General features: G+C 71.3%; 51 protein-coding genes (2 of these 51 cut by a window edge). 29 read left to right on the top strand and 22 right to left on the bottom strand.

The window, feature by feature from the left end; translation table 11 throughout:
• On the bottom strand, positions 1–365 hold the 5' end (the start) of the coding sequence (locus ABZX22_RS05950) for an ABC transporter ATP-binding protein (RefSeq protein ID WP_354906441.1). 529 nt of this gene lie to the left of the window's left edge; 365 of the gene's 894 nt are visible here — the first part of the coding sequence; it begins with the start codon at positions 363–365; the stop codon falls past the left edge of the window.
• A gap of 10 nt (positions 366–375) precedes the next feature.
• Positions 376–1338, bottom strand: coding sequence for a DUF389 domain-containing protein (locus ABZX22_RS05945; RefSeq protein WP_354906439.1), 963 nt, complete (start codon positions 1336–1338; stop codon positions 376–378).
• 64 nt (positions 1339–1402) lie between these two features.
• Here ABZX22_RS05945 and ABZX22_RS05940 point away from each other — a divergent pair, with 64 nt between their 5' ends.
• Complete coding sequence (locus ABZX22_RS05940) at positions 1403–1534, top strand: hypothetical protein (RefSeq protein ID WP_354906437.1); 132 nt, start codon at positions 1403–1405, stop codon at positions 1532–1534.
• On the opposite strand, the gene coaA is transcribed toward ABZX22_RS05940, so the two are convergent.
• Positions 1506–2408: a type I pantothenate kinase gene (gene coaA / locus ABZX22_RS05935; protein ID WP_354906505.1), complete on the bottom strand. Its 903-nt coding sequence runs from the start codon at positions 2406–2408 to the stop codon at positions 1506–1508. The two genes, ABZX22_RS05940 and coaA, sit on opposite strands and share 29 nt — an antisense overlap.
• A 220-nt stretch (positions 2409–2628) precedes the next feature.
• Here coaA and ABZX22_RS05930 point away from each other — a divergent pair, with 220 nt between their 5' ends.
• The 11 genes from ABZX22_RS05930 (at position 2629) to tsaD (ending at position 12148) form a co-directional block, all read left to right on the top strand.
• Positions 2629–4038 (top strand): alkaline phosphatase PhoX, encoded by a 1410-nt coding sequence (locus ABZX22_RS05930; RefSeq protein ID WP_354906436.1) that lies wholly within the window; start codon positions 2629–2631, stop codon positions 4036–4038.
• A gap of 19 nt (positions 4039–4057) precedes the next feature.
• Complete coding sequence (locus ABZX22_RS05925) at positions 4058–4408, top strand: holo-ACP synthase (protein ID WP_354906435.1); 351 nt, start codon at positions 4058–4060, stop codon at positions 4406–4408.
• A 10-nt stretch (positions 4409–4418) separates the two neighbouring features.
• On the top strand, positions 4419–5882 hold the full coding sequence (locus ABZX22_RS05920; RefSeq protein ID WP_354906434.1) for an NAD(P)H-hydrate dehydratase: 1464 nt from the start codon (positions 4419–4421) through the stop codon (positions 5880–5882).
• A 12-nt stretch (positions 5883–5894) separates the two neighbouring features.
• A complete protein-coding gene (gene alr, locus ABZX22_RS05915; protein ID WP_354906432.1) occupies positions 5895–7037 on the top strand; it encodes an alanine racemase in 1143 nt (380 codons plus the stop codon).
• Complete coding sequence (locus ABZX22_RS05910; protein ID WP_354906431.1) at positions 7034–8083, top strand: alpha/beta hydrolase; 1050 nt, start codon at positions 7034–7036, stop codon at positions 8081–8083. The genes alr and ABZX22_RS05910 overlap by 4 nt, the downstream gene beginning before the upstream one ends.
• A 23-nt stretch (positions 8084–8106) precedes the next feature.
• The gene (gene tsaE, locus ABZX22_RS05905) at positions 8107–8535 is read left to right on the top strand and encodes a tRNA (adenosine(37)-N6)-threonylcarbamoyltransferase complex ATPase subunit type 1 TsaE (RefSeq protein WP_354906504.1); all 429 of its coding nucleotides are present in this window, start codon (positions 8107–8109) and stop codon (positions 8533–8535) included.
• 103 nt (positions 8536–8638) lie between these two features.
• Positions 8639–9346, top strand: coding sequence for a hypothetical protein (locus tag ABZX22_RS05900; RefSeq protein ID WP_354906429.1), 708 nt, complete (start codon positions 8639–8641; stop codon positions 9344–9346).
• Positions 9347–9358: 12 nt separating this feature from the next.
• On the top strand, positions 9359–9898 hold the full coding sequence (locus tag ABZX22_RS05895; RefSeq protein WP_354906428.1) for a class F sortase: 540 nt from the start codon (positions 9359–9361) through the stop codon (positions 9896–9898).
• 135 nt (positions 9899–10033) lie between these two features.
• Positions 10034–10681, top strand: coding sequence for a tRNA (adenosine(37)-N6)-threonylcarbamoyltransferase complex dimerization subunit type 1 TsaB (gene tsaB / locus ABZX22_RS05890; RefSeq protein WP_354906426.1), 648 nt, complete (start codon positions 10034–10036; stop codon positions 10679–10681).
• An 11-nt stretch (positions 10682–10692) separates the two neighbouring features.
• Positions 10693–11124: a ribosomal protein S18-alanine N-acetyltransferase gene (rimI, locus tag ABZX22_RS05885; RefSeq protein ID WP_354906503.1), complete on the top strand. Its 432-nt coding sequence runs from the start codon at positions 10693–10695 to the stop codon at positions 11122–11124.
• The gene (tsaD, locus tag ABZX22_RS05880; RefSeq protein ID WP_354906424.1) at positions 11117–12148 is read left to right on the top strand and encodes a tRNA (adenosine(37)-N6)-threonylcarbamoyltransferase complex transferase subunit TsaD; all 1032 of its coding nucleotides are present in this window, start codon (positions 11117–11119) and stop codon (positions 12146–12148) included. The genes rimI and tsaD overlap by 8 nt, the downstream gene beginning before the upstream one ends.
• Positions 12149–12312: 164 nt before the next feature.
• Here tsaD and ABZX22_RS05875 read toward each other — a convergent pair whose 3' ends face one another.
• The 3 genes from ABZX22_RS05875 to ABZX22_RS05865 are packed head-to-tail and all read right to left on the bottom strand — an operon-like array spanning position 12313 to position 17147.
• Positions 12313–14838: a discoidin domain-containing protein gene (locus tag ABZX22_RS05875; protein ID WP_354906422.1), complete on the bottom strand. Its 2526-nt coding sequence runs from the start codon at positions 14836–14838 to the stop codon at positions 12313–12315.
• Between the two features lie 14 nt (positions 14839–14852).
• On the bottom strand, positions 14853–16070 hold the full coding sequence (locus ABZX22_RS05870) for a glycosyl hydrolase (RefSeq protein ID WP_354906421.1): 1218 nt from the start codon (positions 16068–16070) through the stop codon (positions 14853–14855).
• A gap of 45 nt (positions 16071–16115) precedes the next feature.
• The gene (locus ABZX22_RS05865) at positions 16116–17147 is read right to left on the bottom strand and encodes a LacI family DNA-binding transcriptional regulator (RefSeq protein ID WP_354906419.1); all 1032 of its coding nucleotides are present in this window, start codon (positions 17145–17147) and stop codon (positions 16116–16118) included.
• 100 nt (positions 17148–17247) lie between these two features.
• On the opposite strand from ABZX22_RS05865, the gene ABZX22_RS05860 reads away from it, so the two are divergent.
• Genes ABZX22_RS05860 through ABZX22_RS05845 form a run of 4 tightly spaced genes read left to right on the top strand, consistent with a single transcriptional unit; the run spans position 17248 to position 23309 of the window.
• Positions 17248–18525, top strand: coding sequence for a sugar ABC transporter substrate-binding protein (locus tag ABZX22_RS05860; RefSeq protein ID WP_354906417.1), 1278 nt, complete (start codon positions 17248–17250; stop codon positions 18523–18525).
• Between the two features lie 4 nt (positions 18526–18529).
• Positions 18530–19402, top strand: coding sequence for a sugar ABC transporter permease (locus tag ABZX22_RS05855; RefSeq protein ID WP_354906415.1), 873 nt, complete (start codon positions 18530–18532; stop codon positions 19400–19402).
• A gap of 1 nt (position 19403) precedes the next feature.
• Positions 19404–20270, top strand: a complete 867-nt coding sequence (locus tag ABZX22_RS05850) for a carbohydrate ABC transporter permease (protein WP_354906414.1) — start codon at positions 19404–19406, stop codon at positions 20268–20270.
• Positions 20271–20297: 27 nt separating this feature from the next.
• Positions 20298–23309, top strand: coding sequence for a glycoside hydrolase family 38 C-terminal domain-containing protein (locus tag ABZX22_RS05845; protein ID WP_354906413.1), 3012 nt, complete (start codon positions 20298–20300; stop codon positions 23307–23309).
• A gap of 19 nt (positions 23310–23328) precedes the next feature.
• Here the strand turns inward: ABZX22_RS05845 and ABZX22_RS05840 are convergent, their stop codons facing one another.
• From ABZX22_RS05840 to ABZX22_RS05830, 3 genes are all read right to left on the bottom strand, one after another.
• On the bottom strand, positions 23329–24909 hold the full coding sequence (locus ABZX22_RS05840) for a hypothetical protein (protein WP_354906411.1): 1581 nt from the start codon (positions 24907–24909) through the stop codon (positions 23329–23331).
• Positions 24910–25057: 148 nt separating this feature from the next.
• Positions 25058–26404, bottom strand: a complete 1347-nt coding sequence (locus tag ABZX22_RS05835; RefSeq protein ID WP_354906410.1) for a class I SAM-dependent methyltransferase — start codon at positions 26402–26404, stop codon at positions 25058–25060.
• A gap of 11 nt (positions 26405–26415) precedes the next feature.
• On the bottom strand, positions 26416–27039 hold the full coding sequence (locus ABZX22_RS05830) for a Uma2 family endonuclease (protein WP_354906502.1): 624 nt from the start codon (positions 27037–27039) through the stop codon (positions 26416–26418).
• A gap of 280 nt (positions 27040–27319) precedes the next feature.
• On the opposite strand from ABZX22_RS05830, the gene groES reads away from it, so the two are divergent.
• The 3 genes from groES (at position 27320) to ABZX22_RS05815 (ending at position 30713) form a co-directional block, all read left to right on the top strand.
• Positions 27320–27634: a co-chaperone GroES gene (gene groES, locus ABZX22_RS05825; RefSeq protein ID WP_219545199.1), complete on the top strand. Its 315-nt coding sequence runs from the start codon at positions 27320–27322 to the stop codon at positions 27632–27634.
• 150 nt (positions 27635–27784) lie between these two features.
• The gene (groL, locus tag ABZX22_RS05820; RefSeq protein ID WP_354906409.1) at positions 27785–29407 is read left to right on the top strand and encodes a chaperonin GroEL; all 1623 of its coding nucleotides are present in this window, start codon (positions 27785–27787) and stop codon (positions 29405–29407) included.
• Between the two features lie 667 nt (positions 29408–30074).
• Positions 30075–30713: a sigma-70 family RNA polymerase sigma factor gene (locus tag ABZX22_RS05815; RefSeq protein ID WP_354906501.1), complete on the top strand. Its 639-nt coding sequence runs from the start codon at positions 30075–30077 to the stop codon at positions 30711–30713.
• A gap of 106 nt (positions 30714–30819) precedes the next feature.
• On the opposite strand, the gene ABZX22_RS05810 is transcribed toward ABZX22_RS05815, so the two are convergent.
• The gene (locus ABZX22_RS05810) at positions 30820–31197 is read right to left on the bottom strand and encodes a DUF5319 domain-containing protein (RefSeq protein ID WP_354906407.1); all 378 of its coding nucleotides are present in this window, start codon (positions 31195–31197) and stop codon (positions 30820–30822) included.
• Positions 31198–31225: 28 nt separating this feature from the next.
• On the bottom strand, positions 31226–32236 hold the full coding sequence (locus tag ABZX22_RS05805; RefSeq protein WP_354906406.1) for a helix-turn-helix transcriptional regulator: 1011 nt from the start codon (positions 32234–32236) through the stop codon (positions 31226–31228).
• 419 nt (positions 32237–32655) lie between these two features.
• Here ABZX22_RS05805 and guaB point away from each other — a divergent pair, with 419 nt between their 5' ends.
• Complete coding sequence (gene guaB / locus ABZX22_RS05800; RefSeq protein ID WP_354906404.1) at positions 32656–34140, top strand: IMP dehydrogenase; 1485 nt, start codon at positions 32656–32658, stop codon at positions 34138–34140.
• Between the two features lie 9 nt (positions 34141–34149).
• Positions 34150–35268, top strand: coding sequence for a GuaB3 family IMP dehydrogenase-related protein (locus tag ABZX22_RS05795; protein ID WP_354906402.1), 1119 nt, complete (start codon positions 34150–34152; stop codon positions 35266–35268).
• A 123-nt stretch (positions 35269–35391) separates the two neighbouring features.
• Here ABZX22_RS05795 and ABZX22_RS05790 read toward each other — a convergent pair whose 3' ends face one another.
• Positions 35392–35961, bottom strand: a complete 570-nt coding sequence (locus ABZX22_RS05790; RefSeq protein WP_354906400.1) for a dihydrofolate reductase family protein — start codon at positions 35959–35961, stop codon at positions 35392–35394.
• Positions 35962–36033: 72 nt separating this feature from the next.
• Between ABZX22_RS05790 and ABZX22_RS05785 the strand changes: the two genes are divergently transcribed.
• Positions 36034–36606: a TetR family transcriptional regulator gene (locus ABZX22_RS05785; protein ID WP_354906398.1), complete on the top strand. Its 573-nt coding sequence runs from the start codon at positions 36034–36036 to the stop codon at positions 36604–36606.
• Between the two features lie 56 nt (positions 36607–36662).
• The gene (locus tag ABZX22_RS05780) at positions 36663–37442 is read left to right on the top strand and encodes a phosphotransferase (RefSeq protein ID WP_354906397.1); all 780 of its coding nucleotides are present in this window, start codon (positions 36663–36665) and stop codon (positions 37440–37442) included.
• Positions 37443–37505: 63 nt separating this feature from the next.
• Here the strand turns inward: ABZX22_RS05780 and ABZX22_RS05775 are convergent, their stop codons facing one another.
• Genes ABZX22_RS05775 through ABZX22_RS05755 form a run of 5 tightly spaced genes read right to left on the bottom strand, consistent with a single transcriptional unit; the run spans position 37506 to position 41955 of the window.
• On the bottom strand, positions 37506–38210 hold the full coding sequence (locus ABZX22_RS05775; RefSeq protein ID WP_354906395.1) for a hypothetical protein: 705 nt from the start codon (positions 38208–38210) through the stop codon (positions 37506–37508).
• A gap of 32 nt (positions 38211–38242) precedes the next feature.
• Positions 38243–39064 carry a class II fructose-bisphosphate aldolase gene (locus ABZX22_RS05770; RefSeq protein WP_354906394.1) on the bottom strand — a complete coding sequence of 274 codons (822 nt, stop codon included), beginning with the start codon at positions 39062–39064 and terminating at the stop codon, positions 38243–38245.
• Between the two features lie 10 nt (positions 39065–39074).
• Positions 39075–39953: a 1-phosphofructokinase family hexose kinase gene (locus ABZX22_RS05765; RefSeq protein ID WP_354906392.1), complete on the bottom strand. Its 879-nt coding sequence runs from the start codon at positions 39951–39953 to the stop codon at positions 39075–39077.
• Positions 39953–41086 (bottom strand): N-acetylglucosamine-6-phosphate deacetylase, encoded by a 1134-nt coding sequence (gene nagA, locus ABZX22_RS05760; protein ID WP_354906391.1) that lies wholly within the window; start codon positions 41084–41086, stop codon positions 39953–39955. Before nagA ends, ABZX22_RS05765 begins: the two co-directional genes overlap by 1 nt.
• A complete protein-coding gene (locus ABZX22_RS05755; protein WP_354906390.1) occupies positions 41083–41955 on the bottom strand; it encodes a sugar isomerase in 873 nt (290 codons plus the stop codon). Before ABZX22_RS05755 ends, nagA begins: the two co-directional genes overlap by 4 nt.
• Before the next feature lie 103 nt (positions 41956–42058).
• Between ABZX22_RS05755 and ABZX22_RS05750 the strand changes: the two genes are divergently transcribed.
• Both ABZX22_RS05750 and ABZX22_RS05745 read left to right on the top strand, forming a co-directional pair.
• Positions 42059–42829 (top strand): DeoR/GlpR family DNA-binding transcription regulator, encoded by a 771-nt coding sequence (locus tag ABZX22_RS05750; RefSeq protein WP_354906389.1) that lies wholly within the window; start codon positions 42059–42061, stop codon positions 42827–42829.
• A gap of 65 nt (positions 42830–42894) precedes the next feature.
• Complete coding sequence (locus ABZX22_RS05745; protein ID WP_354906388.1) at positions 42895–44631, top strand: glycerol-3-phosphate dehydrogenase/oxidase; 1737 nt, start codon at positions 42895–42897, stop codon at positions 44629–44631.
• A 121-nt stretch (positions 44632–44752) separates the two neighbouring features.
• Here ABZX22_RS05745 and ABZX22_RS05740 read toward each other — a convergent pair whose 3' ends face one another.
• From ABZX22_RS05740 to ABZX22_RS05730, 3 genes are all read right to left on the bottom strand, one after another.
• Complete coding sequence (locus ABZX22_RS05740; protein ID WP_354906386.1) at positions 44753–46819, bottom strand: beta-propeller domain-containing protein; 2067 nt, start codon at positions 46817–46819, stop codon at positions 44753–44755.
• 96 nt (positions 46820–46915) lie between these two features.
• On the bottom strand, positions 46916–49072 hold the full coding sequence (locus ABZX22_RS05735) for a protein kinase (RefSeq protein ID WP_354906384.1): 2157 nt from the start codon (positions 49070–49072) through the stop codon (positions 46916–46918).
• Positions 49073–49138: 66 nt separating this feature from the next.
• Positions 49139–51196, bottom strand: a complete 2058-nt coding sequence (locus ABZX22_RS05730) for a serine/threonine-protein kinase (protein ID WP_354906383.1) — start codon at positions 51194–51196, stop codon at positions 49139–49141.
• 56 nt (positions 51197–51252) lie between these two features.
• Here ABZX22_RS05730 and ABZX22_RS05725 point away from each other — a divergent pair, with 56 nt between their 5' ends.
• The 4 genes from ABZX22_RS05725 to ABZX22_RS05710 are packed head-to-tail and all read left to right on the top strand — an operon-like array spanning position 51253 to position 56026.
• The gene (locus ABZX22_RS05725) at positions 51253–52773 is read left to right on the top strand and encodes a succinic semialdehyde dehydrogenase (protein ID WP_354906382.1); all 1521 of its coding nucleotides are present in this window, start codon (positions 51253–51255) and stop codon (positions 52771–52773) included.
• The gene (locus ABZX22_RS05720) at positions 52770–54416 is read left to right on the top strand and encodes a GMC family oxidoreductase (RefSeq protein ID WP_354906380.1); all 1647 of its coding nucleotides are present in this window, start codon (positions 52770–52772) and stop codon (positions 54414–54416) included. The genes ABZX22_RS05725 and ABZX22_RS05720 overlap by 4 nt, the downstream gene beginning before the upstream one ends.
• Positions 54413–55267, top strand: coding sequence for a pyridoxal-phosphate dependent enzyme (locus ABZX22_RS05715; RefSeq protein ID WP_354906378.1), 855 nt, complete (start codon positions 54413–54415; stop codon positions 55265–55267). The genes ABZX22_RS05720 and ABZX22_RS05715 overlap by 4 nt, the downstream gene beginning before the upstream one ends.
• Positions 55268–55282: 15 nt before the next feature.
• Positions 55283–56026: an MBL fold metallo-hydrolase gene (locus ABZX22_RS05710; RefSeq protein ID WP_354906377.1), complete on the top strand. Its 744-nt coding sequence runs from the start codon at positions 55283–55285 to the stop codon at positions 56024–56026.
• Here ABZX22_RS05710 and ABZX22_RS05705 read toward each other — a convergent pair.
• Together ABZX22_RS05705 and ABZX22_RS05700 are read right to left on the bottom strand one after the other, a co-directional pair.
• Positions 56010–56750, bottom strand: coding sequence for an N-acetyltransferase (locus ABZX22_RS05705; protein ID WP_354906375.1), 741 nt, complete (start codon positions 56748–56750; stop codon positions 56010–56012). The two genes, ABZX22_RS05710 and ABZX22_RS05705, sit on opposite strands and share 17 nt — an antisense overlap.
• 11 nt (positions 56751–56761) lie before the next feature.
• Positions 56762–56847, bottom strand: partial view of an Lrp/AsnC ligand binding domain-containing protein gene (locus ABZX22_RS05700; RefSeq protein ID WP_354906374.1) — the 3' portion only. The gene runs 226 nt beyond the window's last position; 86 of the gene's 312 nt are visible here — the last part of the coding sequence; the start codon falls outside the window, past its right edge — the gene reads right to left on this strand; its stop codon occupies positions 56762–56764.

Raw genomic sequence — 56847 nt, 5'->3', positions numbered from 1 at the left:
CCGACGTGCCGCAGCACGTCGGCGGCGCGCTCGCGGGCGGCGGTGCGCGGGAGCCCGGAGATCTGCGCGAGGTGGACGACCAGCTCGGTGGCGGACACGTCGGGCGGCAGGCAGTCGTGCTCGGGCATGTAGCCGACGAGCGAGCGGATGCGCGGGCCCTGGGTGACCACGTCCAGTCCCAGGACCTCCGCGCGGCCGGCCGTGGGCGGCAGCAGGCCGAGCAGGATCTTGATCAGCGTCGACTTGCCCGCCCCGTTGGCGCCCACCAGGCCCGTGACGCCGGCTCCGACCGTGATGGACAACTGGTCCAGCGCGGTCACCGTCGGGAAGCGTTCGGTCAGCCCCTCGGTCGCGAGGATGTGCATGATCCGGACCCTACCCGGGCAGACCCTCCGACGGCCTCGTCCCCGTGGACGAACCGAGTCTCATCCCCTGGGGCCAGATGCGGCGCTGGACGTATAGCACGGCGGTGCCGGAGACCACCATGCCCGCGATGTTGACGCCGAGTTGCAGCGCGGACCCGCCGAGCTCGCTCCAGTTGCCGAGGGCCACGGCGACGGCCGCGTAGCCGGCCGCCGGGATGGTGGTGACCGAGATGAAGACGCCCACCAGCGCCGACGACTTGCCCGCGGTGACCGACAGCACGCCTGCCGCGCCCGCCAGCAGGGCGACGATGAACGACCAGCGGTCGGGTTTGACGATGAACTGGACTTCCTCGTGGCCGGTGTCGAGGGCCTGCGCGTCGATCCAGCCGAGGCCGCGCGCGACCAGGGCGCAGGCCGTGGTGATGGCGATCGCGATGCCGAAGCCGACGGCCAGCGTGGCCAGGGCCCTGCCCACCAGGTTCCAGCGCCAGGTCAGCAGGCCGAAGCAGATGGCCGCGATCGCGCCGAACTCGGGGCCGAGGACCATCGCGCCGACGATCAGGATGGGGGAGTTGGTGATGACACCGATGCCGGCGAGCATGGTGGCGATCACCATGAAGGCGAGGAAGGCCCAGGTGATCCGCAGGTCCTCGGCGATCCGCTGGGCCAGGGCCGCCCACACCACGGCGTCGTCGCCCTCTCCCGGCGCCTCGGCCTTGGCCTGGTGGGCGACGCGGGAGAGCGCCAGGTCGACCTGCTCGACCGAGATGGAGCCCTCCTGCTCCAGCCAGCCGATCCGGTCGAGCACCTCGTTGGCGGCCTCGCGGGCCACGTCACAGAAGATCAGGTCACCGCGAGGCGTGCGGGCGGTTCCCGGGAGGACGGCGATGTTGGTGACTCCCACACAGCCCTCCAGGGCGTCCAGCACCTCGTCGGTGCGGCCTGGAGGGCTGATGAGTCGCAGATGCAGCACGCGCCCCATTGTCGTCCATCGGATGTTGATAGGGCGTTGACCGGGTTCGGCCAGGCTGCCGGGCATGAGGAACAGTTGTCACGAGGAGGGCGAACCCTGCTGGTTCGCCGACATCGACGATCTCGGGTGTCAGGGCCGGTTCGCGGCCTTCGTGATGGAGCAGGCCGTCAGGTACGGCGCAGCCGTACCCGCGTGATGGAGTGGTCGGGGCCCTTCTTGAGCACCAGGCCCGCGCGGCCCCGGGTGGGCAGGATGTTCTCGACGAGGTTGCGCTCGTTGATGTCGCGCCACACGTTCTTGGCGAACGTGGTGGCCTCCTCCTCCGAGAGCTCCGCGATGTGCCTGAAGTACGACTTCGGGTCCTCGAAGGCGGTACGGCGCAGCTGGTGGAAGCGGTGGACGTACCAGGTGCGGATGTCCTCGACCTTGGCGTCGACGTAGATGGAGAAGTCGAAGTAGTCGTTGACGGCCAGCGCCGCCGGAGGGGCGGGCTGCAGCACGTTCAGCCCCTCGATGATGAGGATGTCGGGCTTCTTCACGGCCTGGGTCACGCCGGGCACGATGTCGTACTCCAGGTGGGAGTACACGGGGGCGTGCGCCTCGTCCGAGCCCGCCTTCACCTCGGCGACGAAGCGCACCAGGGCGCGGCGGTCGTAGCTCTCGGGGAAGCCCTTGCGGTGCATAATCCCGCGCGACTCCAGCACCTCGTTGGGGTAGAGGAAGCTGTCGGTGGTGATCAGCGCGACCTTGGGGTGCTCGGGCCAGCGGGCCAGCAGGGTCCTGAGCAGCCGCGCCGTGGTCGACTTGCCGACCGCGACGCTTCCCGCGATGCCCAGGATGTACGGCACGCGCTGCTCCTGGTTGCCGAGGAACGCGCTCAGCACGCTGCTGCGCTGCTTGGACCCGGTGAAGTGGAGGTTCAGCAACCGGGTCAGGGGGAGGTAGATGTCGGTGACCTCGCTGAGATCGATCGGGTCGTCGACTCCACGGAGGTCTTCCAGCTCGTCTGCGGTGAGAGTCAAGGGCGTGTTCTTGCGGAGCTCGCTCCACTGCTCCCTGCTCAGGTCCACGTAGCCGTTGTTCACGCTGAAAGCCTATTGACCGGCGAAGCTTGGTCGGTTCGTGGGTGTCGTGATGCGTTGTGCACAGGCTGTGGACGAACACCTGGGATTACGCGGGCGCCGGACCGGGTAACAGAAGGTGTTCACGCGGAGGAATTGGCGAGATCTGACATAGGGCCCCGCCGCGGGCGCGGTTTACGGTGACGGCACCATCGCCAGGGAGGACCGCATGGAACGTCGTCGTTTCCTCGCAGGAGTCGCGGCAGCAGGCGTCGCGGGCCCGTTCACCGGAGTGGCCAACGCCGGTGTCAACGGCGCCGCCCGCCCGGCGGCCGGGTACGGCCCGCTGAGACCCGTCGCCGACGAGCGGGACGGGCAGGTCAGGCTGCACCTGCCGGAAGGCTTCAGGTACCGGTCGTTCAACGAGGCGGGAGAGCCGTTCAGCGACGGCTCGGTGACACCGTCGCGGCACGACGGGATGGCCGCCTTCAGAGGCCCGAGGGGCACGACGATCCTTGTGCGCAACCACGAGGTCAACGGCCCTGTGGGCGCGTTCGGCGACGTGTCCAGGGCCTACGACCCCGCGGCAGGCGGCGGCACCGCCACCCTTCAGGTGACCAGGTACGGCGAGGTGTTACGCGGCGCGCCCTCCCTCACCGGCACGCAGATGAACTGCTCGGGCGGGCCCATGCCGTGGGGCGCCTGGGTGACCTGCGAGGAGACCGTCAACGGCCCCGACGTGGGCAACGACTTCTCCGGCGGGGACAACACGCGGCTGGAGCAGAAGCACGGCTACATCTTCGAGGTGCCGGTCGACGGCCCGGCCGACGCGCGGCCGATCAGGTCGGCCGGCCGGTTCGCGCACGAGTCGGCGGCCTTCGACCCGCTGAGCGGCGCCGTCTACCTGACCGAGGACAACTTCGGGTTCGCCTCGGGGTTCTACCGGTACCTGCCGCCGCGCAACCCGCTCAGTGCGGGACGGATCCTCGACGGCGGGCGGCTGCAGATGCTCGCCGTCGACGGCGTGCCCAACAAGGACCTGTCGGCCGGACAGCCGCGCGGCGCGTCCTTCGCCGTGACGTGGGTGGACATCGACGATCCCGACCCGACGTTCACCGGCAGGCCCGCCAACGACACGGCGATCCAGGCCGTGGGCAGGCAGGGCCGCGACAAGGGGGCGGCGATCTTCTCCCGCCTGGAGGGCGCGATCCACCACCACGGCGTCGTCTACTTCGTCTCCACGCAGGGCGGCGCGACCGCCTCCGGCGACACGCCGCCGTCCGGCTTCGGCAAGGGCAGGGGCCAGGTGTGGGCGTACGAGACGTGGAGCCGGCGGCTCAGGCTCGTCTACGAGTCGCCGGGATCGATGGTGCTCGACCTGCCCGACAACGTCACGACCAGCGCGAGGGGCACGCTCGTGCTGTGCGAGGACGGCGGCGGCGACAACTACCTGCGCGGCCTGACGCGGCGCGGCGAGATCTTCGACTTCTCCCGGCTCGTGCCCGTCCCCGGCGACGCGGGCGCGGAGTTCGCGGGCTCCACGTTCGGCCCCGGCGGCCACACGCTCTACGTGAACGTCCAGTCCGTCAAGGGGCTGTCGTTCGCGATCTGGGGCCCTTGGCACCGGGGAGGCTTCTGAGGCTGGTTACGCTGGGTGAATGATTCTGGGCATCGGGGTGGACGTGGTCGACGTCGCCCGCTTCGAGGCGACGATGGCGCGCACGCCGGGCCTGCGCTCGCGGCTGTTCACCGACGCGGAGCAGGCGCTCGGCGTGCAGTCGCTGGCGGCCAGGTTCGCCGCCAAGGAGGCCGTCGCGAAGGCGCTCGGCGCGCCGCCGGGCCTCAGCCACCTCGACGCCGAGGTCCGCACCGGCGACAACGGCAAGCCCGAGCTGCACGTCACCGGCCAGGCCGCGCACGTCGCCTACGGCCTCGGGGTCAAGCGCTGGCACATCTCACTCACCCACGACGCGGGCATCGCCATGGCCTACGTGATCGCCGAGGGTTAGGTTCTGACACGTGCGCACCGCTTACACCGCCGACCAGATCAGAGCAGCCGAGCTGGCGCTGATGGCCACGCTCCCCGAGGGCACGCTGATGCAGCGCGCCGCCGCGGGCCTGGCCTCCGTCTGCGCGGCCCTGCTCGGCCGCGTGTACGGCTCGCGGGTGCTCCTGCTGGTCGGCAGCGGCGACAACGGCGGCGACGCCCTCTACGCGGGCGAGCGGCTGGCCCGCAGGGGCGCGCGGGTCGAGGCGATCCTGGCCGGGGCCAAGACGCACGCCGAAGGGCTGGCCGCCTTCCTCGCGACGGGCGGCAGGGTCGTCGAGGAGGTGGGCGCCCCCGATCTCGTCATGGACGGGCTGGTGGGCATCGGCGCCTCGGGAGCGTTGCGCGAGCCGTACGCGTCGCTGGTGACGGCGGCCAACGCGCTCGACGCGCTGATGGTCGCGGTCGACGTGCCGAGCGGCGTCGACTCCAGCACCGGGCGTGTCGCGGGCGCCGCCGTCGACGCGCACGTCACCGTGACGATGGGCGCCTGCAAGACGGGGCTGCTCGTCGACCCGGGCGCCGCGCGCGTGGGCACGCTGGAGGTGATCGACATCGGGCTCGGCCCCTACCTGCCCGACCCCGACGTGGCCGCGCTGACCGGCGAGGACGTGGAGGGCCTGCTGCCCAGGCCCGGCGCCGAGTCCGACAAGTACCGCAGGGGCGTCGTCGGCATCGCCGCCGGCAGCGACCGCTACACCGGGGCGGCGGTGCTGTCCGTCGGCGGGGCGCTGCGGGCGGGCGCCGGCATGGTCCGCTACGCCGGTACGGCGCCGCCCGTCCTCCAGGTGCGCGCGCACTGGCCCGAGGCGGTCGTCACCGAGCTGGACCGGCCCTCGATCGCCGACGTCGGCCGGGTCCAGGCCTGGGTGGCGGGGCCCGGGCTCGGCACCGGCGACTGGGCGCACGAGCTGCTGGCCGAGGTGCTGGCCGGCGACGTGCCGGTGCTGCTCGACGCCGACGCGCTCACGATCGTGTCGAGAGACCGCGGGCTGCTGCGCCGCAGCGCACCCGTCCTGATCACCCCGCACGCCGGCGAGCTGTCGCGGCTGATCGGCGTGCCGAGCGACAGGGTGGAGGCGGCCAGGCTCGAGCACGCCCGCAGGGCCGCCGCCGAGCTCGGGGTGACCGTGCTGCTCAAGGGTTCGACGACGGTCGTCGCCGAGCAGGACAGACCGGCCAGGATCAACACGACGGGGTCGTCGTGGCTGGCCACGGGCGGCACCGGCGACGTGCTGTCGGGGATCGCCGGGGCGTTGCTGGCGGCCGGGCTCGCGCCGTACGACGCGGGGGCGTGCGCCGCCTACCTGCACGGGCTCGCGGGACGCATCGCCGCCGGCGGCGCGCCGCTGACGGCGGCGGACGTGGCCGCCGCCGTGCCCGCGGCCATCCGATCTCTGAGAGACGAATCACGCTCAGGCGGTCGGCGGAGCTGACAAACTGGGAGCATGAGCTTCCGTGAGGCGACGCCCGCGCATGCGCGGGTCGACCTGGCCGCCATCAGGCGCAACGTCGAGTCCCTCAAGCAGCGGGCGCCCGGGGCGGAGCTGATGGGCGCGGTCAAGGCCGACGCCTACGGACACGGTCTGGTGCCGGTGTCGAAGGCCGTCGTCGAGGGCGGCGCCGGCCGGCTCGGCACCGCCTACGTCAGGGAGGGCCTGGCGCTGCGCGCGGCGGGCATCACCGTGCCCGTGCTGTCGTGGATCCTCACGCCCGGCGAGCCGCTCGACGAGGCGCTGCGGGCCGACATCGAGCTGTCGGCCTCCGACGAGCGGCGGCTGGAGGAGATCGCCGCGGCGGCGCGCCGTACGGGAGTGACGGCGAAGGTCCATCTCGAAGCCGACACCGGCATGACCAGGGGCGGCTCGCCCCTGGCGGCCTGGCCGGGGCTGCTGGCCGCGGCGGCGCGGCTGCGGGCCGAGGGCGCGGTCGAGGTGGTCGGGCTGTGGTCCCACTTCGCCTGCTCCGACATCCCCGGGCATCCCTCCGTCGACCTGCAGATCGACGCCTACGAGACGGCGCTCAAGCTGGCCGACCAGGCCGGGGTCGGCGGCTCCCACGTCATCAGGCACCTGGCCAACTCGGCGGCGATCGTGTCGCTGCCGCACACCCACTACGACATGGTCAGGGCAGGCATCGCGATGTACGGCCTGAGCCCCATCCCCGAGCTCGGCGACTTCGGCCTGCGCCAGGCGATGACGCTGGTGGCGCGGATCGCGCTGGCCAAGCGGGTGCCCGAGGGCTCGGGCGTCTCCTACGGCCACCTCTACACCACGGCGAGCGAGTCGACGCTCGGCCTGGTGCCCCTCGGCTACGCCGACGGCATCCTGCGCCACGCCACCGGGCGGGCCGAGGTCATGGCGGGTGGCAGGCGCAGGCCCATCGTCGGCCGGGTGTGCATGGACCAGTTCATGATCGACATGGGGGACGACCCGCTGTCCGACGGCGACGAGGTCGTCCTGTTCGGTCCGGGCGACGCGGGCGAGCCGACCTGTCAGGAATGGGCCGACAACCTCGGCACGATCACCCACGAGATCGTCACCAGGCTGGGCGCCAGGGTGCCGAGGGTCTACGAGGGAGCGGGCGCATGACGACGGCCACGCGCAAGAAGGTCGGCATCGCGGGCGCGGTCGTCGGCGCCGCCTCCGCCGGCCTGGCGGCCGCCGCGCTCGCCAAGCGCTACGCCGTCGGCCGGATCAGGCTGCGCCCCGACCCCGAGGCCGACGAGCCGTTCGGCGAGCTGCGGGGCAGGGAGCGCACGCTCGTCACCTCCGACAGGGTGGCGCTCCACGTCGAGATCGACGGCCCCGACGAGGCGCCGCTGACCCTCGTGTTCTGCCACGGCTACACCCACAACCTCGACTCCTGGCACTACCAGCGCCGCGACCTGCGCGACAGCAACCGGATCCTGCTGTGGGACCAGCGTTCCCACGGCCTGTCCCAGCGCACGGAGAGGCAGGACAGCACCATCGACCGGCTCGGGGAGGACCTGTACGAGGTGCTCGAGACGTTCGCGCCGGGGCCGTGCGTGCTGGTCGGCCACTCGATGGGCGGCATGACGATCATGGCGCTCGCCGACCGCCACCCCGAGCTGTTCGGCGACCGGATCAAGGCGGCGGCGCTGATCGCCACCAGCGCGGGCAAGCTGGCCGAGATCACCCTCGGCCTGCCCGCCCTCCTGGCCAAGGGGCTGCACAAGGTGGCCCCCACGACGGTCTCGCTGCTCGGCAGGGGCGGCTCGCTGGTCGACAGGACCCGCCACGCCGGCAACGACATCGCCTTCCTGGTGCTGCGCCACTTCGGGTTCGGCGACTCCAAGAACGTCAGCCCCACCCTGGTTGACTTCGTCGAATCGATGATCCGCTCGACGCCGACCGAGGTGATCGCCGACTTCTACCCGGCGCTGATGAACCACGACAAGCTGTCCGCGCTCGGCGTCCTCGACGACGTGCCGACCGCGATCATGGTCGGGGAGAAGGACTGGCTGACGCCGCCCGAGCACAGCAGGGCGATCGCGGCGGCGCTGCCCAGAGCCCAGCTGACCGAGGTGCCGGAGACCTCCCACCTCATCCAGCTGGAGCGGCCCAGCGTGGTCAACGACGCCCTGCGCGATCTGGTGAAGAGGGTGGAGCTGTGACTGTCGTCGCGACGGCCGAGGAGATGCGCGCGCTCGGCGTGCGGCTGGCGACCCGGTTGCGGGGCGGAGACCTGCTCGTCCTGTCGGGGCCGCTCGGCGCCGGCAAGACCACGCTGGTGCAGGGCATCGCCGAGGGTCTCAAGGTGCGCGGGCCGATCACCTCGCCCACCTTCGTCATCGCCCGCGTCCACCCCTCCCTCGCCGACGGGCCGCCGCTGGTCCACGCCGACGCCTACCGGCTCGGCGGCGATCTCGAGGTCGACGACCTCGACCTCGACGCCTCGCTGGAGGAGTCGGTGACGATCGTGGAGTGGGGCGAGGGGCTCGTCGAGGGGCTGTCCGACGAGCGGCTCGAAGTCCATATCGACAGGTCGGGCGATGACGACGCGCGCGTCGTCACCCTCCGGGGCGTCGGCGGGCGCTGGGCCGACACGCCGTCTGATCCCGCCTAACACCAAATCTTCGCCAAGGCTCGGGTAGGGCTGAGATCATTTCTTCATGGGTTCACCCAGATTTTCTGGGTATCAGGTGGGGTGCAGCGTCCTGATCCGGTGGATGCTGGATGAAACGGCGAAGTGGGGTGCGGCGGTGCTCACGGTCAGGCGAGTCGCGTACGCGGGGGCCTTCCTGATGTTAGGTGTGGCGGGGTGCTCGGCTTCGGCGGATACGGCCACGCCGTCCGGCACCGCGACGACAACCGCCACCTCCACCTCCACCGCCACGGCGACCACCGCCACCCGGCAGAACATCGACGTCCGGCTCAACCCTGACCGGGTGACGGCCGGTGACAACTCCACGGTGTGGATCCTGGCCAACTGCCCCGTGCCGAACGACGGCCCCGAGCACAGCGGCACCGCCACGTCCAAGGCGTTCATGGCCGCGGTCCCGCTCGACCCGGTGCCGCCGCCCACGCCGTCCGCCGCGCCGAGCACGACCGCCACCCCCGCCCCCGTGCCGTGGGTGCGCGGCGACGCCCGCGTCTCCGCCACCGTCAAGCGCGGCAGCTACCCGGTGAACGTCAAGTGCGACGGCACCAACGACACCGGCAAGGCCACGCTGCGCGTGGTCGCCGCCGAACCCACCGACGAACCGACGTCCACCAGGACCGTCGTGCCCACCAAGGCGCCGGGCGCGGGCGGCGGCGGCACCTTCGCCAAGGACGTCGAGGACGAGTCGGGCCTCCCGCTCGGCCCCGCGGGCGTGCTGCTCGGGCTGGCGCTGGCCGGAGGCGTGGGCCTGGCGCTGCGCCGCCGCCGCGGCTGAGCCGTGGCCCGGATGTCACGGGTGATCATCGCGGGGGCCGCCACCGGCCTCGTGCTGGTCGCCTTCGGCAGGACCCTCCAGGTACGGCAGGAGGCCACGCCCGCGTCCGTCGTGCCCGAGAGCATCGAGGTTCCCGCCATCGACCTCGACGCGCCGCTCATGAAGCTCGGGCTGACCGAGAGCGGCGAGGTGGAGCTGCCGCCGTACGAGAAGCCGAAGGTCGCCGGGTGGTTCAAGCACAGCGCGGTGCCCGGCGAGAAGGGCGCGTCCGTGATCATCGGGCACGTCGACACCAAGACGGCGCCGGCGGTCTTCTACAAGCTCAGGCAGCTGCGCAAGGGGCAGATCGTCAAGGTGCCGCGCAGCGACGGGAAGGTCGCCGAGTACAGGGTCGAGTCGGTGGAGCAGGTCGACAAGGACCGCTTCCCCGCCGAACGCGTCTACACCGAGGCGGGGCTGCGCCTGGTGACCTGCGGTGGCAACTTCGACTACGCCAGGCACGAGTACGAGGACAACATCATCGTCTACGCCTCTCCGGTGAAGCTCGCCTGAACGAAATCCGGTTGCGGGCCTCTGGACGATGAAGGCATGAGCGACGAGCCCCATCCCCCAGCCTCGGGTGTACGCGTGCCGTGGGAGCAGGTGCCGGCGGGCAGCACTCGCGGGGACGCACTAGGCTAAACATTCGTGCTGGTCCTGGCCTTCGATACCGCAACCCCCGCCGTCACCGCCGCACTGCACGACGGCACGAGGGTGCTCGCCGAATCCACCGTGGTCGACGCCCGTCGCCACGGTGAGCTGCTCGTTCCCACGATCGAGCAGGTGCTCGACGAGGCGGGCGCCGCGCTCCACGACGTCACCGCGATCGTCGCGGGCTCCGGCCCCGGCCCCTACACCGGCCTCCGAGTGGGCCTGATGACCGCCCAGGCGCTGTCCACGGCGCTCGGCACGCCCGCGTACGGCATCTGCAGCCTCGACGCCGTCGCCTACGGCAGCGGGCTCGCCACCGAGTTCCTCGCGGCCACCGACGCGCGGCGCAAGGAGGTCTTCTGGGCCCGCTACACCGACGCGCGTACCCGCGTGGCAGGGCCCTTCGTCGACCGCCCCGCCGACGTGCCGCGCGCCGACGGGGTTCCCGTCGTGGGGGCGGGCGCCGCGCTCTATCCGCAGGTTCTCGGCGAGACGGACGCCCCGCCGTACCCTTATGGACGGTTCATGGCCGCGCTGGCCGCCGAACGGCTCGCGGCGGGCGTCCCGCTGGAGCAGCCGCGGCCCATCTACCTGCGCAGGCCCGACGCGACGATCCCGAAGCCGCCGAAAAAGGTGACGGCGTGAAGCTCAGGCAGATGACCGAGGCCGACCTGCCCGCGGTCATGGCGCTGGAGCGGGAGACGTTCCCCCTCGACGCGTGGAGCGAGGGCATGCTGCGCGGCGAGCTCGCCGACCAGCCGCGTACCAGGCACTACGTCGTCGCCGTCGACGGCGGCGAGATCATCGGCTACGCGGGGCTGGCCGTCGCCGCCGACCAGGCCGACGTGCAGACGATCGCGGTGCGGTCCGCACGCCAGGGCGAGGGCGTCGGCAGCGCGATGCTCACCGACCTGCTCGACGAGGCACGGCGGCGGGCCGCCCAGGAGATCTTCCTGGAGGTCCGCGCCGACAACCCGCGCGCCAGGTCGGTCTACGAACGGTTCGGATTCGAGGAGATCGGCGTGCGCCGCCGCTACTACGACGACGGCACCGACGCGATCATGATGAAGAGGAAGCTGGATGGCTGACGAACCCCTGGTCCTTGGCATCGAGACCTCCTGCGACGAGACCGGCATCGGCATCGTCCGAGGCCACACGCTGCTGGCCAACACCATCGCCTCCAGCATGGAAGAACACGCCCGCTTCGGCGGCGTCGTGCCGGAGGTCGCCTCCCGGGCGCACCTGGAGGCGATGACGCCCACCATCGAGTCGGCGCTGGCGACGGCGGGCGTGAAGCTCACCGACATCGACGCCATCGCCGTCACCGCCGGTCCCGGCCTGGCCGGGGCGCTGCTGGTGGGCGTCGCCGCGGCCAAGGCCTACTCCCTCGGCCTCGGCGTGCCGCTCTACGGCGTGAACCATCTGGCCGCGCACGTCGCCGTCGACCAGCTCGAACACGGGCCGCTGCCCAAGCCGTGCATTGCGCTGCTCGTCTCCGGCGGGCACTCGTCGCTGCTGCTGGTGCCCGACGTGGCCGAAGACGTCATCTCGCTCGGCTCCACCGTCGACGACGCGGCCGGTGAGGCGTTCGACAAGGTCGCCCGCGTGCTCGGCCTGCCGTTCCCCGGCGGACCGCACATCGACAGGGCGGCGGTGGCGGGCGACGGCGCGGCCATCACCTTCCCTCGCGGGAAGATCGACGACGGCACCTTCGACTTCTCCTTCTCCGGGCTCAAGACCGCGGTCGCGCGCTGGGTGGAGGCGAAGGAGGCGGCGGGCCAGTCGATCCACGTGCCGGACGTGGCGGCCTCCTTCCAGGAGGCGGTCGTCGACGTGCTGACGCGCAAGGCGCTGCAGGCCTGCAAGAAGTACGACGTGCACGACCTGCTCATCGGCGGCGGCGTCGCGGCCAACTCGCGGCTGCGGGCGCTGGCACAGGAGCGGTGCGACAAGGCGGGGGTACGGCTGCGCGTGCCCCGTCCCGGGCTGTGCACCGACAACGGGGCGATGGTGGCGACGCTGGGCTCCGACCTGGTGTCGGCGGGGATCACGCCGTCGACGCTGGAGCTGCCTGCCGACTCCTCGCTCCCGATCACGACGGTGCACGTGTAGACCGGACGGCGCTGAACGGGTGGTGCTGAAAGGCCCGGCGTGAGCCGGGGCGCGGGGCCGGTGCGGAGGCGGGCACGCCGCCCGCGGCACCGGGGCGGGCCCCTCTCCAAGGGGCGAGGCGGGCCGCCCGGGGTGGTGGGGGCCCGCCTCAGCTGGGCGGTCGGTCAGGGGGTGGGGCTCCAGGCCTCGAACTCGTAGATGCGGGCGGCCGGGTCGGAGGTCTGCGTGGGTTTGGTGATGGAGAGCCGGACGTAGCGGGCCGTGGTCGTGACCGGGTGGGTGGTGGTCGCGGCGGTGTTGCCGGTGACGGTCGCGACCGTGGTCCACGGGTCGGACGTGCCGGTGCGTACCTGGATGGTGAAGTCGCGGGTGTTCCAGCTCGACGACTCCCCGCCGGCCTGGGCGTGTTTGACGACGAACCGGGTGAGCGGCGTGGCGGCCCCGAGGTCGACCTCCATCCACTTGCCCGCGGTCAGCGCGCACCACTTGTCGGTGTGTCCGCCGTTCACGCTGCCGTTGACGGCCTTGGCCGGGCCTTCGTTCGCGTTGCACTGGCCGGAGGCGGTGGCGGGGCGGTTGAGCGCGACGTTGGTGTCGGTCGGCGGGGTGCCGGTCCAGGAGACCGTGGTCGTGGCGGCGGCCGACCGGCCGTACTCGGCGCCGACCGCCTCGACCTCGATCGTCGTCGTGGTCTCGGTGCCGCTCCGGTCGAGCTGGGGCACGAAGTAGGCGTCGTTCGGCGTGGCGCCCAGGTAGGTGCGGGTGCCGTCGCCGTTGCGGCGGTAGACGTCGTAGTGGTGGGCCTGGCCGGCGCCGGTCCAGGAGAGGCGGAGCGACTTGCGGGTGGCCGACACGTCGGTGGCGCCGAGCACGGTCAGGCCGGTGGGGGCGGCGACGGCGTCCACGTCACCGTCGTAGACCGCCAGCTGGCCCACCCTGATGTCGTAGGCGTCGGCGGTGCCGGCGGCCTGCAGGCCGAGCTGCGCGATCGTCTTGCCGGCGTGGGCGGACAGGTCGAGCGTCCTGCGCTCCCAGCCGGTGCCGCTGGTCGAGCCGAGGTCGAGCGTGGTGAAGGTGGTGGGCGCGTCGGTGAACGCGATCGCCGCCTTCAGCCTGGTGGCACCCGCGGCGGGGGTCTTGACCACCACGGACAGTTTGGTGTCGGCGGCGACCGGCAGGCGGGTCTGGTAGAGCCGCACCGTGTTGGTGGCGTCGAGGCGGCCGGTGAGGCGCAGCGACGAGCCGCCTTCGTAGGCGTCGCCGTAGTCGACGGAGGGGGTCAGCCTGGTGCCGGTGGAGGAGACGATCCACTGGTAGGTGGGCGGCACGTCCTGGACGGACAGGTTGTTCCAGCCGCCGTCGCGGACGCGGACGCCGCCGACGTTGTAGAAGTCGCCGTGCCCGGTGTTGAAGCCGGTCACGAACGGCTTCGCGGTGACGGCGCTCGACTCGGCGACGTAGTGGGCCAGGCCCTTCCACGCCGACGACGTGGAGGTGTTGGACGGGTCGGCGTTGGCGCCCACCCAGAAGCGCGAGTCCTTGGCCCGGAAGTCGGCCGGTCCCGTCGACGACTTCCACGTCCACTCGGGGCGGTAGATGCCGAGCGAGGTGACGTGCGGCTGCCCGGCGGGGAAGACCGCGTCCCAGGGCACACCGGTGTTGTAGCCGTTGGCCTCGGTGTCGATGCCCGCGTACAGCTCGTGCTCGTCGCGGCCGAGCGAGCGGGCCAGGTCGCGCGAGGAGTTCTGCCTGGACGCGCTCCAGCCGAAGTCGAGGAACATGGAGTCGGACACCTTGGCGGGGTCGGACAGGAAAGCGTCGTTGGCCGTGGTGAGGCCGTCCTGCCAGCTGATCGAGCCGCTCTCGGTCATGGCGTCGTACCACATGAACTCGACCGGGCCCTTGCCTCTGGCGTACTTCATCAGCGACCGCAGCTCGGTCGCCAGGGCGGCGTCACCGCCCGCGGTCTCCTGGTTGATGAACCAGCCGTCGAAGCCGTAGTGCTGGGCGACCTGGACGAGCTTGTCGGCGACCGGGTAGGAGGAGCCGGTCTTCTTGACGAAGTCGTGGACCCACTGGATCTGCCCGCCGTACGCGGTGGGCGGGAAGAAGACGGTGCCGTAGACCTTGACGCCGTTGCGGTGGGCGGCGTCGATCACGGTGGCGTTCGGGGCCAGGATCAGCCCCTCGCCGGCCGAGCCGCCCCAGAACACCAGGGTGTCGACGTACTGCCAGTGGGTGAAGGCGTAGTAGTTGGGGTCGAGGGCGCCCTGGGAGGGGTTGCCCGAGGTGGGGGCGAACGACACCAGCGAGGCGATGCGGCCCTCGCCGGCGCGGGCGTTCGGGTTCGCCTTCAGCGCCGGGTCGGAGACGCGGGGCCGCAGCGGCACCCGCGAGCGGTTGAAGCGGGCGTCGGGGTCGGTCGCGGGGTCCCAGCTGAGGATGGTGCTCGGGTGCCAGTAGGAGGCGTACGGCTGCTCGCCGCCCGCGGCGGCGGCCCGCTTGCGTACGGCCCGCCCGGGGTCGGCGGGGGCGGACGCGGACGGTGTGGGGGTGGCCGGCGCGGTGCCGGCTTCGGCGGAGTCGGCCGACACGGAAGGGGCAGGGGTGGGGTCGGCTTGTGCGGGGGGCGTGACCAGGGCGGTCGCGGCGAGGACCCCGCACAGCAGGGGTAATGATCTCCGTCGCATCTGATCTCCTTGTCTCACTGTTGGGTCAGGACGGTGGTGATCCCCCGAGCGTCGAGATGGTCGCTGTCGGCCGCGCGGCCGGCGGTGACGATGGCCAGCGGTCCGGCCTGGCGCAGCCGTACCCAGGCGCGGTGGAAGGCGCTGCCCGGCGCGACCTCGGCTCTGCGCTCCGGCTCGGTGCGCAGGTCGACGTCGCACAGCAGCGCGGGCCTCGCGGCGGCGGTACGGCGCTGCTCCTTGATGAAGGCCGCGAGTTCCTCGGCCGCCGGCTTGGCACGGTGGTCGACGGTGAACAGGCCGAGGTCGTACTCGCGGTCGGGGAAGTCGGCCAGGGCCCGGTCGAGATCGTGGGAGCACCACCAGGTGACGCCCCACAGCGCGGGGTTGGCCGTGACCGCTTCGAGCATCCCGCGGACGAACGCGGGAGCGTCGGCCTCGGGGATGTCGGGGCGCGGGGCGCCGACCTCCTGCAGCCAGACGGGACGGGCCGGGTCGAGCGCGGTGGCGGCGGCGAGCTCGACGAGGTAGTCGGCGTGGGTGACGGTGGCGGGGCCGAGCGGGCCGTCGAGCCTGGAGACGCCGTTGAACACCCACGAGTGGACCGTCGTCAGGTCGCCGAGGTCGACGTTGTCGGCGGGGTGGAACGGGTGGGCGGGGTCGTACCAGCTGGCGTCGTAGAGGGAGTGCAGGCTCAGCAGGTGGGGGGCGGCGGCGCGGACCACGTCGATCAGGTCGGCGGCCCAGCGGGTGGACGCCTCCGGGGTGGTCGGGTTGGCCGGGTAGAGGTTGTTGACCTCGTTGCCGAGCGTCACGGCGAAGACGTTGGGACGGCCGGCCACGGCGCGGGTGAGCCGGTCGGCGTAGGCGGCGATGCCGTCGCGGACGTCGGCGTCGGTGAAGAGGCTGCGCTCGTGCCAGGTCAGCACCCACGACGGCAGGAAGTCGAAGCTGGACAGGTGCCCCTGCAGCAGGTCCACGGCCACGGACAGGTCGAACTCGGCGGCGATGTCGATCAGCCGCAGCAGGTCGTCGATGCCGCGCTGCCTGATCAGGGTGCGGTTCGGCTGGATCCAGGGCCAGATGGGGAACACCCGGACGTGGTCGAGCCCGATCCCGGCCAGGTCCTCGAAGTCACGCCGGATGTCGTCGGGGGAGGGCTCGAGCCAGCTGTGGAACCAGCCTGCCGAAGGCACGTAGTTGGCGCCGAAACGGATGGGGTGGGGCAGGGGCACGCGTCCTCCGAACGTGAGTCGATCTCCCCGGGACCCTAAACCGATTTAGTCGCCCTGCCAAGCCCCTGGCGCCGCCGTGCTGCCCCTGACGACCAGCCGCGGGGTGGGCGTCCTGAGGTCCTGCCGCGCCTCGGGGTCGGCGATCACCGCCAGCATGACCTCGGCCACCTGACCGCCGAGGGCGAAGGTGTCGCGCGAGAGCGCGGTGATGGCCGGGTGTGCGATGCGCGTCAGCACCGAGTCGTCGAAGGCCACGATCGACAGCTCGTCCGGGACCCGTACGCCCATCTCGCCGGCCACGCCCAGGCCCGCCAGGGCCATCACGTCGCTGTCGTAGACGATCGCGGACGGCCTGCGGGAACGCGACAGCAGCGCCCTGGTCGCCGCCGCGCCCTCGGCGTCGCTGAAGTCGGTCGCCAGCGACACCGCCTCGGCCAGCTCCAGCCGCCGGGTGGAGTCGCGCAGCGCGCGGATGCGGCGCTGGGTGTGCCGGAAGGCGGGCAGGCCGGCGACGTGGGCGATGTGCCGGTGGCCGAGCGCGGCCAGGTACTCGACGACCGACACCATCGCCTCCCTGTCGTCGGCCCAGACACTGGACAGGGAGCCGTGCCGGCCGGGGCCGCCGAGCACCACGGTGGGCACGCCGAGCTCCTCGAGCGCGCCGATCCTGGGGTCGCTGACCTTGAGGTCGACCACGATGAACCCGTCGACCCGGTGCGCGGAGGCCCAGTCGCGGTAGATCTCCATCTCGGCCGCGACGTCCTCGACGATCATCAGGTGCGTCGCCACGGACTGCGCCGACAGCCCCGCCTGCAGGCCGGACAGGAGCTGGGCGAAGAACGGCTCCACGCCCAGCGTGCTGGCCGGCCTGGCGATCACCAGGCCGACCGCTTCGGCCCTGGCGCCGCCGAGAGCCCTGGCGGCGCTGTGCGGACGCCAGTTCATCTCCTTGGCCACCTGGAGGATGCGGGCCCTGGTCGCCTCCCCGACGCCGGGGCGCCCGTTGAGCGCGAACGACACCGCGCCCTTGGACACCCCGACCCGCTTCGCGATGTCGGCGATCGTCGGACGGCCCACGACTGGCTCCTTCACGAGTTCATCTCAGCTATTGACACAGGAGTCTAGCCAGGGGGATAGTCCCGCAACTAGAGCGGTTTAGTCCCCGAAGGAGAGCGTCATGCGAAGGTACTGGGCAGGGCTGGCCGTCGTGGCCACGATGGTAGCCGGGGGCTGTGGGCTGGGCGAGGCGGGGCCGGAGGCGGCCGCGCCGAGCGCGGGGGCGACGGGGGAGGTGAAGGGCAAGGTCAGCCTGCAGACGTGGGCGCTGAAGCCCAAGTTCACCGATTACGTGCAGGGCGTCGTCGACGCCTTCGAGAAGAAGTACCCGGGCGTCGAGGTCGAGTGGCTCGACCAGCCCGGCGAGGGCTACGCCGACAAGGTGCTGAGCCAGGCCGCCAGCGGCACCCTCCCCGACGTGACCAACCTGCCGCCGGACTTCGCGCTCCCGCTGGTGAAGCAGGGCATGCTGCTCGACGTCTCCCAGGTGGACCAGAAGCTGGCCGACGAGTACGTCGCCGGCGGTCTCGACGCCTACAAGTACGCCGGGGTGCAGGGCACGTACGGGTACCCGTGGTACCTCAACACCGACGTGAACTACTGGAACTCCGAGCTCATGACCGAGTACGGCCTGGACCCGAAGCGGCCGCCGACCACCTTCGACGAGCTCGTCGCCCAGGCCAGGACCGTCAAGGAGAAGTCCGGCGGCAAGGTCTACCTGATGAGCCGCAGGCCCGAGCTCGGCGACCTCTTCAACGCCGGCGTGAAGCTGATGGCCGACGACGGCAAGAGCTTCGTCTTCAACACGCCGGAGGCCGTCGCGGTGCTCGACAAGTACCGCGACGCCTTCAAGGAGGGCCTGCTGCCGCGCGACATCCTGACCGACACCTACGCGGGCAACGCCAAGCTCTTCAGCGAGAAGACCGCGGCCTGGACCACCGGCGGCGGCAACTACATCACCAGCCTGGCCACCGACAACCCGTCGCTGGCGCCCAAGGTGGTGTCCTCGACGGTGATGGGCACGCCGCCGCTGTACGTGCAGGGCCTGTCGGTCGCCAAGCAGACCAAGAACGCGCCCGCGGCGATCGCCCTGGCCCGCTGGGTGACCAGCCCGGAGAACCAGGCCGCCTTCGCCCACCTGGTGAGCATCTTCCCGAGCACCAAGGCGTCGGCCGGCGACCCGTTCTTCAGCAAGAGCGACGGCACCAACGCCGGCGACGCCAAGGTCATCGCGTTCACCTCGCTCGCGCAGGCCAAGCTGCTCCAGCCGGTCGAGGTCACCGAGGCGATGAGCAAGTTCATCCGGCAGCAGTTCGCGCTCGCGATCAGCGGTGAGACCACCTCCAAGGAGGCCCTCGACGCCGCTGTGGCCAAGTGCAACGAGCTCCTCAAGAACTGATCCGATGACCCATCGCCGCTGGTTCACGCCGTGGCTGCTGGTGGCACCCGCCGCGCTCTGGCTGTTCGTGTTCAACGTCTGGCCGTCGATCAACACGGTGGTCCTGGCGTTCACCAACGCCAAGCCGCTGGGCGGCGGGCGCTTCACCGGCCTGGAGAACTTCGCACGGGTGCTGGACGACGACCAGCTCGCCGACGCGCTGCTCAACAGCATCGTGTTCATGCTGGTCTGCCTGCCGCTGCTCACCATGCTGCCGCTGCTGATCGCGATCCTGGTGGAGAAGAAGCTGCCCGGCATCATGTTCTTCCGCACCGCCTTCTACACCCCCGTGGTCGCCTCGGCCGTCGTCGTGGCGCTGATCTGGGGCTGGGTGCTGGACGACCGGGGCCTGGTGAACGGCTTCGCGCAGTGGCTCGGCGTCGTCGCCGCGCCGGTCCCGTTCCTGACCGACCGCTGGCTGCTGCTGTTCAGCGCGATCAGCCTGACCGTCTGGAAGGGGCTCGGCTACTACATGATCATCTATCTCTCGGCCCTCGGGAACGTCAGGCGCGAGCTCCACGAGGCCGCCGCGGTCGACGGCGCCGGCCCGGTGCGCCGGTTCTGGAGCGTCACCGTGCCCGGCGTGCGCAACACGATGCTGCTGGTCTCCGTGCTCGTCTCGGTCTCCGCGCTACGCGTGTTCTCGGAGCTGTACGTGCTGTCCAACGGCACCGGCGGGCCCGGCGGGCGGGACATGTCGGTGGTCATGCTCATCCAGCTCTACAGCCGTGGCTTCACCGGCCACCTCGGCTACGCCTCCGCGCTCAGCATCGTCCTGCTCCTCATCACCATCGGGCCGATGCTCCTGCTCCTGCGGCTCAACAGGAAGGCGGCCTGACGTGGCGGCGCACGCCAAGACCGCACGGCGCGGCGGCTTCAACTCGATCGGCGCGGGCGAGAAGGTGCTGCGCTACGCGCTGCTCCTGCTCGTGCTGGCGCTCACCGTCTCCCCGTTCCTGTGGCAGCTGTCCACCTCGCTCAAGAGCCTGCAGGAGGACATCTACACCCAGACGCCGAGCTTCCTGCCCGAGCAGCCCACGCTCGACAACTACGCCCAGGTCGCCGACACGATCCCCGTCTGGTCCTACGCCGTCAACTCGCTGATCGTGGCCGCCATCGTGGTGATGGGCAACGCCGTCGGCGCCACCATCGCCGGGTACGCCCTGGCCAAGCTCCGCTTCCGGGGCGCGAAGCTGCTGCTGGGCCTGTTCCTGGCCACGCTCGTGCTGCCCGGCGAGGTGACGATCGTCTCCCAGTACGTCACCGTGCGCGGCCTCGGCCTGGCCGACACCCTCCTCGGCGTCGCGCTGCCCGGCGCCATCGGGATGCTCAACGTGCTCCTGATGCGGACCGCCTTCCAGTCGATCCCCCCGGAAATGGACGAGGCGGCCATCATCGACGGCGCGACCGCCTGGCAGCGGCTGCGCCACATCGGCCTGCCGAACGTGCGTGGCATGCTCAGCGTCATCACGATCTTCGCCTTCATCGGCGCGTGGGACGACTTCCTGTGGCCGCTCATCGTCCTGACCGACCCCGAGAACTACACCCTGACCGTCGGCCTGCAGTACCTCAACGGCACATTCAGCGCCAACCCCCGGCTCATCGCGGCCGGCACGATGATCTCCTTCCTGCCGATCGTCATCGTGTTCGCGGCACTCCAGCGCTTCTTCTTCAGAGGCGTGGAGGAAGGCGCGATCAAGGGTTGACCGTCCACATCACCAGGGAGTCCCCCGATGCATGACGACCGCAATCTGGTCGAAGCCCGTCTCAAGCGCGTCCTCGACGAGCGCATCCGCCCTGCGGTCTACCCGGAGTCGGTGCCGCTCGACGTGGCTGTCTGGCACGCGCCCGGCGAGCCGGTGCCCGTCGCCGAGGGGCTGTCGGCCGTACCGGAGCCCGTCGCGGTCGGTGACCAGTGGGGTGCGCCGTGGGGCACCAGCTGGTTCACCGTCACCGGCACGGTGCCCGCCGCCTGGGCCGGCAGAAGCGTCGAAGCCGTGCTCGACCTCGGCTTCGACGAGAACATGCCCGGCTTCCAGTGCGAGGGCCTCGTCTACCGCCCCGACGGCACCCCGGTGAAGGGGCTCAACCCGCGTAACCAGTGGGTGCGCATCGGCGCGCCGGTCGCGGGCGGTGAGGAGGTGCGGCTGCACATCGAGGCCGCCGCCAACCCCGTCATCCTCGACTACCACCCGTTCCTGCCGACCACGCTCGGCGACAAGGAGACGGCCGGCACCGACCCGCAGTACCGGCTGGCCCGGATGGACCTGGCCGTCTTCGACGAGACCGTGTGGCAGCTCGTGATGGACCTCGAGGTGCTGGGCGAGCTGATGCGGGAGCTGCCGGTCGAGGGCGCCCGCCGCTGGGAGATCCTGCGCGCCGTGGAGAAGGCGCTCGACGCGGTCGACCTGCAGGACGTGAACGGCACCGCGGCCGCGGCGCGCGAGCAGCTGGCCGGCGTGCTGGCCACGCCCGCGGCGCCGTCCGCGCACCGGATCAGCGCCGTCGGCCACGCGCACATCGACTCGGCCTGGCTGTGGCCGCTGCGCGAGACCGTCCGCAAGGTGGCCAGGACGACCTCCAACATGACCGCGCTGCTGGAGGACGAGCCCGCCTTCGTCTTCGCCATGTCGCAGGCGCAGCAGTGGGCCTGGGTGAAGGAGCACCGGCCCGAGGTCTGGGCCAAGGTGACCAAGGCCGTGGCGGCCGGGCGGTTCGTCCCGACGGGCGGCATGTGGGTGGAGTCCGACACCAACATGCCGGGCTCGGAGGCCATGGCCCGGCAGTTCGTGCACGGCAAGCGGTTCTTCCTCGACGAGTTCGGCATCGAGAACGACGAGGTGTGGCTGCCCGACACGTTCGGCTTCGCGGCCGGCCTGCCCCAGATCATCAAGGCCGCCGGGTCGAAGCGGCTGCTCACCCAGAAGATCTCGTGGAGCCAGACCAACACCTTCCCGCACCACACCTTCCTGTGGGAGGGCATCGACGGCACCCGGATCTTCACCCACTTCCCGCCCGTCGACACCTACAACTGCTCGATGAAGGGCAGCGAGATCGCCCACGCGGCGCGCAACTTCAAGGACAAGGGCGTCGCGCGGCACTCCCTCGCCCCCACCGGCTGGGGCGACGGCGGCGGCGGCACCACCCGCGAGATGGTCGCCAAGGCGGCCAGGATGCGTGACCTGGAGGGCTCGGCCACCGTCACCTGGGAGACGCCCGCCGAGTTCTTCGCCAAGGCCGAGGCCGAGTATCCCAACCCGCCCGTCTGGGTCGGCGAGCTCTACCTCGAACTGCACCGCGCCACGCTCACCAGCCAGGCCAAGACCAAGCAGGGCAATCGGCGCAGCGAGTCGCTGCTGCGCGAGGCCGAGCTGTGGGCCGCCACCGCCGCGGTCAGGACCGGGCATCCCTACCCCTACGAGCAGCTCGACCGCATCTGGAAGACGGTGCTGCTGCACCAGTTCCACGACATCCTGCCCGGCTCGTCCATCGCCTGGGTGCACCGCGAGGCCGAGCGGACCTACGCGCAGGTCGCCGCCGAGCTGGAGGCGATCATCGACGCCGCCCAGCGCGCCCTGGCCGGCGACCCCGCCGCGGGCACGTCGCTGCTGTTCAACTCCGCCCCGCACGCCCGCCGCGGCGTCGCGGCCGGTGCCGCCGGCACCTCCCTCACCGGCGCCGACACCGGCCTGCGCCCCCGGGACGCGGGCGGATACGTCCTCGACAACGGCCTGCTCCGCGTCGAGATCGACGAGCGGGGCCTGGTCCGCTCGGTCTACGACCTGACCGCCGGACGGGAGACCGTCGCGCCGGGCCAGGCGGCGAACCTGCTGCAGATCCACCCCGACTTCCCCAACATGTGGGACGCCTGGGACGTGGACGAGTTCTACCGCAACACCGTCACCGACCTGGTCGACGCCGACGAGGTGGCGCCGGGCGCCGCTCCCGGCTCGGTCGAGGTGGTCCGCTCGTTCGGCCGGTCGACGGTGCGGCAGGTGCTCAGCTTGCCGTCCGGCGCCAGGCGGCTCGACATCCACACCGAGGTCGACTGGCACGAGACCGAGAAGTTCCTCAAGCTGGCCTTCCCGCTGGACGTGCACGCCGAGCGCTACGCCTCCGAGAGCCAGTACGGCCACGCCTACCGCGCCACCCACACCAACACGAGCTGGGAGGCGGCCAAGTTCGAGGCGTGCAACCACCGCTTCGTCCACCTGGAGGAGCCCGGCTGGGGAGTGGCCGTGGTCAACGACTCCACCTACGGCCACGACGTGACCCGTACGGTGCGCGCCGCCGACTCCGGCACGACCACCACCCTCAGGGTCTCGCTGCTGCGCGCGCCGCGCTTCCCCGACCCCGAGACCGACCAGGGCGTGCACCGGTTCCGTCACGCGCTCGTGCCCGGCGCGACGATCGGCGACGCGGTGCGCGAGGGCTACTTCGTCAACCTGCCCGAACGGACGGTCCCCGGCGACGCCGAGGTGGCGCCGCTGGTCGCGATCGACGACGACGCGGTCGTCGTGACCGCCGTCAAGCTGGCCGACGACGGGAGCGGCGACGTGATCGTGCGCTTCCACGAGGCGCGCGGCGGCAGGGCGCGGGCGACGCTGACCGCGGGCTTCCCTGTCACCCGCGTCACGGCGACGGACCTGCTGGAGCGGCCTCTCGCGGAACGGCAGCACGAAGGGGGCGCGGTGCCCCTGACGCTGCGGCCGTTCGAGCTGGTCACTCTGCGACTGAGCCGGTAGGGCCCGTGGGCTCGATCGTCTAGTCCTTGGGGTTGCGGCTGGGCCGCAGGAGTGCCTCGGCCAGCGCGAGCATGGTCTCCTCCAGCGCGCCCAGCCGCTTGGTCAGGTCGCTCGTGGCGGGCTCGACGATGCCCGAGACGCTCTCGGCGAGCTCGGCCCGGTCGGGCCGGGCCGCGACGGCGTCGGTGAGGGCGGCGGCCGCGGTGGTCAGCCGCTCGTCGATCGCCTCCAGGCGCTTGACGTGCTCCGTCGTCTGGCTGTCGAGCAACTCGCCGACCCGCTCGCCGATGCCGAGCGTGACGGGCAGCTGGCCCACCCGCTGGTTGACCGCCTCCACCCGGTCGTCGATGGCCTCGAGGTGCTCGCCGGTCTTCTCGGCGGCGCTGGACATGCCGGTGAGGGTGGCGTCGATGCCGTCGAAACGGCCGACGACGCGCTCCTCGACCTCGGCCAGCCGCTCGTCGAGCGTGTCGAGGTGGGAGTCGAGGTCGTTGAACCGGCCCTCGGTGCGGGTGGCGGTCTCGGCGAGGTGGCTGGCCGCGCCGGCCATGCGCTCGTCGAGCGTGGTGAACCGGCCGTCGACCCGCCCGTCGAGCCCGTCGAAGCGGTCGTCGTGGCGGCCCAGGTGGCCGTCGAGCGCGCCCAGGCGCTGGTCGACGCCGGACAGGCGGGAGTCGAGCCCGCCCAGACGGGCGTCGACGCCGGACAGGCGGGTGTCGATGTCGGCCAGGCACTCGTCGGCGGTCTCGATGCGCCCGTCGACGGTGGTCAGCCGGTTGTCGACGGCGATGAGCCGGCCGTCGGCCCGGTCGATCCTGCTGTCGACACCGTCGAGGCGGCCCGTCAGGCGGGTCTCGGTGGCCTCGACCCTGGCGCCGACCTCCTCGATGGCGGCCGAGAGCAGCTCGGTGGAGGCGGCCAGCGACCCGTCGACCGCCTTGAGCTTCGTCTCGACCATCTCCGGCAGGCCCTTCACGCCGCTCTCGATGCGGTCGGTGCGGCTGGTGAGCTCGGCCATCGACTTGTCGAGGCGGGTGAAACGGTTGGCGGCGGCGTCCATGCTGGCGCTGAGCTGGCCGAGCTTGCCGGCGAAGTCGCCGAGGCGCTTGGCGATGCCGTCGGTGCTGGCGATGACCGACTCGATCCGCTTGAGCGCCTCGTCGAGGGTCTCGCTCACGGTGCTGATGTCGGCCCACAGGCTGGGCAGTTCCGCCACCGGCTTGACCCGCTCGCCGACGGACTCGACCCGGGCCTCGATGCCGCCCACCTGCTCGCCGACGGCGTCGACGTGGTCGCGTACCGCCTCCACGTGCTGGGCCAGGCCCTCAGCCCAGCTCGGCGGCCTGGTGGTGATGTCGTCGAGGCGGCCGCTCACGGTCTCGAGCGTGCCGGTCAGCCCGCCGAGCTCGCGCTCGCGGACCTCCCGCAGCAGCCACTCCATGCCCTCAAGGCGCTGGCGGATCTCGTCGAGCACCGCGCCCTGCGTGCGCTGCTCGTAGACGTGGTCCTGCGCGGCCCGCGCGAGCAGCTCGCGCATCCTGTCGGAGATGGCGGTCTGGCTGCCTGCCTGGAGAAGGGTGGTGTGGTTGGAGTGATCCACCGAAAGCTCCTTCACTCGCCGACGTCTGCCGCGCAGCGGTGGGTAATCGTTAGGGGTGAACTCTCGCCCGGCCACCTTAGTAGCTCGATCAAGATCTTTCGGTGTCGACTTTAAAAGATCGTGATTGTCGATGTATCGCCCTGATTTGTCATTTACCCAGTTCGGGAGGGGTGCAGATAAGCACGGAAGGGCGGTCGGAGATTCGGGTCAGAATGACCACCGCGGATATGTTTCCGGACAGTCGCAAATCACTGCGCAACCGTTCGATGTCGACCGCCGAGGCGCGTTTCTTGATGGTCACGTTTCCGACATTGCGCGCGCGGAGTGCGGCTCTCAGTTTTTTCACCGAGAACGGCATCACTTCATTCACCTCGTACCTGGACGCCCAGACGGTGTCGACGAGATCGTCACCGGTGATGTAGGCGATCAACGGGTCGGCCAGGCGCCCGTTGACCATGGCGGCCACCTCGGCGACCAGGTGCGCGCGGATGGCGGCGCCGTCCGGCTCGTAGACGTAGCGCCCCACCGGTCCGACGGGGGCCTGCGCGCCCGTGGGAGTGAGCGTGCCGCCCTCGGGCAGCAACGTGGCCCTCCTGTCGAACTCCGCGGCGCCCGCCGCCGCCTCGCCGATCCGGGCTCGGGGTACGGCCCGCCCGCCCGCGTCCGTCTCTGCCTGGCCCGCGTCCACGGCCATGCCGGACAGGGCGCCCGTCCAGATGGCGGCCTCCTTGACCTCGCCCTTGAACGAGACCCACTCGGCCTCGGCGCCCGGCGGGACGAACTCGTAGGGGATCCCCGGCGCCACCTTCAGGCACGCCGCCGGTGCCCGCTCAAGCAGGTCGAGGATGACCGGCCAGGTGGGGGAGTAGGCGTTCGGGTCGAAGGTCCGCCCCTTCGCGGTACGGCGGGCGGGATCGGCGAACAGGACGTCGTAGGCGGCCGGGTCCACGGAGGCGGCGTCAGCCGTACGGACCGTGACCCTGTCGGACAGCCCCAGCGCGTCGGCGTTGGCCAGCGCGACGGAGACGGTCAGGGGGTCGGTGTCGACGGCGTCCACCTCGCAGCCGGCGCGCGCCAGCGCGACGAGGTCGCCGCCGATGCCGCTGCAGACGTCGACCACCCGCAGGCGCGAGCCGGGCCGGGGCGGTGCCCCCTGGGGCGTGCTGGGGATCTCATGCGGAGACGCGGGAACGGCGGGCGGCCTGGCGGCGAGGAGGGCGATCCGGCGGGCGCGGTGCTCGGCGACCTCGCGGCGGGTGGCCTGCTCGACCCCGTGCGGAGTGAAGTACATCAGCGCCGCGTCGTCGCCGAACTTCGCCCTGCCCCGCTCCCGCAGCTTCGCCTGGGTGAGGGCGGCGGAGGTGAGGGCGGCGTCGTAGGTCCTGCGCAACCTGGTCGCGGCCACGACGGGGTCCCCGCTCGCCAGTTCGACGGCCTCGGCGAGGGCCTTCTGGCCGCGAGGTGTCAGGAGTGCGAGGAAGGCGTCGTGGTCCACGCCGTACGACGTTAGTGCAGGGCGTCGAGCGTGATGTCGATGGGGAAGGGGACGGAGACGGCGAGCCGGTCGCGGTGGATGCCGGTGGCGACGTAGGCGCCGACGACCTCGTCGAGCTCGTAGGTGTGGATGACGGGCTTGCTGTTCTCGTCCTTCACGATCCAGAAGTGCTCGATGCCGGCCGCGGCGTAGATGCCGGGCTTGACGTGGTTGTCACGATGCTCCGACTCCGGCGAGACCACCTCCACCACCAGGTGAACGTCTTTCGGCGCGAACGCCGTGCGGTTCAGGTCGGTGGTGGCGGTCGTGTCGACCACGAGCACATCGGGGCACGGTCGTTGGCGTGGAGCGATCTTGATGTCCATCTGGCTCCGCGCGGAGAGACCTTCAGGTGCCTGTGCGTCCAGGGCGATCCTGAGGCCGATGATGATGCTCTCGTGGAAGAGCTTCTGGGGGGACATGAGGACGAGCGCTCCATCGACGAGTTCAACGCGTTTGAAGAGGTCCAGCTCGCCATGGGGCCCGTCCTCGGGGAGCAGGTCCAGGTCGTCGGCCGTCCACCCGCCCTCCGGTGGCAACGGCCAGTTGGCGAGGACGTGGCGCACGTCATCCATCGTGCTGGTCACGTCACGCATCGTAGCGTCGTCGTCACCGCCGTTTCTGGTCGTCACGTGGTTCAGTGTTCCCCTTTTCGCGGCTCCGTGTCGTCCGGGAGGGGAGTTTTCCGGCGTCCGAGTATCGCTCTGAGCTGAGCAGAGCGGTTCGTGTTGACGGGCAAGGCCTGCTTGCATACTGTTTCGTGTTGGCACTCTCACCTTGAGAGTGCCAACGTGCGACGAGGCAGGTCTGACACCCGCGACGGCAGGCCCAGCTGGTCGCCTCTTCTAGATCATCCAAATCTGAAGGGGAGGTCCGATCGTGACGACCGCCACTAAGGTTCCCGTTAAGCCGCTCGGCGACCGCATTGTGGTCCAGCCGCTTGAGGCCGAGCAGACCACCGCTTCCGGCCTGGTCATCCCGGACACCGCCAAGGAGAAGCCGCAGGAGGGCAAGGTCCTCGCGGTGGGCCCGGGCAACTGGGACGAGGACGGCGAGAAGCGCATCCCGCTCGACGTCAGCGAGGGCGACATCGTCCTTTACAGCAAGTACGGCGGCACGGAGGTCAAGTACGGCGGCGAGGAGTACCTCGTGCTCTCCGCCCGTGACGTTCTCGCCATCATCGAGAAGTAAGCCGTGAGAAAGCCCCGGGCCCGCCTAGTGCCCGGGGCTTTCACCGCCAACGGACGTGCCTGATGGACCGCCATCTGCCCGACGCGTCGGCTGAGGCAGGCGACGGCGGCCCTCGTACGTCTCGGATGGGACGCTGAGAGGACTTTTCCCATGCCGAAGATCCTGGAGTTCGAAGAGGACGCGCGGCGCGCGCTTGAGCGCGGCGTCAACGCCCTCGCGGACGCAGTGAAGGTGACCCTGGGCCCGCGCGGCCGCAACGTGGTCATCGACAAGAAGTTCGGGGCGCCGACCATCACCAACGACGGCGTCACCATCGCTCGCGAGGTCGAGCTCGAGGCGCCGTACGAGAACCTCGGCGCCCAGCTCGCCAAGGAAGTGGCGACCAAGACCAACGACATCGCCGGTGACGGCACCACCACGGCGACCGTCCTCGCCCAGGCGATGGTCCGCGAGGGCCTGCGCAACGTGGCAGCGGGCGCTTCCCCGCTGTCGCTCAAGCGCGGCATCGACCAGGCCGCCAAGGCCGTCAGCGACAAGCTGCTGGCCTCCGCGCGCCCTGTCGAGGACAAGAAGGAGATCGCCAATGTCGCGACGATCTCCGCTCAGGACGCCAAGATCGGTGAGCTGATCGCCGAGGCGTTCGACAAGGTGGGCAAGGACGGTGTCATCACCGTCGAAGAGTCCAACGCCATGGGCATGGAGCTCGAGTTCACCGAGGGCCTGCAGTTCGACAAGGGCTACCTGTCGGCCTACATGGTCACCGACCCCGAGCGCATGGAAGCGGTCCTCGAGGACCCGTACATCCTGATCCACCAGGGCAAGATCGGTTCGATCGCCGACTTCCTGCCGCTGCTGGAGAAGGTCGCCCAGACCAAGAAGGCGCTGCTGGTCATCGCCGAGGACGTCGAGGGCGAGGCCCTGGCCGTCCTGGTGACCAACAAGATCCGTGGCACCTTCACCTCGGTGGCCGTCAAGGCCCCCGGCTTCGGTGACCGCCGCAAGGCCATGCTGCAGGACATCGCGATCCTGACCGCCGGCCAGGTCGTCAGCGAGGAGATCGGCCTCAAGCTCGACCAGGTCGGCCTCGAGGTGCTCGGCACCGCCCGCCGTGTCGTCGTCACCAAGGACGCCACCACGATCGTGGACGGTGCCGGTGACGCGCAGGCGATCGAGGACCGCGTCAAGGAGATCAAGCTCGCCATCGAGCAGTCCGACTCCGACTGGGACCGCGAGAAGCTCCAGGAGCGCCTCGCGAAGCTGTCCGGCGGCGTCTGCGTGCTGCGCGTCGGCGCGGCCACCGAGGTGGAGCTCAAGGAGAAGAAGCACCGCCTCGAGGACGCGATCTCCGCGACCCGCGCCGCGATCGAGGAGGGCATCGTCTCCGGCGGTGGCTCCGCGCTCATCCACGTCTCCAAGGACCTGGACGACCTCGGTCTGTCCGGCGACGAGGCGACCGGTGTGGGCGTCGTCCGCCGCGCGCTGATCGAGCCGGCCCGCTGGATCGCCGAGAACGCCGGTCTCGAGGGCTACGTCGTCACCCACAAGGTCGCCGAGATGTCTGCGGGTCACGGCCTCAACGCCGCGACCGGCGAGTACGGCGACCTGGTGGCGCAGGGCGTCATCGACCCCGTGAAGGTGACGCGCTCGGCCGTCCAGAACGCCGCGTCCATCGCGGGCATGCTGCTCACCACCGAGGCTCTCGTGGTGGACAAGCCCGAGGAGGAGGCCCCGGCCGCCGGTGGTCACGGCCACGGTCACGGCCACGGCCACTGACCTGCGTCGACCTGAGGTCCGCGTCCCGTCCCGGGGCGCGGACCTTTCGCATGCCGGCGACGATCCGCCCCTGCCAGGCGACGTGACGGCTCCCCGGGGCGGCAGTCCCTTGCCGCACGGTGAGGACCTCTCCGGCGCGGCAGTCTCCCGTACGGCCCTTGTGCGAGGGCCCCCAGGGCGGCAGTCCCCCTACGGCAAGCCCCCCACGCCCACCGTGGGCACGGGGCCCGGGTCCGTCCTGCCACGGCACTCCAGCGGGACGGGGCGGGCCGCCGTTACGTCACGCCCCCTGAACCGACGTCCGGAACCGCGCACGGTAGGCGGAAGGGGCCACGCCGAGGCAGGAACGCCCGCCGCAACGACCCGTCCTCGCAGGTGGGCAGCCGTGCGGTTTCGGCGGTGGGGTGGTGACGGAGACTTCGCGGAAAGGCGATGGGTGGGCGAGTGCGAAGTTGTCCGGAAAGGGAACTATTTCGCGGTAAACCGAACACGTTCGTAAAGCGTCCCCCCGTCTGACGTGTTTCCTGCATTTAAGCAAATGGTCTGAAATATCGTCACACACCGAAACCCTTAGTGTGGCGGACCGATTACGCCGCGTTATCGTCGCTTCAATGTGACCAATCCGTAGCCGTTCGCTATGACGACAGGCACGATCAGTGCGGGCATCATGCCTAACGTGAGCGAGGGAAGCGTCGCCGACGCCAAAATTGGGGTAAGGCTTGCGTCGAGACTTCCGGCACGAGCGGACGAGTCCGACCTTCGGGAACTGACGAGCCTCGCCGTCCAGGGGGATCGCACCGCGATCGAATCTCTGCTCGGGGAGCTCCGTCCCATGGTGGTGCGCTATTGCCGCGCGCGACTGGGGAGGGTTTCCGGGCAATATCACATCGCCGATGACGTGGCGCAGGAAGTCTGCATCGCCGTGCTGTCCGCGCTGCCCCGCTACCGTGACATGGGCCGGCCGTTCGCCTCCTTCGTGTTCGGGATCGCCTCGCACAAGGTGGCCGACGCGCTGCGCAGTTCGGTGCGCTCGGCCGTACCGACGCAGGATCTGCCCGACGGGCCCGACGAGGGGCCGGGGCCGGAGGAGACGGTCGTCCGCTACATCGAGGTGGAGCACGCCCGCAGGCTGCTGTCGCGGCTGCCGGACAACCAGCGCGAGCTGCTGCTGTTGCGGGTGGTGTCGGGGCTGTCGGCCGAGGAGACAGGTAATGTACTCGGCATGACACCAGGTGCGGTGAGGGTCGCCCAGCATCGGGCGCTGGCCAGGCTCCGGCAGATGGCCGAGCTGGAGTCGATCGCTTGACCGAAGAAGAAAGCGACGCGCTCCTCGACGCGTTGTCACGGGGCGAGCCGCCGCCCGTCGGTGATCCGGCCGCCGCGCTGCTCGCGGGGCTGCTGGAGGACGTCGGTCAGCGTCGCTCTTCGGTGTCGATGACGCCGTCGACGTAGCCTCTGGCGTACTCCCAGCTGACGTAGTCGGACGGGTCCGGATGGAAGGCCGGCTCGTGCACCTGCGGCTGGCCGTTCTCGATCATCTGGCGGAGATTGCCGCGCAGCAGGTCCCAGTCGAAGAAGTGCTGTTCGGAGCATTCCGGGCAGTCGAGGACCAGGCCCAGCACTCCCTGCGGCTCCAGCAGGGAGCGGAAGACCTCGACGTCGGCCAGGTCGGTGATGGCCTCGTCGCGCTCGGCAGCGGTCAGCGGCTCGGCGTCGTCGAGATCGCCCAGGGCCGAGCTGGGATCGTTCGGGTCGTCCGCGAACGGGTCCGGTGGCACATCTTCCAACACCTTCCCACCATAAGACCGATGGGGTCCTTCAGGTGAGCCATCCTCGTCGCGCGGCCTCCACGCCCGCGTGAAAACGTGACTGGGCGCCCAGCTCGGCCATGGCGTCGGCGAACCTGGCGCGGACGGTGCGGACGGACACCCCGAGATGGCGCGCGATGGAGTCGTCGCACATGCCCTGCGCGGCCAGCCGCAGCACCTGCACCATGCCGTCGCCCTTGCGTCCCCAGGGCAGCGGTACGGCCCGCGCCCACAGCTCCTCGAACAGCGAGTGCAGCACGCCCACCACGATCGGCGCCCGGACGACGTAGAAGTTGTAGGCGTGGTCGGGCAGGTTGCCGCCCCACGTGGCGGGCAGCCCCGCCACCCCGGGCCCCGCGGTCATGAACCAGCTCGGCACCCGGTCGAGCGTGCGGACCTGGCCTCCGCTGGCCAGTAAGCGGGTCAGCTGGTCGCGCACGCCCGGCAGCGTGAGCGTCGAGACCGGGATGACCGCGCGCAGCGACAGCAGTTCGCGCTGCTGGGCGTCGACCCACGGGTCGGCGAACTTGCGGGCGAAGTCGAGCATGGTGCGCTCGTCGGGGATGGCGGTCAGCAGGTCCATCGGCGGAGCCTGGACGGCCATGCCGACCACGCTCTCGTAGAGGATGTCGGCGCCGCTGACCAGCTCGACGGGGAAGGGCCCGCTCTGGTAGTCGCGGCCGGCGTCGTAGTCGCGAATCAGGTGGCGGATGGACGACAGGGCGGAGTCGATGCGGCGGCTCTCCTCCGCCAGCAGGTCGAGGCGCTGGGCGATGAGCCTGCCGAGGGCGCCGGCCGGGTGGCGGGCGAGGTAGTGGCCCGACTGCTCGTCGACGACGCCCAGCCGGACGAGGTCGTCGAGCTGCCTGCCGACGGCGTCGGCGGGGCCGTCCATGGCCGCGGCGAGCTCGGTCACCGTGGCCCGGTGCAGTCTCAGCACCGCCGTGTAGAGCGCGGTTTGCCCCGGATCGAGGCCGAGGGTCTCGAGAGGGTCCGACGTGGTGCTGGAGTGGTTGCGCATGTGCGGTGCTCCGTAGGGGGGACACGGGCGTGCCGCGAGGATAACCCGGTCGCAGGGCCGTGTCCCGCCCTTGCGCCGACTGCTTCGCGCCACGTGCAACTTCGTGCAATTGCACGTTTTCACATTGCGATGTGCCATCGCGTAACGCAGCATTAACCCAGCGTCGGCACCAGCAGGACGAACAGCGCCGCCACCTGGACACGGAGGGGGGTCCGGTGGCATTCCGCGCCTCGTCCGAGGCTGCCGGTGGCCGGAGAACCGGGGCGGATCACCGACCGCCCCGGTTCTCCGGCACTTCACGATGCGTGGAGGACGACGGACCGTGGGGGTCATCGTCCTCCATCCCCACCCTGATCCTTTTGGGCCTACCCACTAAACTGGCTGTCACAAGCATGAATGGCGGCTGGAGGGGTCACGGCATGTCCAAGTTCACAGAGACGGGGCTCACGTTCGATGACGTGTTGCTCGTTCCCGCTTATTCGGACATGCAGCCGGGCGATGCCAACACCGCAACCCGGCTCTCGCGCGGTATCACGCTGTCCATCCCGCTGGTCTCGGCCGCGATGGACACCGTGACCGAGGCGCGCATGGCCGTGGCGATGGCCCGCCAGGGCGGCATCGGCATCCTCCATCGCAACCTGTCCATCGAGGAGCAGGCCCAGCAGGCCGACCTGGTCAAGCGCTCCGAGGCCGGCATGGTCACCAATCCGGTGACCTGCTCGCCCGACGACACCCTCGCCGACGTCGAGCGGCTGTGCGCCAACTACCGCATCTCCGGTGCCCCCGTGACCGACGCCGACGGCGTGCTGGTCGGCATCGTCACCAACCGTGACATGCGTTACGAGAGCGACCAGAGCCGGACCGTGCGCGAGGTCATGACCCCGATGCCGCTGGTCACCGCGCCGGTCGGGGTGTCGCGCGATGAGGCGTTCGCGCTGCTGAAGGCCAACAAGATCGAGAAGCTGCCGCTGGTCGACGCCAAGGGCAGGCTGCGCGGTCTCATCACCATCAAGGACTTCACCAAGAGCGAGCAGTACCCGCTGTCGACCAAGGACGCCGACGGCCGCCTGGTGGTCGGCGCGGCCATCGGCGTGGCGGGCGACGCCGAGAAGCGCGCCCAGGCCCTCATCGACGCGGGCATCGACGTGATCATCGTCGACACCGCCCACGGCGACTCCAAGGGCGTCGGCGACATGATCGCCAAGGTCAAGGCCAACAGCCACGGCATCGACGTCATCGGCGGCAACATCGCCACCCGCGCGGGCGCGCAGCTGCTCATCGACGCCGGCGCCGACGCGGTCAAGGTGGGTGTGGGCCCCGGCTCGATCTGCACCACCCGGGTGGTGGCGGGCGTCGGCGCGCCGCAGATCACCGCCATCCACGAGGCGTCGCTGGCCTGCGGCCCCGCGGGCGTCCCGCTGATCGGCGACGGCGGCCTGCAGTACTCGGGAGACATCGTCAAGGCCATCGCGGCCGGCGCCGACACCGTCATGCTCGGCTCCCTGCTCGCCGGCTGCGAGGAGTCGCCCGGCGACCTGATCTTCATCAACGGCAAGCAGTTCAAGTCCTACCGGGGGATGGGTTCGCTCGGCGCGGTCCGTAACCGCGAGCGCGGCGGCACCTCCTTCAGCAAGGACCGCTACGGCCAGGACACGGTCGGCTCCGAGGACAAGTACATCCCCGAGGGCATCGAGGGCCAGGTCCCCTACCGCGGGCCGGTCTCGGCGGTCACCTACCAGCTCGTCGGCGGTCTCCACCAGGGCATGTGGTACGCCGGGTGCCGCACGATCGACGAGATGCACGAGCGCAGCCAGCTCATGCCGATCACTTCCGCGGGTCTCAAGGAGAGCCACCCGCACGACATCCAGATGACGGTCGAAGCTCCGAACTATCACAGAAGGTAACTGTTTTTGATGACTCAGGTGGAGATCGGCCGCGGCAAGACCGGCCGCCGTGCCTACGCGCTCGACGAGATCGGCCTGGTGCCCTCGCGGCGCACGCGCGACCCGGAGGAGGTCTCGATCGCCTGGCAGATCGACGCCTACCGGTTCGAGCTGCCCGTGGTGGTCGCGCCGATGGACAGCGTCGTCTCGCCCGCCACGGCGATCATGATCGGCAAGCTGGGCGGCCTCGCGCCGCTCGACCTTGAGGGCCTGTGGACCCGCTACGAGGACCCGAGCCCGCTGCTGGAGGAGTGCGCCGAGCTCGACGCCGAGGCGGCCACGCGCAGGCTCCAGGAGATCTACACGGCACCGATCAAGGAGGAGCTGATCGGGCGCAGGATCCGGGAGATCCGCGACGCCGGCGTGACCACCGCGGTCCGCCTGTCGCCGCAGCGCACCGTGCAGTTCCACAAGACGGTCATCGACGCGGGCGTCGACATCTTCGTGATCCGCGGCACGACGGTCTCGGCCGAGCACGTCTCGAGCAAGGCCGAGCCGCTGAACCTCAAGCAGTTCATCTACGAGCTCGACGTGCCGGTGATCGTGGGCGGGTGCGCCACCTACACCGCGGCCCTGCACCTGATGCGCACGGGCGCGGCTGGCGTGCTGGTCGGCTTCGGCGGCGGCGCCTCCCACACCACGCGCAACGTGCTCGGCGTCGCCGTCCCGATGGCCACGGCGATCTCCGACGTGGCGGCGGCGCGGCGCGACTACCTCGACGAGTCAGGTGGCCGCTACGTGCACGTGATCGCCGACGGCGGCATGGGCACCTCGGGCGACATCGCCAAGGCGATCGCCTGCGGGGCCGACGCGGTGATGGTGGGCTCGCCGCTCGCGCGGGCGACGGAGGCTCCCGGTCACGGGTTCCACTGGGGTTCCGAGGCGCACCACCCCGACCTGCCGCGCGGGCGCAGGGTACAGTTCGGGACGGTGGGCACGCTGGAGCAGATCCTGCACGGGCCGTCCACCGTGGCCGACGGGTCGATGAACCTGATGGGCGCGCTGAAGCGCACGATGGCCTCGACCGGCTACTCCGACATCAAGGAGTTCCAGCGGGTCGAGGTGGTCGTCGCGCCGATCCAGCGCTGACGTCCTGACCTGTGGAGACCCGCGCCCCGTCCGGGGGTGCGGGTCTCCGGCGTCTCCGGCTCGGGGTGCGGTCAGGTCGGCGGGTGCGCCGTGGCCCGCCGTCCGGCCTGCCGGTGGACGTCCTCATGCCCTGGCGTACCACGTGACCGTGGCGCCGTTGCTGAACGTCCTGCTCTGCGTTGGCGCGAACCGGGTGGGCCGGAACCCGTCGGCGAAGGCGGGGATCCCGTCGCCCGCGACCACCGGGTAGTGCTTGATGATCAGTTCGTCGATCTCCGGCAGGACGGCGGCCGCGAGCTTGCCGCCGCCGCACAGGTAGATGTCCATGCCGTCCTCCTTCTTGAGCCGCCGCACCAGCTCCAGCGGCTCGCTCCTGACGATCTCGACCAGGGGGTCGGTGCTGTCGGGCAGCGTGGTGGACACGACGTGGTGCCGCAGCGGGGTGTAGGGGCTGGTCATGCCGGCGTCCAGGCCCGGCAGGTAGGTGCCGCGCCCCATGACGACCGTGTCGAAGCGGCGCGCGGGAGCGTCGAGGCCGATCATCGCGCGGACGTGTGCCGGCACGACCTCCGGCAGCTCGGTGTTCATCCATGCCGCCATGTCGTCGCTCACCGGGTAGAAGTCCCACTCGCCGCCGGGGCCCGCGATGTAGCCATCGATCGAGACGCCCACGTAGTACACGAGCTTTCGCATAAGTAGCAACTCCGCTTGTAGTACTCTGAATGAAGTGGTTAGAACGTAGTACTACATCTGGAGTGGTGTCAAGTGCGCAGGAATCCGGAGCGGCGGGCGGCCCTCGTCGACGCGGCCATCGAGGTGCTGGCCCGCGAGGGCGCCAGAGGTCTGACGTTCAGGGCGGTCGACGCCCAGGCGGCGGTGCCGCCGGGGACCGCGTCCAACTACTTCTCCAGCCGTGACGACCTGCTCACCCAGGCGGGAGGGCGGATCTACGAGCGGCTGGAGCCCGACGAGACGACCATGACGCTCGCCCTGACCGGCCCGCGTGACAAGGACAGGGTCGTCGAGCTGCTCAGAGAGATGGTGGCCAGGATCAGCGCCTACTCCACCGGGTACCTGGCGCTGCTGGAGCTGCGGCTGGAGGCGACACGCAGGCCCGAACTGCGGGCCGTCCTGACCGAGCGGATCCGCGCCGACGTGGAGGCGAACGTGCGCATCCACCTGGGGTCGGGGCTGCCCGGCGACGCGACGGCGGTGAAACTGCTCTATCTCGCGCTGAACTGGCTGATCGTGGAGCGGCTGACGCTGCCGGACGTCTTCTCCGAGGCGGAGGCCGACGAACTCGTGGCCCGGGCGGCCGAGCGACTGATCCTCGGCTGAGAACGACGGCGCCTAGACTGCTCCGCTATGACTGCCTCACCCCCAGGCGCACCGTGATGGCCGATCTCCAGCACACGCACGAGGTGACCTTCGACGGCGACGTGGTCACCAAGCGCTACGTCGACGGGAAGGCGGGCGCGGACGAGCGCGAGTGGCGCGCGCTCACCCTGCTCGGCGAGCACGCGCCAGGGCTGGCGCCGGCGCCCATCGCCTTCGAGCCCGGCGTGGTGGTCATGTCCAGGGTGGACGGGACACCGGTGCGCGGCGTGCCCTCCGGGGCCGCGCCCCTGGCGGAGCTGGCGGCGACGCTCGGCCGGTTGCACGCGGCGGTGCCCGCGCGGGTGCTGCGGGACCTGCCCGAACGGCCGTGGCAGGCCGAACAACTCGCCGCGCAGGTGCGCGCGTGGTGCGCCGCGTGGCGGCCGCGGGGCACGCGCGCCGATCTGGCGGTGCGGGAGGGCGCCAGGTGGCTGGAGGGATGGCGCCCGGGTACGGCCGGCGTGCGTCCGGCGTTCGGGGCAGGTGACGGCAACCTGTCCAACTTCCTGTGGGACGGCGTCCGCGTACGGGTGGTCGACTTCGAGGACTCGGGCCGCTCGGACCGGGCCTACGAGCTGGCCGAGCTCGCCGAACACGTGTCAGCGTGGGTCGACGGCGAGGTGGACGTCCTGGCCAGGGTCGAGCTCGACCGCGACGAGGCGGCCAGGGTGCGGGAGTGCCGCAGGCTGCAGGCGCTGACGTGGCTGTTCCTGCTGTCGGGGGAGGGGCCGCGCAACCCGCCGGGGACGTTCGCGAAGCAGGTCGAGCGCGTGCTGCGGGCCCTGGACGGCGGCTGACCGCCGCCTGAGCCTCAGCGAGACGGGCCGGGAGGTGCCGGACCGCTGGACGGCGGGCGTGCCTCAGCGCCGCCTGGCCAGGAGCCGGGCCAGCCCCACCGCCAGCGCCACCATCAGGACGGTCGCCGCGACGGCGCCCCCGATCAGCCCCCAGGGCGGGCCGCCGGGGGAGGAGCCGGCGGCCGGGACGCTCGCGTGCTCATCCGCGGCCACCGGCGAGGCGGCCTGGGCGACCGGAGAGCTCATGACGGGCGGGGCCGGGGTGCCGAGGGCGGCGAGCAGCTCCGTGGTGACGGACCGCCCGAAGGCGTCCGGCGAGCCGGCCTCGTCACCCCGCCGCAGCGGTCCGCTGCTGCCCGCTTCGAGCTTCACGTTCCCCGAGCACAGCGACGAGGACAGCGACGTGCCGGGATGCGTCGGGAACATCCCGCCGTCATCCGCCACCGGCGACGCGAACACCAGGTACCGGGCCCCCTTGGCGAAGTCGTAGCCGCACGCGGCCGAGTCGGCGTTGGTCGCCACCTCGACCGTCGCCGCGCGCCCGCCCTTGTAGACCTGGTCGACCGCGAACGTGACCACGAAGGGCGGCGGGGGACCGGACAGCGATCCGGGCAGCCGGCGGACGGCCTGCACCGTTCCGGTGAACACCGCGACCGAGTCCTTCACCGCCTCCTTCGGGGTCAGGGAGGCGCAGCTGCAGGCGCATGCCGTACCTGCAGGGGCCAGGAGGAAGGTGGCGACGAGGGCGAGAACGGCGAGCAGGCGCATGCCCACTCACACGGATGCGGCGCGCTCCCGGTTCAGGACAGGACGCCGAGCAGGTGGGTGACCTCGCGGGCGACCGCGTCCCGGGCCGCCTTGAGGTACTTGCGGGAGTCGACGACCTGGGGATCGCGGGCGAGGTAGTCGCGGACGGCCCCGGTGAAGGCCTTGTTGAGGTGCGTGGCGATGTTGATCTTCTTCATGCCGTGCCGTACGGCGTCGCGCAGGTTCTCGTCGGACACCCCCGACGAGCCGTGCAGGACCAGCGGCACCGGCACCGCGGCGTGCAGTTCGGCGATCAGCGCCAGGTCGAGCACCGCGTCCTTGGTCGTCATCGCGTGGGAGGTGCCGACGGCGACGGCCAGGGCGTCGACGCCGGTGCGGGCGACGTAGTCGACCGCCTCGTGCGGCTTGGTGCGCACGCCGGGCGCGTGGACGCCGTCCTTGCCGCCGACCTCGCCCAGCTCGGCCTCCACCCACACGCCGTGGGCGTGGCAGTGGGCGACGACCTGGGCCGTGGCGGCGACGTTCTCCTCGTCGGGCAGCGCGGAGGCGTCGAACATGACCGAGCCGAGGCCGAGCGCGACGGCCTCCTCGACCAGCGCCCTGTCGGTGGCGTGGTCGAGATGGACGGCGACGGGCACGGCCGCGCGCCTGGCGACGGCGAGCGCGGCGAGCGCGACGGGTTCGAGCGCGCCGTGGTAGCGGACGGCGTTCTCGCTGATCTGCAGGACCACCGGCGCGCCCGCGGCCTCGGCGCCCGCGACGATCGCGGTCGCGTGCTCCAGCTGGATCACGTTGAACGCGCCGACGCCAGCCTTCGCGCTGTTGACGATCTCTGCGATGCCGACGAGAGGCATGGGGCTCCTTCTAAGAGATGACGATCTCGGGGTGGATGGCGTCGAACACGCCACGATCGAAGTCGCCCGCCACGGGCGCGGCGACGGCGGCGGCGCCGAGAGCGGCCGCCCTGCGCAGCAGGTCGGGCCACAGCAGCTGCTCCACCAGCCCCAGGGCCAGGCCCGCCACCAGCGCGTCGCCCGCCCCCGTCGGGTTGCCCTCCACCCGGTACGGCATGCGCGCGCGGAAGGTCCCCGCCGGCGTGATGGCGTGCAGCCCTTCCTCGCCCATGGACACGACGACCGCCCCCGCGCCTTCGGCCAAGACGGCCTCCGCCCCGCCGTCCGGGAAGGCCCTGGACAGCTCGTCCTTGTTGGGCTTGACGATCGAGGGCCGTCCCTTGGGCGCGTGGCGCAGCGGCTCGCCGTCGGCGTCGACGATCGTCGGCACGCCGGTCATGGCGGACAGCGTGGCGTAGAGGTCGGCTGGGACGCCGCGGGGCAGGCTGCCGGAGATCACGACGGCCTCGGCGTCCGCGGCCAGGCGCTCGAAGTCGGTCAGGAAGCGGTCGAGCTCGGCGCCGGTCACCTGCGGGCCCGGCTCGTTGAACAGCGCCGTGGTGCCCGAGTGGATCACCAGCGTGGTGCGGGAGTCGCCGGAGATCGGGGTGAGCGCGCAGGGCAGGCCCGCGGCGTCGAGGTCGGCGCGGATGGCCGTGCCCGTGGGGCCGCCGGCGAGGCCCGCCACCACGACCTCACGGCCGAAGGCGGCGAGCACCCGCGCGACGTTGACACCCTTGCCACCGGCACGCCTGTGCACCGAGGAGACCCGGTTCACCCCGTCCCAGTCGGCGTCGGGCACCCGGTAGGTGACGTCGAGGGCGGCGTTGAGCGTGACGGTGAGGATCATCAGGGCTCCGTGATCCAGCCGCCGCGCTTCATGACGCCGGCGACCTCGAGGGAATCGTTGAGAACGACCAGGTCGGCGATCTTGCCCGCGGTGATGGACCCCACCTGGTCGGCGATGCCGAGCACGCGGGCGGGGGTCAGCGAGGAGACCTCGACGGCCTCGGCGATGGACAGCCCGACCTGCTGGACGGCACGACGGAAGGCGACGTCCATGGTGAGGGTGCTGCCCGCGATGGAACCGCCCTCGGCCAGGCGGGCCACGCCGTCGCGGACGTCGACCTCCATGGAGCCGAGCACGTAGGTGCCGTCGCCCATGCCGGTGGCGGCCATCGCGTCGGTGATCAGCGCGGTGCGCTCGGGGCCGGCGACGGTGTAGGCGAGGCGGAGCATGGCGGAGTGGACGTGGACGCCGTCGTTGATCAGCTCGATGGTGACGCGCTCGTCCTCCAGGAGGGCGGCGATGGGCCCCGGCGCGCGGTGGCCGAGCGGGGGAAGCGCGTTGTAGAGGTGGGTGGCGACCGTGGCGCCCGCGTCGATGCCCGCGATGGTCTGGTCGTAGGTGGCGTCGCTGTGGCCGAGAGCGGCGATGACGCCTTCGCCGGCCGCCGCGCGGATGGTGTCGAGCGCCCCCGGCAGCTCGGCGGCGATGGTCAGCATGCGCACGTGGCCGCGGCCTGCCTTGACCAGCTCGCCGAACTCCCGCGGGTCGGGCTCGCGCAGCAGCTTGGGGTTGTGCGCGCCGCAGCGGGCCTTGGAGATGTAGGGGCCCTCGAAGTGGATGCCGGCCAGCAGGCCGTCGTCGCACAGGTCGGCCAGGGACGAGGTGGCGGCGGCGATGTCCGCCACCGACCCCGTCACCAGGCTGGCGACCATCGTGGTGGTGCCGTGACTCTCGTGGAGCGCGATGGCGTCGCGCGCCTTGTCCTGCTGACCAGTGGGGAAGGATCCGCCCGCGCCGCCATGGTTGTGGATGTCGACGAAGCCGGGCACGACCAGCCGCCCGGCCAGGCTGTGGCCCGCTCGGGGGGCGGATCCGTGACCGACATGCGTGATGCGGCCGTCTTCGATGGTCAGCCACCCGTCGTGGACTCCCTCGGGAGTCGCGATACGGGCGTCGGCGAGAGTAAGGCTCATGAAGAAAGAATCACAGATCGCGTGAGGTGCATCGGCTCGTCGGGGTCGAGCCCGCGGGCGAAGGCGCGCGCGACGGCGACCCGCTGGGCGCGGATCAGCTCGGCCATCGGGTCGAGCGCGGTCTCGAAGAACGTGCCGCCGGTGGCTTCGACCTGCTCGCGCAGCCCCTGAGGGGCGCTTCCGAGCATCCAGGTGACGCGGCCGGGGCCCGCGATGCTGATCGGGCCGTGGCGGTACTCCATCGCCGGGTACGCCTCGGTCCACGACCGGGACGCCTCGCGCATCTTCAGCGCCGCCTCCTGCGCCAGGCCGACGGACCAGCCGGTGCCGAGGAAGCTGAACTGCTCGGCCTCGACCAGCGCGGCGTCGAGCGGGGCGGAGACGGCCTCGCCCGCGTCGGCGATGGCCTGGGTGAGGTCCTCGCCGAGGCTGGCGCGCAGCAGCGCGAGCTGGGTGGTGGCGAAGCGGGTCTGCACGACGGACCGCTCGTCGGCGTAGTCGAGGACGATGACCTGGTCGGCCAGGTTCATGACCGGCGTGTCGGGGTCGGCGGTGATGGCCGTGGTCCTGGTGCCGACTTTGCCCAGCAGTTCGAGCACCTCGGTGGTGGTGCCGGAGCGCGTCAGCGCCAGCACCCGGTCGTAGGAACGGCCGAGCGGCGCCTCCGACGCGGCGAAGGCGTCGGTCTCGCCCAGGCCGGCCCGCTCGCGGAGCGTGGCGTAGGCCATCGCGATGAACCAGGAGGTGCCACAGCCGACGACGGCGACCCGCTCGCCCGGCTTGGGCAGGGCGTCGACCGGAATGTCCGCCACGGCACGCCGCCAGCAGTCGGGCTGAGACGCGATCTCGGCCTCGGTGTGGGTGGTCAAGGCTTCCTCCCGATTGTGATTGTTTCTGCTCTTTTTATAGCATAAAAGAGCACAACTGTGCAGTGCTGGTGGGCGGGTCATCGGATGTGCCAGGCTTGCCTCCATGAGCCGTTATGACCGATGGAACTCGATTCTCGAGCTGCTGGCGCAGGAGGGACGGCTCTCGGTCGAGGAGGCCGCCGAATCGCTCGACGTCTCCACCGCGACCATCCGCCGCGACTTCGACCAACTCGCCCAGCAGCAGATGCTCATGCGCACCCGCGGCGGCGCCGTCGCGCAGAGCGTCAGCTACGACCTGCCGCTGCGCTACAAGACCGCGCGCCACGCCGACGAGAAGCACCGCATCGCCGCGGCCGCCGCCGACCTGGTCGCGCCGGGCGCCGTGGTCGGCATGAACGGCGGCACCACGACCTCCGAGCTGGCCCGCACCCTGGCCACCCGCTCGACGCTCGAGACCGGGTTCACGATCGTCACCAACGCGCTCAACATCGCCGCCGAGCTCACCGTCCGCCAGCACGTGAAGATCGTGGTGACCGGCGGCGTTGCGCGGCAGCAGTCCTACGAGCTCATCGGACCATTGGCGAGCGGCGTGCTCGACCAGGTGACGCTGGACGTGGCCTTCCTCGGCGTCGACGCCCTCGACGTCGAGCTCGGCGCCTCCGCGCACCACGAGGGCGAGGCCTCGGTCAACAGCCTGCTCATCGGCAGGGCCGCCCAGGTCGTGGTCGTGGCCGACTCCTCCAAGCTGGGCAAGCGGGCCTTCGCCAGGATCTGCCCCGTCAACCAGATCGACACGCTGGTGACCGACGAGCGGCTGTCCGACGAGATGGCGAGCCGCTTCGCGGACGCGGGCGTGAAGGTGATCCGTGCGTGAACGTCGTGGCGTAGCCCGACGTACGTCAACGCTCGACCCGAACGAAAGCGGGTACGTTCGTTGTCATGACGGCCAACATCGGAGCCTCCAGGCTGGGTCCCGTCGAGAGGACGGCCGCGCTGGCCGCGATGGCGGAACGGGAGCTTGACGTAGTCGTCGTCGGCGGCGGCATCGTGGGCGCGGGAGTGGCGCTCGACGCGGCCACCCGCGGCCTGTCCGTCGGCCTCGTGGAGGCGCGCGACTTCGCCTCCGGCACCTCCTCCCGCTCCTCCAAGCTCATCCACGGCGGTCTGCGCTATCTGGAGCAGCTCAACTTCGACCTGGTCAGAGAGGCGCTGCAGGAGCGGGCCCTGCTGCTGCAGCGCATCGCGCCCCATCTGGTGCGGCCGGTGCCGTTCCTGTTCCCGATGACCCACTACGGATGGGAGCGTCCCTACGTCGGGGCGGGCGTGGCGCTCTACGACACCCTCGGTTTCGCCTCCGGCCTGACCCGCGGCATGCCCGGGCACCGCCACCTGTCCAGGAGCAGGGCGCTGCGGCTGGCGCCCGCGCTCAAGCGCAGTGCCTTCACCGGCGCCGTGCAGTACTGGGACGCCCAGGTCGACGACGCCCGCTACGTGATGACCACGCTGCGCACCGCGGCCGCCTACGGCGCGCACGTCGCCCAGCGGACGCAGGTGGTCGGTTTCCTGCGTGAAGGGGAGCGGGTCACCGGGGTGCGGGTGCTGGACCTGGAGAACTCCACCGAGTTCGAGATCAGGGCGCGCCAGGTGGTCAACGCCACCGGGGTCTGGACCGACGACATCCAGGAGCTGGTCGGCGGCAGGGGCCAGATCCACGTGCGCGCCTCCAAGGGCATCCACCTGGTGGTCCCGCGTGACCGGATCCACTCGATGACCGGCATCATCCTGCGCACGGAGAAGTCCGTGCTGTTCGTGATCCCGTGGGGACGGCACTGGATCATCGGCACCACCGACACCGAGTGGACTCTCGACCGGGCGCACCCCGCCGCCTCGCGGGTCGACATCGACTACTTGCTCGACCATGTCAACGGCGTGCTGTCGGTCCCGCTGACCAGGGACGACGTCGAGGGCGTCTACGCCGGGCTGCGCCCCCTGCTGTCGGGGGAGTCGGAGGAGACCTCCAAGCTGTCCAGGGAGCACGTGGTCGCCCACCCGGTGCCGGGCCTGGTGATGATCGCGGGCGGCAAGTACACCACCTACCGGGTGATGGCCAAGGACGCGGTCGACGCGGTCGCGCACGGCCTCGACCAGCGCGTCCCCCCCTCCTGCACCGACCGTGTCCCGCTGGTGGGCGCCGAGGGCTACCAGGCGCTGTGGAACTCCCGTCACCGGCTCGCGCGCGACTCGGGCCTGCACGTGGCCCGCATCGAGCACCTGCTGCAGCGGTACGGCACGCTCGTCGACGAAGTGCTGGAGCTGATCGAGCAGGACCGCTCGCTGGCCAGGCCGCTCAACGGGGCCGACGACCACCTGCGCGCCGAGGTCGTCTACGCCGCCACCCACGAGGGCGCCAGGCACCTCAACGACGTGCTGACCAGGCGCACCCACATCTCGATCGAGACCTTCCACCGGGGGCTCGCGGTGGCGCAGGAAGCGGCCGAGCTCATGGCCGGGCCCCTGGAGTGGGACGACGACCACGTGAAGCGAGAGGTCGAGTACTACTGCAAGCGGGTGGAGGCCGAGCGGCTCTCCCAGGAGCAGGACACCGACCAGGAGGCGGACGCCATCCGTCTCGGCGCGCCCGAGATCGTGCCGGTCGCCCAGCCGACCCCCCGCTGAGGGCCTGGCCGCACGGCGGCCGCGAACGGCACGCGCCTGAGGCGGCCCCCGCCGGTCCGGTCATGAGGATCCCCGGCCCGCCGCCCCCGTGCAGCGGCGGGACCGGGGATGGGGCCGCGGGTCAGGCGAGCGGGATCCAGGCCTGCTCGTCCAGCGAGTTCAGGTCGTTGACCTTGATCCCCGACGGCGACACCGTCCACAGCGAGTCGCCGATCACCATCGAGCGCTGGATGTTCGGCTCGTAGGTGTAGTCGCCCTCCTTCACCCGCGGGTGCTTGATCGTCCCGACCGACGTCACCGCGGTGTCGGTGATCTTCAGGACCAGCGCCCCCGAGTCCGACTGCCCGTTCCGGTAGCTGGACATGGGGATGACCGCTGTGCCGCTCTTCGGCCAGTACAGGAAGGCGTGCGGGTCCCACTCGGCCTCGGAGCCCGACTCCTTCTGGAACAGCTGCGACAACCGCCGCGGCGCGGCCGGATCGCTGACGTCGAACAGCGAGACCTGGGTGCCGAGCGTCCGGCCCTTCTCGCTGGCCTCCTGGCCGAGCCCGATGAGGCGGCCGTCGCCGGCCGGGTGCAGGTACGCGGAGTAGCCGGTGATCTTGAGCTCGCCCGTCACCCTGGGCGCGGCGGGGTCGCGCAGGTCGAGCGTGTAGAGCGGGTCGACCTGGCGGAAGGTCACCACGTACCCGACCGGGCCGATGAAGCGGACCGAGTAGATGCGCTCGTTCCTGCCCAGGCCGCCGACCTCGCCGACCTTGGCCAGGGTGTCGGCGCGCAGCACGTAGACGCTGCTGGAGCTGGTCTTCTGGTCGGCCGTCGTGGTGGCGACGCGCAGGTTGCCCTCGTACTCCGACATGGCGTACTGGTTGAGCAGCCTGCCGGGCACCTTGCCGGAGGCGAGGTAGGCCGGCGCCCCCGGCTTGCTGATGTCGAAGCGGTGGACCTCGGTCTCCTCCGGCGGGACGGCCGGGCTGGGGACCGGCGCGGCGGTCGTCGCGGGAGACGGCCCGTCGATGGGGGCCAGGCCCGCGCCCGAGGAACTCGTGGACGTGTCGGGCGACGCCGGAGGGGGGGAGGCGCTGACCGAGGGCGCGACCGGCTCCGAGGAGCTCGTGGAGGAGCTCGGCGTGGGCACGTCCTCCACCGGGCGCGGGTCGACCGGGACAGGGAACCACCAGCGCGGGTTGCTGGTGACGTACAGGCTCGTCCCCGTCCCGTAGACGGTGTCGCCGTCGGCGGCCACGGCGATCGGGTTGGCCGCCGCGGCCGTCAGGTCCTGCGCCAGATCGATGGAGTGCACCGTCAGCAGCGAGGTCCCCGTGTACTCGTCGGGGTGGCTGACCTTCTCGCACGCCACCGACTCCTCGCGCGCGTTGCCGGCCGCGTCGGTGATCGTGAACTTCGGCAGCCAGGCCGAGATCGGCGCCTGCCGTACGACGGCCTGGTTGACCCTGATGCGCTCGGCCTCAGGCACGCTGTCGCGGGGCTGGGGGAAGGTGATGTCGGGCTGGCTGCGCACGACCAGCCGTACCGTGGAGCCCACCAGCCGGGCGTCGACGTGCATGCCGCGCGGCTCGAAGGTGCCGAGCAGCTTGGGCTGCTCGGCCGCGAGGTCCACCAGCACGTACTGCGGGCCGCCGGTCGGGGCGAAGGCGCGCTTGGCGACGGCGCCGAACGGGATGCCGCCGCCGTTGAACAGCACGAGCGCCCGGTCGCCCGACACGAGCAGGTCGCCGGCCACCCAGTTCTCCTTGGCCAGCTCCAGCGTGCCGGTGACCTTCCTGGTCGAGGCGTCGATGACGCGGAGCTTGCCGTGGCTGACGGTGATGACCCGCTTGCCGTCGGTCTTGACCAGGTCGGGCTCGTCGACGCCCTGCTCGTGCACGTTCGTGGTGGAGTGGTCGGCGGCCTGGCCCTGACCCGTCGACTGGGGGACGGCCTTGCTCGCGACGTCGGCGCGCTCCATGTACATGATGGGCGGCCCGCCGAGACCCCAGGAGGAGACGTTCTTGGCGGTGTTCTCGCGCAGCCCGGACAGCATGTCGTCGCAGCTGCTGTAGGAGACCAGCTTCACGTCGCTCAGGTCGAGCGGCGCCGCCGCGCGCGGGGCGACGGACGAGGAGCAGGCGGCGGTCGCCGTCGCGAGGGCGGCGGCGGTGAGTGCCGTCCGGATCAGCGTCTTCATGACCACCTACACGGGCGCGCCCGCCGAACGGTTCACGAGGCCGAGATCACGAGATCGCCGGGTTCGCGGGGTCGCCCGGTTCGCGAGATGCCGGGTTCACGAGATTCTGGTGAAGGTGGGGCTGTAGCCGGCGCCGTCGGGGATGTCGAGCAGCGTGCGGACCTCCTTGCCGGCGAAGTCGACGACCTGGATGCGGTCCTTGGTGGCGTTGTCGAGCTCCCAGCAGTAGAGGTGGGTCTCGTCGTACCAGCCGAGGAGCTTGTCGCAGGGGGTGGAGACCTTGCGCAGCCGCTCTCCCGACCTGCTGTCCCACACGCACAGCTCGCCCGAGTCGGCGTCGGGGCAGCGGGTGGCGAACGACCGGCCGGAGGGGGAGAAGATGTCCTGCGTGCCCGCGGGCAGCTCGCCGATGTCGGTGGCGTCGCGCAGCCGGTTGCCTGCGGCGTCGAAGAAGCGCAGGTCGGAGCCGTGGACGGCGACCACGCCCGAGGTCTCGCCGTCCCAGCCGAAGGAGCTCTTGCCGGTGATCCTGACCACCTTCGCCTTCTCCGTGGCCACGTCGACGATGGCGAAGCCCAGGTAGAGCCAGTCGTCGCCCTTGGACTGCTCGATGTTGAGCAGGATCTTCGAGCCGTCGTTCGACCAGGCGCGGATGCTGCTGATCAGCGGCTCCTTGACGGTCTTGACGGAGGTCTTGCTGCCGGTCGTCCGGTCGGTGATCTCGACGGAGTCGTAGCGGTCGGAGGTGTAGTTCTTGCTGCGTGCGGCGATGTAGCGGCCGTCGGGGGAGAGCAGGGTCTCCCAGTTGCCGCCGTAGCGGCGGAAGGGGCCGGTCAGCGCTCCTCTGGCGTAGTTGACCCACTCCTTGGAGTTCTTGTTGTAGATCTCGTAGGAGGTGAGCTTGATCGGGTCGTCGGGGTGCTCGTAGGCCAGGGCCTGCGTGCCGAGCAGCCGCTGCTTGGCCAGCCCCTGCGTCGGCACGGCCGTACGGGAAGGGGCGGCCGACGGGGTGTTCGTGCGCCGCTGCGCGTCGGCCGAGGGCGACGGCGAGGACTCGGCGCGGCCGGAGAGTTTTCCCCAGGGCACCGCGACGACCGCCACCACGACGAGCAGCGCGACGGCTCCCGCCACGAGGCCGGCCACCAGCCCGGCCCTGCTCTTCTTCGGCGGCGGGTAGGCCTCCTGCGGATAGGTGGGCTGTGCCCACGCGTTCGGCGCCCACTGTCCCTGCGGCGGCGGGCCGGAGGGGACGTGCGAGGGCGGGCCCGAGGGACCGTGCGGGTGCGCGGCGGGATGGGGGACGGGTTGAGGGGCGGCGTGCGGGGCACTGTGGGGGGCACTGTGGGGGGAGCCGTGCGGGGCACTGTGGGGGGCGGCGTGGGCGGGCACGGCCTGCGGCGCGCCGGCCATGGAGGCGGCCGCCGCAGCCTCCCGCAGCATGCCGCCGGGCGCCACGGGGTGCTGGAGCAGCCGCATGATGACCTGTTCGGCGGTGGGCCGCTGGGCCGGGTCCTTGGACAGGCAGGCGTGCACCACCCCGCGCAGCGGCTCGTCGAGGCCGGACACCTCGGGCGGCGCGTTGAGAACCCTGTTGATCACCGCGGGCATGGTGTCGCTGCCGAAGGGCGCCCGGCCGGAGGCGGCGTAGGCGATCGTGCTGGCCCAGGTGAACATGTCGGCCGCGGGCCCCACCTGGTGGCCGAGGAGCTGCTCGGGCGCCATGAACGACGGTGTCCCGACGGGGGCCGAGCTGATGGTGGAGGTGGCGTTCAGCGCCCTGGCGATGCCGAAGTCGATCACACGCGGGCCGTCGGGGGCGATGATGACGTTGGCGGGCTTGAAGTCGCGGTGCACGATGCCCGCCTGGTGGATGGCGGCCAGCGCGGTGGCGGTGCCGATCGCGAGGCGGTGCAGGGCCGGGCCCGAGCGCGGGCCCTGCTCCTGGACGACGCGTTGCAGGGACGGGCCCTCGACGTACTCGCTGACGATGTACGGCCTGCCGTCCGCGGCGCCGGTGGACAGCACCTGGGCCGTGCAGAACGGCGCGACCTGCTGGGCGACCTGGACCTCGCGCAGGAACCGCTCGGCGCTGACGGTGTCGCCCGGACGCAGCCACTTGATCGCGACACGCGCGCCCGTGGGGTCGGCGGCGAGGTAGACGACGCCCTGGCCGCCCTCGCCGAGCCTGCCGAGGAGGGTGTAGTCACCGAGTCTGGCCGGATCGCCAGATCTGAGCTGATCGTAGGGCGGCATACCCGGAATTCTCGCGTGTCGCCATAACGGTTGAGCCACCGAACATTCTTCCGCCCCGGAAACCCCTCAGGTGGTCCTGGTGAAGGTGGGGCTGATGTCCTCGCCGTCCGGGACGTCGAGCAGGGTGCGGATCTCCGCGCCGGCGAAGTCGACGACCTCCACGCGGTCCTTGGCGGCGTTGTCGTTCTCCCAGCAGTACAGGTGGGTCTCGTCGTACCAGCCGAGCAGCTTGTCGCAGAAGGTGGTGACGTTGCGCAGCCGGGCTCCCGACTCGCTGTCCCACAGGCACAGTTCGCCGTCGTCGCCCTCGGGGCACTTCGTGGCGAACGACCGGCCCGAGGGGGAGAAGAGGTCCTGCGTGTCGACGGGAAGCGTGCCGATGTTGACGGCGTCGTGCAGCCGGTTGCCTGCGGCGTCGAAGAAGCGCAGGTCGGGGCCGTAGACGCGGACCACGCCGGCGGTCTGGCCGTCCCATCCGAACCCGGCGTCGTTCTCGCCCGCCATCCTGACCACGTTCGCCTTCCGCGCCGGTACGTCGACGATGACGAAGCCCATGTTGCGCGTGCTCTCGCCCTTGGGATGCTCGATGTTGAGCAGGATCTTCGAGCCGTCGTTCGACCAGGCGTGGATGGGGCTGATCAGCGGGCTCTTGACGGTCTTGATGGAAGCGATCTTGCTGCGGGTCCTCGTGTCGGTGATCTCGACGGAGTCGTAGTCGTCGGAGGTGTAGTTCTTGCCGCGTCCGGCGATGTAGCGGCCGTCGGGGGAGAGCGCGGTCTCCCAGTAGCCGCCGTAGCGGCGGAACGGGCCCGTCAGCGCGTCCCTGGCGTAGTTCGTCCAGTCCTTGGTGGGTTTGTCGTAGGCGCTGTAGGCCGTGAGCGTGATCGGATCGCCGGGGCGCTCGTAGATGGCGGCCTGCGTGCCGGGCAACGGCCGCGCCACCTGACCCCGCGGGGTCGCGGCCGGCCGGGACGGCGGGGCCGTCGCGTTCGTCGGTACGGCCGGCGAGGCCGAGGGCGTCTCCCGGCCCAGGAACCGTCCCCACGGCACGGCGACGGCCACCACGACGAGGAGCAGCGCGGTGATCCCCGCCGCGAGCCCGGCGGCCAGCCGTCTCCCGGGCTTGCCGGACCGCGCTGGGGCCCGCGGCTGGGCGGGCGGCGCCCCGCCCTCCGCGTGTCCCGGCGGCGGTGCGGTGGGACCGCGCGTCACTGGACCGCCGGCCCCGCCGCTCCAGTGACGCGGGGCGCCGTGGCCGGGAGAGAGGCGGGTGGAGCCCACCATGGAGGCGGCGGCGGCCTCGCGCAGCATGCCGCCAGGGGCCACGGGGTGCTGCAGCAGCCGCATGATGACCTGTTCGGCGGTGGGCCGCAGGGTCGGGTCCTTGGACAGGCAGGCGTGCACGACCCCGGACAGCGGCTCGTCGAGGTTCGAGACGTCGGGTCGCCCGTGGAGGATCCTGTTGATGACCGCCGGCATGGTGTCGCTGCCGAAGGGCGCCCTGCCGGAGGCGGCGTAGGCGATGGTGCTGGCCCAGGCGAACAGGTCGGCGGCGGCGCCGACGGGGTGGCCGAGGAACTGTTCGGGCGCCATGAACGACGGTGTTCCCACCGGCGTGGAGCTGATCGTGGCCGTGGTGTCGAGCGCCCTGGCGATGCCGAAGTCGATCACGCGGGGGCCGTCGGGGGCGATGATGACGTTGGCCGGCTTGAAGTCGCGGTGGACGATGCCCGCCTGGTGGATGGCGGCCAGCGCGGTGGCGGTGCCGATCGCGAGGCGGTACAGCGCCGGCCCGGCGCGTGGCCCCTGATCCCGGACGACGTGCTGCAGGGTGGGGCCCTCGACGTACTCGCTGACGATGTACGGCCGGTCGTGCTCGGCGCCGGTGGCCAGCACCTGGGCCGTGCAGAACGGCGCGACCTGCTGGGCGACCTGGACCTCGCGCAGGAACCGCTCGGCGGCGACGGCGTCGCCGAAACGCAGCCACTTGATCGCGACGCGCGCGCCGGCGCGGTCGGTGGCGAGGTAGACGACACCCTGGCCGCCCTCGCCGAGCCGGCCGGCGATCGTGTAGCCACCGAGACTGATCGGGTCTCCTGACCTGCGCGGATCGTAGGACCGCATATCTGAGATTGTCGCGCGCCGCCATAACGGTTGAGCGACCGAATATTCTTCCAGGTATGCCGCAAAGCCTCAGCCACGTGGTCTCCAGCGGAAGGACGCAGGAGATCATCGTCCCGTTCACCGGCGAACCACTGGCCGCGATGCCGATCTCCACCTCCGACGACGTCCGCGCGGCCTACGAACGGGCACGCGCCGCGCAGGAGGCGTGGGCCGCCCGGCCCGCGGCCGACCGCGCCAAGCCGTTCCTGCGGTTGCACGACGCGATCCTCGACCGCCGCGCCGAGATCCTCGACATCATCCAGCAGGAGACGGGCAAGGCCCGCAGGCACGCCCTCGAGGAGGTGCTCGACGTCGCGGGCTGCGCGCTCTACTACGCCCGCCGGGCCCCTGGACTGCTCGCGCCGAAGGCGCGCAAGGGCGTCTTCCCCGTGGCCACCCGCGTGATGGAGCTGCGCCATCCCAAGGGTGTGGTCGCGCTGATCTCGCCGTGGAACTATCCGCTGACGCTCGGCGCGGGCGACGTGGTGCCCGCGCTGCTGGCCGGCAACGCGGTCGTGCACAAACCCGACACGCAGACCTCCCAGTCGACGCTGTGGACCATCGACCTGCTGACCGAGCTCGGCATGCCGCGCGACATCTGGCAGGTCGTGCTGGGCGATCCCGCCGACATCGGCGACGCGCTCATGGACGGCGCCGACTACGTCGCCTTCACCGGCTCGACCCGCGCCGGACGCAGGATCGCCGAGGAGGCGGCCAAGCGGCTCGTCGGCTGCTCGCTCGAACTCGGCGGCAAGAACCCGATGATCGTGCTGGACGACGCCGACCTCGACGTCGCCGCCCAGGGGGCGATCCGCGCCTGCTTCACCAACGCCGGCCAGCTGTGCATCTCGATCGAGCGCCTCTACGTGCACGAGAAGGTCTTCGACGCCTTCGCCGACCGCCTGGTGCGCCAGGTCGAGGGCATGAAGCTCGGCGCCGGCCTCGACTGGTCGGTCCAGATGGGCTCGCTGACCTTCCAGCGGCAGCTCGACGGCGTGATAGCGCACGTCACCGACGCGGTGGACAAGGGCGCCAAGGTGCTGACGGGCGGCCGGGCCCGCCCCGACCTCGGACCGCTGTTCTACGAGCCGACCGTGCTGACCGGCGTCACCGAGGAGATGGCGCTCTGCCGCGACGAGACCTTCGGCCCCGTCGTCAGCCTCTACCCCTACTCCACAGAGGAAGAGGTCCTGGCGCTGGCCAACGACACGATCTACGGCCTCAACGCCTCCATCTGGACCGGTGACCCGGCCCGCGGGCGGGCGCTGGCCGCGCGGGTGAAGGCGGGCACGGTCAACATCAACGAGGGGTACGGCTCGGCCTACGCCTCCTACGACGCGCCGATGGGCGGCATGAAGGCCTCGGGCCTCGGCCGCAGGCACGGCGTCGAGGGCCTGCTGAAGTTCACCGAGGTGCAGAACGTGGCCAGCCAGGCGTCGTGGCTGGGCTTCGACCCGCCCGCGGGCATGCCGTACGACAAGTACGCCGCCCTGCTGGCGGGCCTGCTCAAGACGATGAAGAAACTGCGGCTGAAGTGAGCTTCGACGTCATCGTGATCGGCTCGGGCTTCGGCGGCAGCGTCGCCGCGCTGCGCCTGACCGAGAAGGGCTACAAGGTCGGCGTCCTGGAGGCGGGCCGCAGGTTCGACGAGTCGACGCTGCCGGCGACCTCGTGGCGGGCGCGCGACTTCCTCTGGGCGCCCTGGCTCGGGCTCAAGGGCATCCAGCGCATCCACGTGCTCGGCGGCGCGAAGGGCACCCGCGTCATGGTGCTGGCGGGCGCGGGGGTGGGCGGCGGCTCGCTCGTCTACGCCAACACCCTCTACGAGCCGCTCGACCCGTTCTTCCGCGACCCGCAGTGGGCGGCGATCACCGACTGGAAGGCGGAGCTCGCCCCCTACTACGACCAGGCCAGACGCATGCTCGGCGTGGTGGTCAACCCGACGCTCACCCGCGCCGACGAGGTCATGAGGAAGGTCGCGGAGAAGATGGGCGTCGAGGAGAGCTTCCGCCTGGCGCCCGTCGGCGTGTACTTCGGGCCCTCGGGAGTGGATCCGTACTTCGGCGGCGCGGGCCCGGCCCGCCAGGGGTGCGTCGAGTGCGGCGAGTGCATGACCGGCTGCCACCACGGCGCCAAGAACATGCTGACCAAGAACTACCTCTACCTGGCCGAGCGGGCGGGCGCGAAGGTCTATCCCGAGTGCACGGCGGTCTCGGTCCGGCCCGACGGCGACGGCTACCTGGTCACCGCGCACCGGACCGGCGCGCCGTGGCAGCGCCGTACCTTCCGGGCCCGGCAGGTGGTCTTCGCGGCGGGCGCCTACGGTACGCAGCGGCTGCTGCACCGGCTCAGGGCCACCACGCTGCCGCGGCTGTCGCCCAGGCTGGGCGCGCTGACCCGCACCAACTCCGAGGCGCTGCTCGGCTTCGAACGGCTGTCCGGCGACGGCGAGAAGCTCAACCGCGGTGTGGCGATCACCTCCTCGATCCACCCCGACGCCGAGACCCACATCGAGCCGGTCCGCTACGGCGACGGCTCCAACGCGATGGGCCTGCTGCGCACCCTCCTCGTCGACGGCGACGGCTCCCGGTGGCGCGGCTTCGTGCGCCAGGTCGCCGCCGACCCGCTGACCGCGCTGCGCCTGCTGAACCTGCGCCGCTGGTCGGAGCGGACCATCATCGCGCTGGTCATGCAGGCCAACCACAACGCCATCACCACCCGCAGGTCGCTGTTCGGCCTGCGCAGCCAGGGCGGCCGCAACCCGACCTGGATCCCGGCCGGCCACGAGGCGGTACGGCACGCGGCCGAGGAGATCGGCGGCGTGCCAGGAGGGACGTGGCTCGACCTGTTCGACACCCCGGCGACCGCGCACTTCCTCGGCGGCTGCGCCATCGGCGAGTCCCGGGAGAGCGGGGTCATCGACCCCTACCACCGGGTCCACGGCTACGAGGGTCTGCACGTCGTGGACGGCTCGGCCATCTCGGCCAACCTCGGCGTCAACCCCTCGCTCACCATCACCGCGCAGGCCGAGCGCGCCATGGCGTTCTGGCCGAACGCGGGCGAGGCCGATCCGCGCCCGGCGACGGGCTCGGCCTACCGGAAGCTCGCGCCGGTGGCGCCCGCGCGGCCCGCCGTACCGGAGGCGGCGCCGGGGGCGCTGCGCCTGACGGTCGTGTCGTGAGCTGGAGGGAGTGGGCGCTCGCGCTGCTGGACGAGCCGGACGGGCCGACCCCGCTCATCGAGTTCCCGACCGGCGGGCCCGTCAGGGTGCTGCTGAAGGACGAGTCGGCGCATCCGACCGGGACCATGCGCCACCGGCACGCCAGGGCGCTGTTCCGCAGGGCGATCCGCGAGGGGCTCGTGACCGAGGGCATGACCGTGGTCGAGGCGACGGGCGGCAACGCGGCCGTCGCCCAGGCCTGGTTCGCCCGGCGGCTCGGCCTGCCGTACATCGTGGTGATGCCGGGCCGGCGCACGGAGGAGCGGGCGCGCCGGGTGGAGGAGCTGGGCGGGGAGTGCCGGTTCGTCACGCCGCCACTGGCGATCTACGACGCGGCGCGCGCCGTCGAGGGGCACTTCCTCGACCAGTTCGGGCGGGCGACCGAGCACGACCTGGCCGACGAGCTGCTCGCGCAGGTGACACCCGACTGGGTGGTGGTCGGCGCGAACACCGGCGCCACCTCGGCGACGCTCGGCCGCAGGACGCGCGTGGCCGTGGCCGATCCGGAGAACTCCGCCTACTTCCCCGGATGGACGCTCGACGCCGCCGACTACGCCACGGGCATGCCGTCGCGGGTCGAGGGCATCGGCCGGCCGCGGGTGGAGCCGGGGTTCAAGGGCGACCTGGTCGACAGAGTGATCCCGGTCCCGGACCAGACGAGCAGGGCGACGGCGGCACGCATCCGCGAGGTGACCGGCATCGCGGCCGGTGACGCGTCGGGTGCCGCCCTGGCCGCCGGGCTCATGCTCGCCGAGCGCATGAGCGGTGGCCTGATCGTGACCGTGCTGGGCGGAATAGCCGCCGGGCGCTGAGTGTCGAAGCACACCATGGAGATTCGTTACGCGGGCGGTCCGACGGCCGTCATCGAGCTCGGCGGTGTGCGGCTGGTCGTCGATCCGACGTTCGACCCGCCGGGTGACTACCCGATCGGCCAGCGGGTGCTCACCAAGACGGCGGGGCCGGCCTTCGGGCCCGAGCCGGCCGACCTGGTCCTGCTCTCGCACGACCAGCATCCCGACAACCTCGACACGGCGGGCCGCGCCTACCTGGAGACCGTGCCCCTGGTGCTGTCCACCGGGCAGGCGGCCGGACGGCTCGGCGGCGCCGTCAGGGCCCTGCCGAACTGGGAGAGCGTCGAGGTGGGCGCGCTGCGCGTCACCGGCGTGCCCGCCCAGCACGGCCCTGACGGCAGCGAGGACGTGGTCGGCGAGGTCACCGGTTTCGTGCTGTCGGGCGACGGCCTGCCCACCGTCTACGTCAGCGGTGACAACGCCTCGCTCGACGTGGTCAGGCGGATCAGGGAGCGGGTCGGCGCGGTCGACGTGGCCGTGCTGTTCGCGGGCGGCGCCCAGACGCCGCTCCTGGGCGACGCCTACCTGACCCTGCCGAGCGACGGCGCCGCCGAGGCCGCGGCCATCCTCGAGGCGCGCCACGTCGTGCCCCTGCACTTCGAGCACTGGCGGCACTTCTCCCAGGGGCCCGACACCCTGGTGGCGGCCTTCGAGCGGGCCGGCCTGTCCGACCGGCTGCACCTGCTGAAGCCCGGCGAGCAGGTCACAGTGGGTGGCTGACCCAGACGTTCGGCTCGACGTAGACGGCGTGGTCCTGGTCGAGGTCGCAGTGGACGGGCACCAGCCCCTTCGGCACCTCGACCGGGCCGGTACGGTCGAACGGCAGCCCCGTCCACGCGCGCCACTCGGCGAGCGTGCCGGGCACCACCATCGACCGGGACGCGACCTTCATGATCTTCGCTCCCGCCCGTACGTGCACCCGCAGCCACGCGTCGTACGGCAGGCCGTCCTCACGCGTGCGGAAGGCGTAGTCGGCCATCGGCGTGCGCGGCTCGAGATGCTTCTGGTTCGGTCGTACCGGCGCCAGCAGCTCGCCGAACCCCATCCTGGCCGCGTTGGCCCGCATGGCGCCGAGCATCTGCCCCGACAGGCCGCCGCCCTGGAGGTCCTCCCTGATGGTGATCTCGAGTGCCGAGATCGCGTTCGGCCGGTCGCCCCTCCTGCGGGTGGCCGCCCCCCAGCGCACGACCGCGTCCCACCCGTCGTCGGGCAGGTCGCCGTCCGGCCGCTGGAAGGGCACCGAGCACGCCCGGGCGACGATGGTGTCGGGGGCGTCCGGGTGGACGGCGACCAGCACGTAGTCGGCGAACTCGGTCTCGGCGACCGTGTAGTACAACCCCGCGATGGGGTCGTTGAGCATGAACGTGGGCCAGGGGTTCGGCATGTCCCATAAGGCGTCCGCGAGATCCGGTCGCTCGGCCAGCGTGGTGATCTGCAGGGTCATGGCCGACATCCTCACACAGCGGGCCGCTGCACGGGCTGGTCGTACGTCCTGAAGATCAACGTGGTCTGGAGGTGCACGATCTCGGGGCGCACCAGGT

The organism is Nonomuraea sp. NPDC003804 (assembly GCF_040610675.1).
GTDB lineage: Bacteria > Actinomycetota > Actinomycetes > Streptosporangiales > Streptosporangiaceae > Nonomuraea.
Note: the sequence above shows the minus strand (reverse complement) of the source record. Positions and strands in the feature narration are given on the sequence as shown.

What these genes read in the sequence shown, in the direction of transcription:
- ABZX22_RS05940 (WP_354906437.1), top strand. Translation starts at nt 1,403, where the DNA reads ATGAGGAACAGTTGTCACGAGGAGGGCGAACCCTGCTGGTTCGCCGAC.
- ABZX22_RS05930 (WP_354906436.1), top strand. Translation starts at nt 2,629, where the DNA reads ATGGAACGTCGTCGTTTCCTCGCAGGAGTCGCGGCAGCAGGCGTCGCG.
- ABZX22_RS05925 (WP_354906435.1), top strand. Translation starts at nt 4,058, where the DNA reads ATGATTCTGGGCATCGGGGTGGACGTGGTCGACGTCGCCCGCTTCGAG.
- alr (WP_354906432.1), top strand. Translation starts at nt 5,895, where the DNA reads ATGAGCTTCCGTGAGGCGACGCCCGCGCATGCGCGGGTCGACCTGGCC.
- ABZX22_RS05910 (WP_354906431.1), top strand. Translation starts at nt 7,034, where the DNA reads ATGACGACGGCCACGCGCAAGAAGGTCGGCATCGCGGGCGCGGTCGTC.
- tsaE (WP_354906504.1), top strand. Translation starts at nt 8,107, where the DNA reads ATGCGCGCGCTCGGCGTGCGGCTGGCGACCCGGTTGCGGGGCGGAGAC.
- ABZX22_RS05900 (WP_354906429.1), top strand. Translation starts at nt 8,639, where the DNA reads ATGCTGGATGAAACGGCGAAGTGGGGTGCGGCGGTGCTCACGGTCAGG.
- ABZX22_RS05895 (WP_354906428.1), top strand. Translation starts at nt 9,359, where the DNA reads ATGTCACGGGTGATCATCGCGGGGGCCGCCACCGGCCTCGTGCTGGTC.
- rimI (WP_354906503.1), top strand. Translation starts at nt 10,693, where the DNA reads ATGACCGAGGCCGACCTGCCCGCGGTCATGGCGCTGGAGCGGGAGACG.
- tsaD (WP_354906424.1), top strand. Translation starts at nt 11,117, where the DNA reads ATGGCTGACGAACCCCTGGTCCTTGGCATCGAGACCTCCTGCGACGAG.
- ABZX22_RS05875 (WP_354906422.1), bottom strand. Translation starts at nt 14,838, where the DNA reads ATGCGACGGAGATCATTACCCCTGCTGTGCGGGGTCCTCGCCGCGACC.
- ABZX22_RS05860 (WP_354906417.1), top strand. Translation starts at nt 17,248, where the DNA reads ATGCGAAGGTACTGGGCAGGGCTGGCCGTCGTGGCCACGATGGTAGCC.
- ABZX22_RS05855 (WP_354906415.1), top strand. Translation starts at nt 18,530, where the DNA reads ATGACCCATCGCCGCTGGTTCACGCCGTGGCTGCTGGTGGCACCCGCC.
- ABZX22_RS05845 (WP_354906413.1), top strand. Translation starts at nt 20,298, where the DNA reads ATGCATGACGACCGCAATCTGGTCGAAGCCCGTCTCAAGCGCGTCCTC.
- ABZX22_RS05830 (WP_354906502.1), bottom strand. Translation starts at nt 27,039, where the DNA reads ATGCGTGACGTGACCAGCACGATGGATGACGTGCGCCACGTCCTCGCC.
- groL (WP_354906409.1), top strand. Translation starts at nt 27,785, where the DNA reads ATGCCGAAGATCCTGGAGTTCGAAGAGGACGCGCGGCGCGCGCTTGAG.
- ABZX22_RS05815 (WP_354906501.1), top strand. Translation starts at nt 30,075, where the DNA reads ATGCCTAACGTGAGCGAGGGAAGCGTCGCCGACGCCAAAATTGGGGTA.
- ABZX22_RS05805 (WP_354906406.1), bottom strand. Translation starts at nt 32,236, where the DNA reads ATGCGCAACCACTCCAGCACCACGTCGGACCCTCTCGAGACCCTCGGC.
- guaB (WP_354906404.1), top strand. Translation starts at nt 32,656, where the DNA reads ATGTCCAAGTTCACAGAGACGGGGCTCACGTTCGATGACGTGTTGCTC.
- ABZX22_RS05795 (WP_354906402.1), top strand. Translation starts at nt 34,150, where the DNA reads ATGACTCAGGTGGAGATCGGCCGCGGCAAGACCGGCCGCCGTGCCTAC.
- ABZX22_RS05790 (WP_354906400.1), bottom strand. Translation starts at nt 35,961, where the DNA reads ATGCGAAAGCTCGTGTACTACGTGGGCGTCTCGATCGATGGCTACATC.
- ABZX22_RS05780 (WP_354906397.1), top strand. Translation starts at nt 36,663, where the DNA reads ATGGCCGATCTCCAGCACACGCACGAGGTGACCTTCGACGGCGACGTG.
- ABZX22_RS05775 (WP_354906395.1), bottom strand. Translation starts at nt 38,210, where the DNA reads ATGCGCCTGCTCGCCGTTCTCGCCCTCGTCGCCACCTTCCTCCTGGCC.
- ABZX22_RS05770 (WP_354906394.1), bottom strand. Translation starts at nt 39,064, where the DNA reads ATGCCTCTCGTCGGCATCGCAGAGATCGTCAACAGCGCGAAGGCTGGC.
- ABZX22_RS05765 (WP_354906392.1), bottom strand. Translation starts at nt 39,953, where the DNA reads ATGATCCTCACCGTCACGCTCAACGCCGCCCTCGACGTCACCTACCGG.
- nagA (WP_354906391.1), bottom strand. Translation starts at nt 41,086, where the DNA reads ATGAGCCTTACTCTCGCCGACGCCCGTATCGCGACTCCCGAGGGAGTC.
- ABZX22_RS05750 (WP_354906389.1), top strand. Translation starts at nt 42,059, where the DNA reads ATGAGCCGTTATGACCGATGGAACTCGATTCTCGAGCTGCTGGCGCAG.
- ABZX22_RS05745 (WP_354906388.1), top strand. Translation starts at nt 42,895, where the DNA reads ATGACGGCCAACATCGGAGCCTCCAGGCTGGGTCCCGTCGAGAGGACG.
- ABZX22_RS05740 (WP_354906386.1), bottom strand. Translation starts at nt 46,819, where the DNA reads ATGAAGACGCTGATCCGGACGGCACTCACCGCCGCCGCCCTCGCGACG.
- ABZX22_RS05735 (WP_354906384.1), bottom strand. Translation starts at nt 49,072, where the DNA reads ATGCCGCCCTACGATCAGCTCAGATCTGGCGATCCGGCCAGACTCGGT.
- ABZX22_RS05730 (WP_354906383.1), bottom strand. Translation starts at nt 51,196, where the DNA reads ATGCGGTCCTACGATCCGCGCAGGTCAGGAGACCCGATCAGTCTCGGT.
- ABZX22_RS05725 (WP_354906382.1), top strand. Translation starts at nt 51,253, where the DNA reads ATGCCGCAAAGCCTCAGCCACGTGGTCTCCAGCGGAAGGACGCAGGAG.
- ABZX22_RS05710 (WP_354906377.1), top strand. Translation starts at nt 55,283, where the DNA reads ATGGAGATTCGTTACGCGGGCGGTCCGACGGCCGTCATCGAGCTCGGC.
- ABZX22_RS05705 (WP_354906375.1), bottom strand. Translation starts at nt 56,750, where the DNA reads ATGACCCTGCAGATCACCACGCTGGCCGAGCGACCGGATCTCGCGGAC.